Here is a 56749-nt window from a genome sequence, read left to right as displayed (position 1 = left end):
GAAGTGCACTACGCATGACCCCGCGGGCCCGCATGCTTCTGTGGTCTGCGATCCGGCACGTCGTGCTGCTGGCGGGAGCGCTGGTGATGCTGACGCCTTTCATCTGGATGGTGTCGACCGCGTCAAAGCCTCAAACCGAGATTTTTTCATCCGATCTGCACCTGATCCCCTACCACTTCGCGCTGTGGGACAATCTCCAGATAGCCTTCGCCAAAGCCGATCTATGGCGCTATCTGCTCAACGGCTTGATCGTCACGATCTCGATCTTCGGCCTTCAGGTGCTGGTTGCCCTGCCTGCCGCCTACGCCCTCGCGAAGTTGCGCTTTCTCGGACGTGGCGTGCTGTTCGCGCTCGTCGTGTTCTGCATCCTGATTCCGCCGCAGGCGACCGCGATCCCGGTATTCCTGCTGCTGCACAAACTGGGTGTTCTCGATAGTTATGCGGCGCTGGTGCTGCCGTTCACGATCTCGGTGTTCGGCATTTTCCTGATGCGTCAGTTCTTCAAGACCGTGCCCGACGACCTGATCGACGCCGCGCGAATGGACGGAATTTCCGAGTTCGGCATCGTCTGGCGCGTGATGCTTCCGACTGCGATTCCGGCGGTGACCGCGTTCGGCATCTTCTCGGTGGTTGCCCACTGGAACGACTATTTCTGGCCGCTGATCGTGCTGAACAGCGAGCATTTGCAGACGCCGCCGCTTGCGGTCGCGCACTTCCGCAACAATGAGGCCGGAACCAATTACGGGCCGCTGATGGCGGCCGCGATCGTCATCATCGCCCCGCTCGTCATCGCCTTCCTGTTTGCCCAGCGACGCTTCATCGAAGGCATCACGCTCACCGGCATCAAGTAACCGAGTTTTTTCAAACCTCAGGGAGACGACAATGTTCAGAACATGGATTGCCGCAGCCGCCCTTTCGTTCGCCGCCGCCGGTCTCGCGCATGCGCAGACCGAAGTCGTCGTTCAATATCCTTATGCCGAATTGTTCGAAGGCACCCACAAGCGCATCATCGAGGAGTTCGCCAAGGTGCGGCCGGACATCAAGGTCACGCTGCGCGCGCCCTATGATTCCTACGAGGAAGGCACCCAGAAAGTACTGCGCGAGGCGGTAACCAACCAGATGCCCGATGTATCGTTCCAGGGTCTCAACCGCATCCGCGTGCTGGTCGACAAGAACATTCCGGCCGAACTCGACGGCTATATCGCAGCCGAGAAGGATTTCGACAGGCAGGGCTTCCATCAGGCGATGTTCGATATCGGCACCGCGAGCGGCAAGGTTTATGCGCTGCCGTTCGCGATTTCGCTGCCGATCGTCTACGTCAATCTCGATCTGGCGAAGAAGGCCGGCGCCGACCCGGCTAACCTGCCGCAGACGTGGGACGGGCTGATTGATCTCGCCAAGAAGATCAAGGCGCTCGGTCCCGACATCAACGGCATCACCTACGCCTGGGACATCACCGGCAACTGGCTGTGGCAGGCGCCGGTGTTTTCGCGCGGCGGCACCATGCTGAACGCCGAGGAAAACAAGGTGGCGTTCAACGGGCCGGAAGGCCAGTTCGCGATCAGGACGCTGGCGCGCCTTGTCAGTGAAGCCGGCATGCCCAATCTCGACCAGCCGGCGATGCGCGCGACCTTTGCCGCCGGCAAGACCGGCATTCACGTCACTTCGACCTCCGACCTCAACAAGACCACGCAGATGATCGGCGGCAAGTTCGAGTTGAAGACCCACACGTTTCCGGACGTGGTGTCGCCGAACGGCCGGTTGCCGGCCGGCGGGAATGTCGTGATGATTCTGGCCAGGGACAAGGCCAAGCGTGACGCGGCCTGGGAGGTCGTAAAATTCTGGACCGGCCCGAAGGGCGCTGCGATCATGGCGGAGACCACCGGCTACATGCCGCCGAACAAGGTCGCCAATGACGTCCACCTGAAGGATTTCTACGTCAAGAATCCGAACAACTACACCGCGGTCAGCCAGCTCGCGCTGCTGACCAAATGGTACGCCTTCCCCGGCGACAACGGCCTCAAGATCACCGACGTGATCAAGGATCATCTCAACTCCATCGTGACGGGCGCGCGCACCAAGGAGCCGGAAGCCGTGCTCGCCGACATGACCAGCGACGTGCAGAAGCTGCTGCCGAAGACGGTGGGTTCGGTGCGTTGACGGCAACTGCCTTACCAGGAACCGCTGCGGCTACCACGCCGCGGCGGTCGTTAACAGGGAGACCATGGTTCGATGAAATTCGTCATCCTCACCGACACTCATTTCGTCGCCCGTGGCCGTAAGCTCTACGGGCTGGATCCCACCGAGCGGCTCGGCTCGGCGGTCGAGCGGATCAACCGCGATCATCCGGACATTTCCTTCGTGATCGTGACCGGTGACCTTGCCCATTGGGGCGAGGAGGCGGCCTACGAAAATCTTGCTTCGGTCCTGGCGCGGCTGAAGGCTCCGACCATCCTCTTGATGGGCAACCACGACAAGCGCGGTCCGTTTAGCCATTTCTTCCCCGGCGTGCCGCGCGACGAATCCGGCTTCGTGCAATCCATTCACTTGTTCGATGCCGCCACGATCGTCACGCTGGATACGCTGAACGAGGCCGCCCCTGATCATGCCGGATGGCTGTGCGCGGCGCGGCTCGCTTTCCTCGAACACGCGCTTGCTTCGGCTCCAGTCGATCGCCCGCTTCTGCTGTTTCAGCATCATCCGCCGTTCGATACCGGACTGCGCTACATGGACGGCATCAAGCTCGCCAATCCCGAGGCCGAATGGGACGTGATCGCACGCACGCGAAAGCCGGACTATCTATTCATGGGCCATCTGCACCGGCCGATCTCGGGCATCTGGCGCGGCATTCCCTTCCATATCCAGCGCGCGCTATCGCATCAGGTGGCGTTCGATCTCGATACGGCGAATCACATTCCCGGGTCGCACGAACTGCCGGACTATTCGCACGTAACCGTCAGCGCCGGGCAGGTGGTGATTCACCAATGCTCGTTCCTTTACGATGGACCGCTGTTTTCGTTGCAGGACCACGCCGCAATCGAATGGACCGACCGGTAAGGCCGGGCGACGCCAGGCACGCCGCGGTCGGCCGTCAGCCCGGCCGGGACTGCGCTTCCAGCTGCCGGCTGTAGCGCGACATCGCAAAGCAGAACACGAAATAGATCAGCCCGACGAACACGTAGACTTCGACGCTGAACTGCTGCCAGGCGGGATCGATGATGGAGGTCTTCGCCGTCGTCAGGAGGTCGAAGATACCGATGATCAGCACCAGGCTGGTGTCCTTGAAGAAGGCGATGAACGTATTCACCAGCGGCGGGATCACGTGGCGAATCGCCTGCGGCAGGATGATCAGGCCGTTCTTCTTCCAGTAGGTGAGCCCGAGCGCGTCGGCGGCGTCGTGCTGTCCTCTCGGAATGGCCTGGAGGCCGCCCCGGATGACTTCGGCAAGATAAGCGCCGGCGTACAGCACGAACGCGATCTGCGCCCGGAGCAATTTGTCGATGTTGACGCCGTCGGGCAGGAACAGCGGAAACATCACGCTCGCCATGAACAACAGGCTGATCAGAGGAACGCCGCGGATCAACTCGACATAGAGTACGCAGAGCGACCGGATCGCGGGCAACTTTGAACGGCGGCCCAGCGCCACCACGATCCCGAGCGGGAAGCCGAACGCCAGCCCGAACGTCGCCAGGATCAGCGTCACCGGCAGCCCGCCCCAGCGATCCTGTGAAACGTAGGACAGCCCGAACACGCCGCCCCACATCAAGACGCCGATCAGGACCAACGCCGCCGCCCACACCAGCACCAATTCCTTGCGCCACCAATTGCGCCGGCTCGACACCCAGAACAGCGCAATGAAGATGAGGCACACCAGCGCCGCCCGCCACTGCTCATTGAAGGGGTAAGTGCCGAACAGGATGAAGCGATATTTTTCGGGAATGACGGCCCAGCAGGCGCCGAGCCCACGGATCGACCGGCAGGGGCCGGTCTGGTTGCCGGAAACGATCCAGATCGCATTCCAGTAGCCCCACTGCACGAGGCTGATGAATGCCTTGGCGAGCAGCGCGATCAGGAGCACGGAGATGATGCTTGATGTGACCGAGGCGAACAGATTCGCGCGTAGCCACCGGATGGCGCGGCCGGCCGGAGCCCGGCGGGATCGCGCGTCGAAGCGAAGCGGATTTTGCGGAGCGTCCGTGATCACCGTCATGGCATCACCGCTCCACCAGCGCGATGCGCGCATTGTACCAGTTCATGAACAGGCTGATGCCGAGGCTGATGGTGAGGAACACGGCCATGATGAGCGCGATGGCTTCGATCGCCTGCCCGGTCTGGTTCAGCGTGGTGTTCGCGATCGACACCACGTCCTGATATCCGACCGCAACCGCAAGCGAGGAATTCTTGGTCAGGTTCAGATATTGGCTGGTCATCGGCGGAATGATGACACGGAGCGCCTGCGGCAGCACGATGCGCTGAAGCACAAAAATACGCCGCAGTCCGAGCGCGTTCGCGGCATCCCATTGACCTCGGGGAACGGCCTGAATGCCGCTCCGCACGATTTCGGCGATGAAGGCTGAGGTGTAAGTGACGAGCGCGATCAGCAATGCAAAGTATTCCGGCGCGAGCGCAGTCCGCCGACAAAATTGAAGCCGCGCAGTTCGGGCAACGTGATGGTCCACGACGCGCCGAGACCGAACGACACCAGCGCCGGCAGGCCTACGAGCAGGGCTAGCGCATAGGGCCAGAGCGGACGCGCCTTGCCGTCCGCCATTTGCCGCGCCACTAACTGCCGCCGCAACAGATACAGGGCGCCCAGGCCGGCAGCGGCCGCGGCGATGACCCACAGATTTGCTCCCTCGAGCGGAATCGCCGGCAACACCAGGCCTCTGTTCGACAGAAAGACGCCTTCGATCGGCTTCCAGGCCGCGCGTGCCGCCGGAAGTCCCTGCATCAGCACGTACCAAAACAACAACTGCAGCAGCAGCGGGACGTCGCGGAGCACTTCGACGTAGACCGCAGCCAGCCGCGACAACAGCCAGTTCGACGACAGCCGCGCGATGCCGATCAGCGTGCCAAGCACCGTCGCGAGCACGATGCCGATGACCGCGACGCGGAGCGTATTGACGATGCCGACGATGAAGGCGCGGACGTAAGGATCCCTGGGGCTGTAGGCAAGCCAGGTATCCGCGATCGGCATCCCGGCCTCGCGGCCGAGGAAGGCAAAGCCGGTCGAAATCCGGCGTACCGACAGATTGTGCAGGGCGTTGGACCAGAGCCAGCCAACGATCGCCACCGCGATGGCGACCACCACGATCTGCCAGACCAGCCCGTTGACCTGCTGGCGGTTGAGGCGGAGGCGCATCCGCCGGCGGCGAGGCAATTTGGGCGTGGATGTCGTCACAGCACAAGGATCCTCGACTTAAGCGCGATGACTTTGAGCAACGATGTCTTGCAGCAGCGATCTTCGGCCGGCAGCGATCTCCGGCGATGCGCCCGCAAGGGCGCATTTCAAATGTTGCACTAAAACGGATAATGTGCAACATATGTTTCATGGCGCAGTCCCGGCCGAAATCCTCGCCGCTGAACGATTTGTGCAGTGCGCTGCCATCGTTGCCGATGCGGCTGCAGCAAGTCGGCCGGTTCGTTGCCGCCAATGACTATGACGCCACCACGCGCTCGATGCGTGATCTTGCCGCCGAGGCCGGTGCCGATCCCGCCGCTTTCACCCGGCTCGCAAAAGCGCTCGGCTATTCCGGATGGGACGAATTGCGCGCCGCGCTGACCGAGGCTCGCCGGCCTGCGCAATCTTCGCCGTTTTCAGGTCGCGCCAAAGGCGGCCGGAAAGGGCCCAACGCCGAGATAGCGCTGGTGTCCGACAAGCTGGAAGCCGAGGCGGCAGGCCTTGCGCGCATTTCGGCCGGCTCGGTGGCCAACGCGGCCAAGGCCCTGCACGCCGCCCGGTGCATCTGGATCGCCGGGTTTCGGAGCTGCCGCAGCGTTGCGGAATTGCTCAATTATCAGCTTCGCTTGTTCCGGCCGGATGCGGTGCATCTGGTCGGCGGCTCGGGGCCTGAGGATCTCGATCTCGGCGCGTTCCACAGCGGCGATGCCGTCGTTGTTATCGGGTTTGCGCCCTATTCGAGGGCAAGCGTTTTGTCGGCGCGGGCGGCCCATGATTCCGGCGCCACGCTGGTTGCGATTGCCGATACGATTACGGCGCCGATGGCGGAGGGGGCCGATCATCTGTTGCTCTATGAGGCCGCCGCGTCGCCCGGATTCTTTCCGAGCCTCACCGGCGCCATTGCCATCGCGCAGTCGCTGGCCGCCGTGACCTTCGTGCTGGGCGGCGCCGGTGCCAAGCGGCGCCTCGAAGAGACTGAAGGCCGGTTGGCCGCGCTGTCGCAATATGTTGCGGAGAAAGGTTGATCGTCATGGGAGCCAGCAAAAGCCGGTTGCTGCACCGAAGCCTGCGTGAGACGCCTCCAAAAGCCATCGGCGGCGATGGCGTCTGGCTGATCGCCGAGGATGGCAGGCTGATTCTGGACGCTTCCGGCGGCGCGGCCGTCTCCTGTCTCGGCCACCAGCATCCTCGCGTGCTCGAGGCCATAACGCGGCAGGCGTCGAAGCTCGCCTTTGCCCATACCGGCTTCTTCTCGTCGGAGCCTGCCGAAGCGCTGGCCGAGGCGCTCGTCGGCGACGAGCCCGGCGGTCTGGCCTACGCCTATCTCGTCAGCGGCGGCTCGGAAGCAATCGAAGCCACCATCAAGCTGGCGCGGCAGTATTTTGTCGAAAGCGGCCAGCCGCAACGCCAGCGCTTCATCGCGCGCCGCCAGAGCTATCACGGCAATACCCTGGGTGCGCTTGCCGCAGGTGGCAATGCCTGGCGGCGCGAGCCCTACGCGCCGCTATTGTCGGCGGCTTTCAGCCACGTGACGCCGGCCTTCGCCTATCACGAAAAACGCGACGGTGAATCCGAGACGGATTTCGTGGCGCGACTGGCGGCCGAGCTCGAAGCCGAATTCCAGCGCCTTGGTCCGGATACGGTGGCGGCATTCATCGCGGAGCCGGTGGTGGGCGCCACCGCCGGATGCGTGCCGGCGCCGGAGGGATACTTCCGCGCCGTCCGTGAGATCTGCAACCGGCATGGCGCGCTCTTGATCCTGGACGAAGTGATGTGCGGCATGGGCCGCACCGGCACGCGCCACGCCTGGGAGCAGGAGGGCATCGCGCCAGATATCCAGGCGATCGCCAAGGGCCTCGGCGGCGGCTATCAGCCGATCGGTGCGATGCTCGCCAGTGGGCGCATCGTCGATACGATCCGGGAGGGTTCAGGCGCATTCCAGCATGGTCACACCTATCTGGCGCATCCGCTCGCCTGTGCTGCGGCGCTCGAGGTGCAGCGAGTGATCGATGACGAGCACCTGCTTGAGAGGGTCAAGGATCTTGGCCGCCAGCTCGAACGGCGCCTGACCGAGCGTTTCGGCAATCACCGCCATGTCGGCGATATCAGGGGGCGAGGCCTGTTCCAGGCCATTGAGCTCGTCGCCGATCGCGCCACCCGCGCGCCGTTCGATCCCGCGCTCAAGCTCAACCAGCGGATCAAGGCCGCCGCGTTCGAAGGCGGCCTTGCCTGCTATCCTTCGGGTGGAACGGTGGATGGCCGCCGCGGCGATCACGTCCTGCTGGCGCCGCCCTATATCGCAACATCCGACGATATCGACATGATCGTTGACCGGCTGGGTCACGCCGTCGACTTGGCATTGAAGAGTGTTGGTCATTAGGAGGAGCAGAATGAAGAGAATCATCATCGCTATAGGCTTGCTCGCCGCGTCGGGCTTGATGGCGCAAGCCGCAACGCTCGATACGGTCAAGCAGCGCGGCACGCTGGTGTGCGGCGTCAGCATCGGCTTCGCCGGGTTCTCCACGCCGGACTCGCAGGGTAACTACAAAGGGCTCGACGTCGACTATTGCCGCGCCTTGGCGGCCGGAGTGCTCGGCGACGCCAGCAAGGTGCGCTATGTCGCGCTCACCGCGCAGAACCGCTTCACGGCTTTGCAGTCGGGCGAGATCGATGTGCTCTACCGCAATTCGACGCAGACCTATCTGCGCGGCGCGACGCTGGGGCTGCGGCAGGGCCCGGTCAATTTCTACGATGGCCAGGGTTTTGTCGTAAGGGCCGACGCCGGCGTAAAGGACCTCAAGAGCCTCAACGGCGCCACCGTCTGCGTCGCGCAGGGCACGACCCATGAAGTGACGCTCGGCGATTACGGCCGTGCCAACGGCATCGAATGGAAACCGCTGGTGTTCGACCGCACCGATACCATGTACCAGACGTTCTTTGGCGGGCGCTGCGATGCCATGACCCAGGACGCTTCCGCGCTCGCCGGCGCGATCACCACCGCGGCTTCCAATCCGGCCGATTACACCGTGCTGCCGCAGACCATCAGCAAGGAGCCGCTCGGACCGTTCACCCGCAACGGCGACGATGTGTGGACCGATATCATCGCCTGGCTGCACTATGGCCTGATCGAGGCGGAAGAGCTTGGTGTCACCGCAGCCAACGCCGAACAAATGGCAAAATCCAATGTGCCGGCCATCCAGCGGCTGCTCGGCACTTCGGGCGAGCTCGGCTCGCGATTGGGCCTCGACAACAAATGGATGCTGCAGGCGATCAAGGCGGGCGGCAATTACGGCGAGATCTTTGAGCGCAATGTCGGCAAGGCGAGTCCGCTAAAACTCGATCGCGGCCTCAACGCGACTTGGGCCAAGGGCGGCCTGATGTACGCTCTGCCGTTCAAGTAGTGAGACGTTGCGGCGCGGCGGGTTGACACAAGTCGCGCCGCCGCAGCCGGACTGACCCGCATGCGCATTACCCTGATCCACGCCCTGAAACATTCGATCGTGCCGATCGAAGCCTCCTTCGCCAGGATTTGGCCGGAGGCTCGCCTGATGAATCTGCTCGACGACAGCCTGTCGGCCGACCTGGCGCGTGACGGCGGGCTCACCGATGCGATGACCGAGCGTTTCCTCGGGCTCGGACGCTACGCCGTCGGCACCGGATCGGATGCGATCCTGTTCACCTGCTCGGCGTTCGGTCCCTGCATCGAAGCCGTTGCGCGCGCCCACGCCCCGATGCCGGTGCTCAAGCCCAACGAGGCGATGATCGAGCAGGCGGTCGCGCGTGGCCGGAAGATCGGGCTGTTGTCGACGTTTCCGCCGACGCTCGCCTCGATGCCGCCGGAGTTTCCGTCGCGGGTCGAGCTGGTGCCGAAACTGGCGGAAGGCGCGTTAGCCGCGCTCGACCGCGGCGATCGCGCGACCCATGACCGCCTGGTCGTGGAAGCAGCGAGGAGCTTGCGCGACTGCGACCTGATCGCGCTCGCCCAGTACAGCCTGGCGCCAACGGCAGACGCGGTCGCCGAGGCGACGGGACGGCCGGTGCTGACCACCCCCGACAGCGCGGTGCAGAAGCTAATGAAGATGCTCGGCGTGGACCGAGCTTAGGTCAAGTTCGACGCGAAGGAGGCAACCTCCCTCTCTCGGTCGCGGGGGAGGACCGGGGTGGGGGTGTCGCCACGTGACATTGTCTGTGTAGACAGAACTTCCGCCGCATCGCCCGTTGGCGCGACAGCCGCAGCTTTAGGCCTCTTTCTTCTTGGCCGGCTTTTTCACCGCCTTCTTCGCCGCCGCTTCCTCGGCCGCGTTCCTGATCGCCCGCGCGTAACTATCGGCGGTGTTTTGCGCAGAGTTTTGCAGCCGCTTGGCCGCGGCCGTACCGAGCTCAATCGTGCTCTTGGCGATCAGCCGGAATTGGTCCCGCGTCTCCTTATCCTTTGCCTTGGCCGCGCGGGCCATGATCTGGTCGCGCCGCTTCTTCACGGCTGCCATCAGGCTCTTGTTCTGCGCTTTTGCGATTTGCCGGATGACGAGGTCGAGATCGGCTTCAGCCATTATGAGTCACTCTTGCCGCACCATGCCATCCGCAGGGTGCGGGAATCAATGGCGCCGTATTTGAAGGATAGGCGCCATTGTGTCGCCGCGGCGCCATCATTTCAAGCGCGATTCTCGCAATCGGACGCTGCAGTTCGACCGCGCAACCCGATAACAGTCGATTAACGTTGTGTTGATAGGAATTCTCAACCACCAGGAAGAGAAACGAAATGCGTAACCTCACCGTCCATCAGCGTTTTGCGATCATCATTGCGACGCTGACGATCGTTCTGTTTGGTGTCTCCGCCCTGCAGATCCTGGTGTTGCGCGACGCGGTGCTGGAGGAGCGGCGGACCACGGTCCGCAATCTGGTCGAGGCCGCGATAAAGATTCTCGCTCACCATGAAGGCGAGGCCAAGGCCGGCCGGATCGCTCCGGATCAGGCGCGCCAGATGGCCTTTGCTTCGATCAGCGCCATGCGCTGGGGCGAGTATTCCGACTATATCGGCGTCTACGGCACGGGAAGTGCCGATGCCGGCGTCACCTATGTGCATGCCAATCCGAAATACATCAACGTCAACCGCTGGGAGTTCAAGGACAAGAGCGGCAAGCTGTTGATCCAGGACATCGTGCGGACCGCGCGCGCCGGCGGTGGCTTTGTCGAATATCTCTCGCCCCGCTCCGCCGGTGGCGCCGAACTCCGCAAGGTCTCCTATGTCGGGTCCTTTGGTGCAGGCGACAAGCTTCTGGCGCTTCAGGCCGGCGCCTATGTCGACGATATCGACGCGGTGGTCTTTCGCCGGATGATTTGGGCCGGGATCGCCGGGCTGGCCGGCTTGGCGCTCGCGGGTTTCGTGGCATTCTGGCTCGGCCGCGGCCTGGTCGTTCCGCTAAACAGGACCTGCGCGGCCATGGACCAACTGGCCAAGGGCAATTTTGCGGCCGAGATTCCCTTCGTCGACCGGACCAACGAGATCGGCCGGATTGCGCGAAGCCTCCAGGTATTCAAGGATCATTTGGTCGAAACCACGCGGCTGCGCACCGAGCAGGAAGCGATGAAGGTCCGTTCCGCCGAGGAGCGGCAAGCGGTTCTTTCCCGCATTGCCGACGAATTCGAGCGCAGCATTGGCGGGGTGATTCGGGGCACCGCAACGGCCGCCGACGAGCTGCAGAACTCCGCCTCGTCGATGTCCACGATTGCGGTGGGAACGACGGACCAGAGCGCGAGGGTCGCGGCCGCCGCCGAGCAGACGGCGTCGAACGTGCAGACCGTTGCGGCCTCGGCGGAGGAGCTGTCATCCTCGATCCAGGAGATCGCGCGGCAGGTCACCCAATCTTCGTCAATTGCCCAGAATGCCGTCGGGCAGGCCAACCGCACCGAGGCCATGGTCGGCCGCCTGGTCGAGGCCACGCAAAAGATCGGCGAGGTCATGGCGTTGATCCAGACCATCGCGGGACAGACGAATTTGCTGGCGTTGAACGCGACCATCGAAGCTGCCCGGGCCGGCGAAGCCGGCAGAGGCTTCGCTGTCGTCGCCAACGAGGTCAAGGCGTTGTCGTCGCAGACTGCCAAGGCTACCGACGAAATCACCAGCCAGATCCAGGAAATCCGGGATGCGACCGGCTCGACAGTCAACGCGATCCGCGAAATCGGTACCACGATCGGGCAGATGAACGAAATCACGGGCTCCATTGCGGCCGCCGTCGAAGAGCAGGGCGCCGCCACCAACGAGATTGCCCGCAGCGTGCAGCAAGCGGCGCAAGGCGCCCAAGAAGTTATGCAAAACATCACGGGCGTGCGCGAAGCTTCGAGCAAGGTCGACGCTGCCGCGGGCCTCGTGCTTAATGCCGCCGGTCAACTGACGTCGCAATCCGAGCTGCTCAAAGCCGAAACCGGCAAATTCCTCGGCAATGTTCGGGCCGCGTGACGTCGGGCGTAAGCTTGCTCGTCATGCCCACTCTGTACCCCGCCCTCGCTGAAGCTTGGCGGACTGTTCAATTCAGCCGCGCCCCGATCCCCGTAAGCACGCGGTAATCAGGCTTGGACTGAATGCCGTTGTGCTGGTTGATGACAGGCACGCCGACCGAGACAAAGCCAGAGAAGCGATCGAAGCCCACTCGCACGCCGGGCGACAGATAGACCGTGGTGCCGCCGGAATTGGGATCGGGAATGCCAGCGATGCGCTGCTTGTCGTGCCACTCGCCATTGAGCTCGAGAACGAGGTCGAGCGTGTAGGGCGTCTTCTTCATGTCGCTGTGGTCGTGGTTGGCGTGATAGAGACAATGCTCCTGCAACTGATTGCGCGGCTGCATGCAGTATTCGTGCAGCTCCACTTCCTTCGCCGAGCCGGTCGGACCGACCAGGCGATACGACACGGCGGTGCCGAACAGGAAACGGTCGCCGAGATTGGTGTCCTGCGTGCCCGTGCTGATCAGGTAATAGAGGCCGCTCACGTCGAACGACCAGCGGCCGGAGCGCTTGGTGAAGGCGGCGCCGAACAGGCCGTCCCACGAACCCGAGCCCGGCTGAAACTGGGCCTGAAAAAGCTGGCCGGCGGCGTCGCGCTGGTTGGTGCTGCCGGTCGGCGCCTTGAAGCCGAAAAGCACGGCGGCCGACGTCCCGCTCTGCGCGTTGTTGTGGAAACGATACTGCCCGAGCATGGTGACGTCGCCGAACCCCGCCGAGTTGCCGCGTCGGTTGATGCTGTCGGGACTCATCAGGCTGCCCATGTCGCTCGCACTCATCATGCCCGTATGGCCGCCGCTCAGCATATGCTCCCCGGGCTCGCGGATATCCGAGCGACGGACGCCGGACGCGCGAACGGCAACGGTCAGATCGTTGGTGATGCCGTAAGCGGCCGAAAGCGAGACGCTGTCGATCGAGCGAATCGAATGCGCGTGCGTGCCGCGGCTTGCGGCGGCGAGCAGATCGGCCTCGCTGAGCTGGCCCAGCCTGATGAACTCATAGCGGACCGATGCGGCGATCAGTCCTTCGGAAAGCGTGTCAGCCGAGATGGTGTTGATGGGCCCGCCGCTGCCGGTATTGCCCCCGCCGCCGGGATGATGCGCTTCCGCAGGAGCAGCGAGTAAAAGTATCATGGATAAAAAGATGCCGGCCGCGGGCCGTTTAAGATACGCACACACATACGCCCCCTGTACTCACTGCCTGGCGATTAGCCATCCCAATCGGGCGCGAGATTGACTGGATCTTGCGAGAAGCGCGGCCCGCTCGCGACGGAAGCGAAGCGGAAAAGCGAACGCGCGATCGTGGGCGCGGCGTCTGTGTGGCTGTCGCGTGTTGGGCGAATGGCGAAGCGGGGGTAGTCACTTGCCGGTTGTGCTTCGAGTGCTTTTCGCGTCGCGACTCGGCAGTCGCAATCACGTCCAGCGCTGGCCTCAATCAGGGCGAGCACCAGCCGTATTCACGTCCGATTGCTTCACTACACGCCTTACGGTCCAGCGCGCGTATCGGAGTAGGACAATTATGACAACCGTCGTCAGAGATATCTTTGTGTTTATCACCGCGGCCATTTTTGTCGCAGCGAGTTTGCTCGTTGCGACCATCGCCGGCGCACACGAGTTCAAGGTCGGCACGCTCGACATCGGTCATCCCTGGTCGCGCCCGACCCCGAAGGACGCCAATATCGCCGGCGGCTATCTCACCATCACCAACAAGGGAAAGACTGCGGATCGTCTGATCGGCGGCACGTCGCCCGCGGCAAGCCAGATCGAGGTGCACGAGGTGGTCGATGTGGACGGTATGGCGAAGACGCGCCCGCTCGCAAACGGTCTCGAGATCAAGCCCGGCAAGACCGTGGAGCTCAAGCCCGGCGCCTATCGCATCCTGCTGATGGGCCTCAAGGAGCCGTTCCTGATCGGCCAGAAGGTGAAGGGCACGCTGATGTTCGAGAAGGCGGGGCCCGTCGACATCATCTACAACGTCGAGGAAAACGTCGGAGCCGCCGTCAGTGGCATCAATAGTGTCGCGCATAAGCATCATTAGGACCGGGCTTGACCTCTCGGTTGGATGAGTCGTCACCCGCGGCATCCCGCCCTTAATTGCCGAACAGCGCAGATCGCGCGGCTTCGTCGCCCGTCCAGCATCTCCCGCGCGACTGGCGGCGAGGTTGAACCGTCGTCACTATCGGCGACGGCTCCGGTCCAACTCATCATTCTCAGGCCGAGCGAATGTCAGTCATTGCCGCCAGTATCTCGCAACCATCGCTGCAGGGAAGGCGGGCAAAGTCGCTGTTCGTGATTGCGATCTTGTCTGCATCATTTCTCGGCCTCGGGCTGGCTTACTTTGCCTGCACGCGACTGATCTCATTGGTCGGGCGTGAGGGGATCGAGGTGTCGTTGTTTTCGGCTGACAATCGCTCGCAGGATGTCATCTGTTCGAACAGCAATGCTTCGGCCTCGCCACCAACGATCCGTACGAACGAGTGAAGCGCTTGGCTCCAGCCTGAATGTTTGTTGGGACGGCCGAGTGCCGCGCCTCTTCCGCCGTTTGAGGGCCCGTCAACAGTTCGGAAACCACACGCGCTCTCTTCCTGTCCCGCTAACTAATCGAAAATCGTTCTGCCGCAAATTCGTGCCCGGGAAAGGGAATGGGGAGATCCAAGCAATGAACGGGCTGGCCATCATGGAAAATGTTCGCCGCTACCGCACCATCGCGTCGCTGTGCCGCCAGACGGCGGCCTTCCGGCCGCTTCATAGCGGTTCCTTGCTGGCGCAAGCCAGGGAATGGGAACATCGCGCCGTAGCGGAGCTGGAAGCCTATTTTGAAGCTTTCTGTCAGGCGGCTTCCGGCAATACGCCAAGCCACTCCGCAAGCCGCGCCGTGAACTGACGGGGACGCGTTCAAATGGAACGGGCATTCGCTACTGAGTAGACGACCTGTGACGCTCTGGGGTCGACAAATTCAGGAACCCTAACAGTCGACAGGCGTCGATGAGGGATCGCAGGTCTAATCCCAGACGAATTGGCGATCGCGTTCAAATGTCCAAGTCTCCGAACTTGCTTGCGGCAAGTCGTCTCTCGGGTTGGCGAATGGCCGGTCCCGGCGGCTTCCGAAATGTCGCCGAAGGGGTGGTCGAGAGTTTTGGCGGGCCGGGCCTGTTTTGGTATGCCGAGGAGCTCTTCGATGACCTGGTGCTGACCGTCGAGTGGCGCCTGAGTTTGCTGGACGATAACTCCGGATTATTTCTGCGCTGCCCGCCGTTGGCCGACAGTCCCCAACCGGCCATTGAGCACGGGTATGAAATCCAGATCGATGATCGAGGACTCGATCCCGAAAAGCAGTCGCTCGAGAGCCCGCTTCATTTCACCGGAGCCATCTATCAACTCGCTCCGGCGGTCAGGTTTGCATCGCGACCCGTCGGGCAATGGAACAGGTTCGAGGTGCATGCCATCGGATCGACGATAAGCGTTGTTCTCAACGGAGAAGAAGTGTCTCGACTGGAGGGCGCATCGCGACAGCCGGTCGGACATATCGGCCTCCAGAACCATCACGCCGGATCGGCGGTGCAGTTTCGAAACCTGCTGGTGGCACGACCGTAGCGCTGGCACGCGGAACTGCCAGCGGCGCCTTTCGTCAGGCCGCCGGCGCTATCAGTCCGACGCGCATATCCCTGGCGACATAGACGCAGGTGTCGTCGGCAAAGACACGGCCGTTCGCAATTCCAACAGCCAGTCTGCCGCGCCTTACATGGCGCATGCTGACCTCGTATCGCACGCGCTTGGTGTCTGGCTTGATGTCCCCTCGAAACTTCACCTCGCCGACGCCGACCGCGCGGCCTTTGCCCGGTGAGCCCGACCAGCCAAGCCAATAGCCGATAATCTGCCACATGGCGTCCAGACCGAGGCATCCCGGCATCACCGGGTCGCCGCGAAAGTGACAATCAAAAAACCAGTGGTCCGGTGTGATATCCAGCTCACCGATGACATGGCCCTTGCCGAATTCGCCGCCGTCGGCGCTGATCTCGACGATGCGGTCCATCATCAGCATGGGCGGCGCCGGCAACTGAGCATTGCCCGGGCCGAAATAACCGCCTTCGCTCGACTTGAGCAGATCTGCCCTTGAATAGGACGATTGCGGAGCGTGAAAGTCGCGCGGATCGGACATGCCATGTCACCTCTGACGTCATTCGCGTCACACTTATCAACTTCCGCTCCCAGCCCGTCGGGTCGTTGCCGCATCTAAGGCCGCTTGAAGCTCTCGCCGAACCAATGCCGCCACCGCGGCTCACTCGCCGCGGCGTACTGTTCGGCGTCGTCGCCATAATAATAGATGGCCATGCTCGCATTTGTACCACTGTCGGTGCGGTAGGTTCCGATGAGGGCGATGCCGGGGGCCGGAGCATTCAGGCGCAGCATGATGTAGCGCTGCTTGGCGTCCTGCTGCACGCGTTCGACCATGCCGGACAGGCTCTCTGGCTGTTGTGGTGTCGTCCGCTCTTCGCCGACGTTCGCGGCGGCGAGACCGAGTTTTTCGGTTAGCCGTTTCCAGACCCCGGACTGGTGGCCTTCGTCGCTAGCCATGGCGTAGAAGGAGGCCGCCTTCTTGCCCGCGAAGTGCGAGAGGTAGACGCGCAGCACTTCAAAGAAGCCGGGCCAGCCACTTTCGAACCCTTCGAGCTGATCATCCCAATCGTCTGTCGAGGCAAACAGTGAATGGACCATGCGAACGACACACCGGCCGCCCGACCTGCTGGTTATGGTGATCTCGGTCGCGACCGGCGGCGCGCCTTCGCTCCAGTTGCGCTCGACATAACCGAAGCGGAATGGCGGCTCCCAGGCCGTGACTTCGCCCGTGGAGCTTCCATTAGGACCGAAGTCGAAGTGGATGGCGCCACCGATGTGCTCGTCCACCCTGGTCTTGGTGAACCAGGCCGTATTGCCGGGTCCCGTCGCCATCGCCTGCCACACCTGCTCAGGCGTGCCATTCACGATCAACTCCATCTCGACCCAACGCTTTCCGGTTTCATCCTTCTTGAGGGGCATGGGGGATCCTTTCAGGGCCGAGCGTCGCGGGGCGCGGGATAGGACGCCACGACGAGCCGGTGCGGTCGTCCGCCCGGCGCACTCTCGTCGTGATAGCGCGCCGCCAGCGCCGCGACGACATTGGTGAGATCGGAGGTGAAGGCCGCGCGATCTGTGGGCGATCGGAAGCGGATGACGGTGTCGATCGAAAGTGTGGCGAGACGCTTGTCGTTCTGGCGGGCAGTCCGCCAGATGTCGCCGACCTCGCGGACGATGCGGGCCGCCAGGGCGATGAGATAGCTGGCTGATAGACGGTCGTTGTTGCGTGCCGGATCGGCGCCGATCGGACCTAACGCAGCCGGCGAGACGACATAGGACGATGCCGTCGCGATCATGAGGCGCTCCGTGAGACCGCCCCATTGGCGCTCTTCGGCCGGCTTGACCAGCTTGTGATTCTCCAAGGCGCGCAGGTGGTAGTTCACTTTCTGGCGCGTGAGGCCAATCCGTTCGGCGATTGCAGCGGCCGAGGCGGGCTGTGACAGCGCCGCCAATAACCGGGTCTTTATTGGGTCCAGCGCGAGAGCTGCGGCCGCGGGGGCCTCAATGACATCAAGTTCGAGCATGCGTTCTAATCGCATTGACAAATTTTTTTGTCAAGGGGCCAATCATTGCCACCTCGAGAGGTTTCGACGGTATGTTTAATTTAACCTGCGGAAACGTCGCAGTCGGGCAACTGCGAACGCTTCCGGACGGCAATGAGGGGAAGCCGCGTGAAGCGTGTGTTGATCACAGGCATGTCCGGCACCGGAAAATCGGCCGTTGTCGGAGAACTCGCGGCAAGAGGCCATCAGGCCGTGGATCTGGATACGCCGGAATGGTCCGAATGGATCGACGTCGATCCCTCAGACACATTTACGCCGAGAAAAGGGAAGGATTGGGTCTGGCAGGAGAACCGGGTCCGAGCACTTCTCGCTGGGCATAATAAGGGCACGCTGTTCCTTAGTGGATGCGCGGAAAATATGGAGCGGCTATTCCCCCTCATCGACAAGATCATTCTTCTCTCCGCGCCAGTCGCAACGATCATGAAGCGCTCGAAGCACGTTCGTCCGACGGTTATGGCAACAGTGAGGAGGATCGGCAAAAGGTGCGCGAACTCATCGCGCTGATCGAGCCGCTGCTCAGAAAATCCGCCGATCATGAGATCGACACGACAGGGCCGGTTCATGCCACGGTCGACGAAATCCTCCGGATTTCCTAGCTCGCCTTACAACGGAAATGCCGATTGTTTGCCGTCGCGTGTCGCCGAAGGACAACATATTGATGCGAACGTCGAATGCCGCCGAACACCACTCCTCCTGCGGCAACGAATTTTCTCCCACCTCGGCCCGGTGTAGCAGGTCGCAGGAAATCGCAGATATGAGGGGGAATCTGGCGCACCCGACACGATTCGAACGTGTGACCTTTGCCTTCGGAGGGCAACGCTCTATCCAGCTGAGCTACGGGTGCAACAGGGCTTCATTTAGCCGATTGGCCGGGCAGGGGCAACCGGCGCTTCCGGGGTCGTGAGACGAAGCTGGCGGGCGAGAACCGCATTTCCCAATCAAAATTCCAATCCGTTTCGGCCAATTGGTGGTACTCTTGCCGCGTTGATCTTCTAGACCATGGATGGGGACGTCCGATGTATAAGAAGGTTCTTCTCGCCTATGACGGTTCGGTCGAGGGGCGGCGCGCGTTGCGGGAGGGCGCAAAGCTCGCACAACTCTGCCATTCCGAGGTCTTTTTGCTCGCCGTCGTCGAGGTCTCCTCGATCATGACGCCCGAGGCCGGGCTTACGATCCCGATCGAGCTGCAGACCGAGGATTACAAGGCCATCCTGAACGAAGGCACCGAGCGGCTGAAGGCGCTGGGATTTTCGCCGACCGCACGGCTCGAGGTCGGTGATGCCGGGCAGAAAATTGCCGAAGTCGCCGAGGAAATCGGCGCGCATCTCGTCGTTGTCGGCCACCGCCCGCAGGGGGCGCTGGCGCGCTGGTTCGGCTCGATCGGCAGCTATCTGGTCAAGCGCCTGCGCTGCAGCGTGCTGGTGGCCCAGACCGAGATCAGCGATGCCGAGTTCGAGCGGCTGAAACCGGCGGAAACGGCGGCCTCCGGATAATCAAAGGCGGATCCGAGCTAAACTAGTTCGCGGGCACGATGATCTTGCCGATCGGCCACAGCGCGATCCCGGCAAGTTTTAAGTGTGCCCAGGCAAAGGGAATGCCGATGATGGTTACGGCCAGTAGCACGGCCGTGACGACATGCCCGAGCGCCAGCCACCATCCCGCCAGTACCAGCCAGATGATGTTGCCGATCACCCCGAGCGGCCCGGTGCCGATATCTTCTTGGCCCGTATAGGCGTCGCGCGAGACCGCCGTGAAGCCGAACGGGAACAAAGTGTAGGCCGCGATATTGAACGCGGCCCGCGCCCAGGGAATCCCGATGATGGTGATCGCCATGATGACGGACGCGATCAGCCAGCCGAAAGCCATCCATGCGCCGCCGAGAACGATCCAGATGATATTGAGAAGCAGTGAGACGGGAGACATGGATGCTATCCTATGTTGACGCAATGCTGGCGAATTGCGCGCTGCGGGCGAACCCGATTGCCCCAAGGCTGGCAGACGCTAGACTGATTCCCACGACGATCAAGCAACAAGCGCGCCAAAGAATACGTCAAGGGAGAAACGTTCATGCGTCCGCTCGAATTCGGCTGGTATCTGCCCACGCATGGCGACACCACGGCCTATGGCCTGATGGATGCGCAGATTCCCGGCTCGCCCGAACTCTGCGACCGCGTGGTGCAGGCGGCAGAAAAGGCCGGCTTTGAATATCTCCTGATTCCGGTCGGTTCGGTGTGCTGGGAAGCCTGGATCACGGGCGCGTTCATGGCGGCGCGTTCGTCGTCGATCAAGCCGCTGATCGCGGCGCGGCCCGGCTACATCAATCCGGTGCTGCTGGCGAAGATGATCTCGACCTTCGACCAGATGTCGGGCGGGCGCATCTGCATCAATCTGATCGCTGGTCAGAACGAAAGCGAGGTCGAAGGCGAGGGCATTCGTTATCCAAAAGAGCAGCGTTACGAACTGATGGAGGAGGAAGTCTCGATCCTGAAGGCGCTCTGGACGACGCGCGGGCCGGTGAATTTCGAAGGCAAGTTTCACAAACTGTCTGGCGCCCATATCCGCCCGCGTCCGCACCAGCAGCCGTTTCCAAAATTCTATCTTGGCGGCGGCTCGCGCCAGGCTTGGGAATTGTCGGCCAAACATTCCGACGTGCATCTGTTCTGGGGCGATTTGCCGGAAAAGATCGCCTCGAATATCGCCGAAATCAGGGAGATGGCGCGCGGACATGGCCGCGAAAACGACATCGGCTTCGGCATGCGCCTTCAAGTGATCTGCCGCGAGAACGAGGCGGACGCCTGGGAGGCCGCCGATCAACTGGTGCGGCATGCGACCGAGCGGCAGAAGCAGGAAATGAAAACGCTTTACAACAAATCGGAAGCCAACCAGCGCGTACAGCAGCTCGCCCGTGAGCATGGCGATCTTCTGCTGCCGCATCTATGGACAGGCATCACAAAAGTCCGCCCCGGCGCCGGCATTGCCGTGGTCGGCAATCCCGTCCAGTGCGCCGATACGCTGCAGCAATTCATCGACGCCGGCTGCCACTCGTTCTGCCTGTCCGGCTATCTGCATGACGAGGAGGCCGAGCGTTTTGGCCGTCTGATCCGTCCCATTCTCGCGGAGAACAATCGCGGCCGGTGGGCGGCGTAGAGCGGCAGCGGTTTGCAGCGTTCATGCTGCAGTGCATCCGCCATTGGGCCAAATGCTGCGGTGCGCTCGCTGGCCTTTATCACTCGCGGTGCCGTGTGGGCGGCGCTAGAGTCGGGCCGCGAATTCAACCGGGTACCGCCAAATGAATGGGTCGAGTTCGGTACTGGCGTGGAGCTCTGCGTTGGAGGACTTCGCGCTGTTTCGAACGCTCAGTTCCGAACAGCGGCTCAAGGCCCTCAACGCCATGGTCCGCCAGGATCTGGTGCGTGGACAAATGCTGGTCGCGCAAGGCGGGCCGTCGGACTCGCTCTTCCTGGTGCTGCACGGCGCGCTGGCGGTGCGCAAGACCGGCTATCTCGAACCGATCGCTGAGCTTCGCGCCGGCGAACTGGTCGGCGAGATCGGCTTCTTCGGTAACGTCCCGCGCACTGCCGATGTGATCGCCATCCGCGACACCAGCGTGCTGGCGTTGACGCGTCCGGCCTATCAGAAGCTCGTCGAGGAGGCCCCCGCCATCGTCGAGGCGCTGCTCGCGGCGCTGGCACGGCGGTTCGCCAAGGAGACCGCGCGCATTGCGCCGTTTCCCACTTCGCCGAAAGCACGAACGGTGGCGCTGATCGACGGCGGATTGGAGCGGCTGCCGGGCGCCTTCGATCGCCGGATGCGCGAGGGGCTGGCCGCGATCCATGCCGAGATCGTCGACTCCGCCCGCTTGCAGGCGATGTTTCCCGGGCGCGCGCTCGATGCGCATGACGTCACCGAATGGCTCAACAAGCTCGAACACACCGCACCGCTGGTGGTCTATCTCGGCGGCCGCGAGGCGTCGCCGTGGGCGCGCAAGGCGATCCGTCAGGCCGACATGGTCGTGTTCGCCTGTCGCGGGGACGCGCCCGCGGCGGCATTGACGGAAATCGAGGCTGTCGCCTGCGAGGTTCATTCGATCTCGGCGCGGCGCCTCGTCCGCATCCATGACCGGCGAAGCGGCGAGGTCTCCGGCACCGCGGCCTGGCTCGCCCGGCTGCCAGCCTTCATGCATCACCATGTCGCGCTCGAAGACCAGGTCGATATCGACAGCCTGATTCGCTTTCTATGCGGCCGCGCCGTCGGCTTCGTCGCCGCCGGCGGCGGCAGTTTTGGAACCGCACATGTTGGCATCTACAAGGCCTTTCGCGAGCGCGGTGCGATGTTCGATATCTTTGTCGGCACCAGCGTCGGCTCCGCCATGGTGGCTGGCTTCGCCAAAAATCTCGAAGCCGAGCATCTCGAGCGCGGCACGCATGAAATCTTCGTCAGAAGCCGAAGCTTTCGGCGGCCGACCTGGCCGCGCTATGCGCTGTTGGATCACAAGGCGTTCGATCGGGCGCTTGCCAGTCAATACGGTCCTGACTGCCGGATCGAGGATTGCTGGCGGCCGTTCGCGGCCGTAGCGACCAATCTTTCGACCCACAATCTCGAGCTGATCCGCACGGGGCCGCTTTGGCAGGCGGTCCGCGCATCGAGTGCGATCCCCGGGCTGTTGCCGCCGTTCTACACGAAGGAAGGCGCGATGCTGGTCGATGGATGTCTGATCGACAATGTGCCGCTGGCGTCGATGCACCAGCTCAAGAGTGGCCCCAATCTCGTCGTGCATTTTGGCGAGCCGGCGGCGGAGATGTTCGATGTCGACTATGAATCGCTGCCGGGACGGCTGGAATTGATCGCCGCCATGCTGACGCCATTCCGCAAGAAGTTGCTTCCTGAAGCACCGAGCGCGGTGAACGTTTTGTGGCGGAGCCTGGTGGCGCACCAGCGCTACGATACGTTGCCGGTCGGGCCATTTGATACGGTGATGCGTCCGCCGCTTCCGCTCGAGATCGATGTCACGGATTTCGATCGCCACACGGAAATCTTTGAAGCCTCCTACCTCTGGGCCAAGGAGGCCATTGCGGCGCTGGAGGCGGGTGGCAGCTCGGCGATCGCAGCCATTCTCGATACCGGCGCGCTGGAACGGCGTCAGGCGACAGCCGTCGCGGGTTCCAATCGCGCACCCAGCAATCGCCTCGCCTCAGCCGCCGGCTTCGGTGCGCTGAACAGGTAGCCTTGCATCTGGGTGCAGCCGAGCTCGCGCAGCATCTCGCGCTGCTGCTCGGTCTCGACGCCTTCCGCCGTCGTGGTCATGTTGCGAGCGGCTGCAATGTTCACCACCGCCTGCACGATCGCCGCCGAGCCGTCGACCTCGATGTCGCTGACGAAGCAGCGGTCGATCTTGATCTTGTCGAACGGGAATCGCTTCAGATAGCTCAGCGAGGAGAAGCCAGTGCCGAAATCGTCGAGCGCGACGCGCACGCCGATGGCGCGAAGCTGATGCAGGATGGCGAGCGCGGTTTCGTCGTCATGGATCAGCACCGCCTCGGTGATTTCGATCTCGAGCCGGTCGGGCGGCAGGCCGGAAGCGGCCAGCGCGCCGGTGATCCGCAGCGCCAGCGTCGGCGACTTCAACTGGATCGGAGAAACGTTGACGGCGAGCCTGACCCGGGATGGCCAGCCGGCCGCCTCGGTGCAGGCGGTCTGCATGACCCAATCGCCGAGTTCGTTAATGAGGCCGGTATCCTCGGCGATCGGGATGAATTCGGCCGGAGAGACCATGCCGCGTTCGGGATGCCGCCAGCGTAACAGCGCTTCGCAGCCCGTCACCTCGCTGCTCGCGAGATCGAGCAGCGGCTGGTAGTGAATTTCGAAGCCGCCGTCGGCCAATGCCTGTCGCAGATCCTGCTCCATCGCGAGCCGCGCCTGGGCGCGCGCATCCATGGAGGGCTCAAAGAAGCGATGGGTGCGGCGTCCCTCAGCCTTGGCGGCGTACATGGCAAGATCGGCATGCTTGATCAACTGGTCGAGCTCGGTGCCGTCCTCCGGCGCGAGCGCGATGCCGATGCTGGCATCGGTCGAGAGATGATGGCCGAGGCACCGATAGGGCTGCCGTAGCGCCTCGTAAACGCGGGCCACGAATTCCTCGACCTCGGTGCGGCTGCCGATCGCGGTCTGGATAACTGCGAATTCGTCGCCGCCAAGGCGGGCGATCAGATCGCCTGGCTTGATGCAGTCCTTGAGGGAGGCTGCGACCGCCTTCAGAAGTTCGTCGCCGACATGGTGCCCGAGCGAGTCGTTGATGCCCTTGAATTCATCGATGTCGATGTAGAGCAGTGCGAATCGGTCGCCGCCTGCGGCCTTGCGAAGCTCGCGCTCGATCTGCTCGCGGAACAGCACCCGGTTCGGAAGGTCGGTCAGCGCATCGTAATGCGCCAGATGCGCGATCTTCTCGTTGGCAAGCCGGCGCTCGGTAACGTCGTCGACGACGTTGATGATGTAATGCGCCTGGCCCGCCGAGTTACGGATTCCGAGCCGTTTGGAGGTAACGTAGCGCGGGCCCATCCCCTGGGTTTCCCAGACATGCTCGTCCTTGAACAGGCCGTCGGGAGATTGCAGCGTCTTCTCTTCATCGGCCGCGATGATCTCGGCGGCGGCTTGCGGAAAGATGTCGGAGGCCGTCCTGCCGATGATCAGGTCGCGCGAAATGCCGAACTGGGCTTCCGCCACGCGGTTGACCAGGAGATAGCGCCGATCCTGCACGTCCTTCACGGTGATCTGGGAGGGGATGTGATCGATGATTTGGCTCAGGAACGCGTAGTTGCGGTCGCGCTCCTGCTCGAGGTTGCGCCGCTCGGTGATGTCTTCCATGGTGGCGACCCACCCGCCATCCGCCAGCGGCTTTCGGACCGTCAGGAATGTGCGCCCGTCGGCGCACTGGATGACGCTTTGGCCGGCCTGACCGCGCCCGATGTTCTGTATGACCGACTCACAGAACTCATCGACGTCGCCATCGAACGAGTCGCGATCCTTGCGATGCTGCATCAGGTCGCGAAGATGACAGCCGGGCTTGACCACGTCGGCCGACAGGTTGTGCATGTCGATGTAGCGCTGGTTGAAGGTGACGAGGCGAGCCGAGGCGTCGAACGTCGCCAGTCCCTGAATCATGTTGTTCAGCGCGGTATCGAGCCGGCCCCGTTCCGTTTCCAGCCGCTGCTGCGCTTCGCGGCTCTGTCGGGTGATCTGTCGGATGATCAGGAACAGGATCAGGGCGATCACCGCAGCGGACAGCGTTGCCGCGATGAGCAGAAATCTGGTTTGCTCCTGCCAGTCGGCGAGTGCGGCGGCAACCGTGTTGGTCGCGACCACCACGCCCGAGTAATGCGCGAGCGGAGCCGCAGATCCCAGCCTGGCGGTCTGGTCGATCGGACTTTGCACGCGCAGCGTCTGCGCGTTGCCGCTTTCCCGCACGCGCTGCAGCAGCGGCGCGTTCGAAAAATTCTGGCCGATCAGTGCGTCGACACGCGGATAGCGGGCCAGCAAGGTGCCGTCGGCATGAAACATCGAAATGGCGGCGCCGGTTCCGAGCGCGACGGAAGCGAAGAATTTTTCGTAATTGGCAGGGTTGATGCGCCGCGTCATCACGCCGAGGAAGATGCCGTCTTCGCCCTTCAATCGATGGGCAATGACGGAATTCAGGTTGCCCGTGAGATAGCTTCGAATCGACTCGGCCAGAATAGAGGGTGATCGCGAATCGAATTTGAAGCTCTTGAAATAGGCCCGCTCGGAGATGTTGAGCTTAGGCGCGGGCAGCGGCCGCGACCAGTTGATCATATCCCCATTGGAATCGAAGATCGAGATGTCGCCGAGGTATGACAGGACGCCCGCCTTCGATCTCATGATCTCGTGCGCTTCCGCGCTCGCGACGCGTTGCCGGAATTCCTTCTCCGAGCCGATGCCGGAAATCTGCAGTCGGGAGATCACGTCGTCGGCGAGCGTGTCGGAGTCCTCGAACTGCTGGTCGAAATGGCGGGCGAGCAGACGAACGGTGTTCTCCAGCTCGCGCTCGCTGTTGACGAGCGCGCGCTCACGGAATTCGCCGACCATCATGGTGGTGCCGACGAAAATCGCAGCGACCAGCAATCCGCCGCAAAGGGTCAGCCACAACACCGGGCCCCGGATCGTTGCGGTAACGTGCCGTCCGGCGGCCGCGGTCCGGGCCTTCATGCCTCGCAGATGGTGAAACAGCTCGCGCATTCTCCCTTCTCCCGGGAACATGCATACGATGCGCGCATCTCATAAGCCGTTAGGAAATCCGGTTACCTAAGCCTTAATCGAGTGTCCTTCGGGCGCAATCGCGGGTCTAGAGTCTTGTTCTGATTGAATCAGAACCGGGCTCTAGCTTTTTTGTTTTGACGCGTTTTCTTGACGCGAACCGGTGTCCACCCACGGATCAAGTCCGAGGGCATGCTTCGCTGGAAAACGCTCTAGCGGCGATAGCCGCCGGCGCGCGAATAGGTGGGGCGGTTTTCCTGTGCCGGCCGGCTGGCCTGGCTGGCGCGCGCCTCGCTGGCGCGCGGGGTCGTCAGCTTGAGGTCCTCCAGGAAGATCGGCTTTGAGAAGTAATAACCCTGGGCGTAGCGGATCTTGGTCGCTGCCTGCAGATAGGCCAGTTCCTCGAAAGTCTCGAGCCCTTCGGCGATCACGGTCATGCCGAGCGCTTCGCTCAAGGATTCGATTGCCCGCAAGATGCCTTGGCTGCGCGGACGCTTATGGATATCGGTGATGAAGGAGCGGTCGATCTTGATCTCGTCGGCGGTAATGTCGGCCAATGCCGACAGCGACGAATAGCCGATGCCGAAATCGTCGATCGAGATCTTGACGCCGAGCTTGCGGAAGATCGGCAGGATCTCGTCCTGGAAATGCGTCTTGGTCACGAAGGCGTCTTCCGTCACCTCGATCATGAAGCGCTTTGGAAAGCCGGTGGCTTCGATCGCCTGGGCGAACGAGCGCATGAATTCGAGATTGCCGGCCTGTTTGGCCGCGACGTTCATGCTGATCGTGGTGTCGGGGCCGAAGTTCTCGTTGATCAGGTCGATCGATTTGACGATCTCGGCCAGCACCAGGTGAGTCAGTTCGTCGATCAAGCCGAGTTCGGTGGCAAGATTGATGAAGGTGCTGGGGGCTTGAATCACCCCCTCGTCGTCGCGCAGTCGCACCAGCGCCTCGACGCCCATGATCTCCTGGGTCCGGATGTCGACCTTGGGCTGGAAAGCGCAGCAAAAGCGTTTTTCCAGGATCGCCACCCGCAGCGCCTGCTCGACTTTCATCCGCGCCAGGGCTTCGCGTTCCATGCTGGCGTCGAAGAACGCGGCGGCGCCTTTGCTGCCGTTCTTGACGCGGTACATCGCGATATCAGCGTTCTGACGCAACTCCTCGTAGCTGCGCCCGTGCTCGGGGTAGAGGCTGACGCCGATCGAGGTCGAGGCGAAGATTTCAGACTGGTCGATGAAGAACGGCGCCTTAAGCCGCTGCAGGATGAAGCGGATGAATTCGGCGACCTCGCTCTCGCTCTGGACCGGGTTGAGCAGCAACACGAACTCGTCGCCGCTGATCCGCGACAGAATATCGGAGTCGCGCAAATCAAATCCCACCCGCTTGGCGATCTCCGCCAGCAGCGCGTCGCCGACCGAATGTCCGTAGTAGTCGTTGATGTGCTTGAAATTATCGACGTCGAGAAAGGCCAATGCAAAAAGGCCCTGTCCGTTGTCGTACTTCAAGAGACTGTTGACGCGATGTTCAATCACGCGCCGCGTCGGCAGCCCGGTCAGTTCGTCGTAGTAGGCGGAGCGGAACAGATGTTCCTCGAACGCCTTCTGTTCAGAAATGTCCGTCGAGCTCGAGATCAGCAGATTGCGCTCGGCGATCCGAACCGGCCGATGCGAGGTCAGGAATACCTGCTTGGTTTGGCTTCTGGCAATGGATTCTTCCAGCACGGCCGGGCGACCGGAACGCAGCAATTCGAGGCAGGTTTCGCGGCGATCGTTCAGGTGCGAGGCCTCCGGTGCGGCGGTGGCCATCTGCAGCGCGGCCGCCGCGGCGTCGTTCACCAGCACGAACTCGCCGCTCTCGTCCTGAACGGTCACGCCAGTCGGAAGCAGCCTGATGATGTCTCTCAGGATGTTCAGTTCGGATTCGAGTGCGCTTTCGTTGACGGCCTGCGTCGCCGGCGCCGGAAAGTCGTGCTTGTAGGGACCCTGCATGCCGCGGAGCTTGGCAAAGTCCCTTGTAGTATTGGTTAAGCGGACTTCCGAAAAGCCGCAACAACCGTAGGAGTCGGCGATTCCGAACGGCCCCGGGCTCGATCGTCATTAACAGAGTGTCAACGCGAAGCGAGAGGGTCACTCAAAGCGGCAGAGATCTGTTTCGAGAAAAGAGGCTTCAGAACGAGAATAGCGGGCGCCGTCGTGCCTAGCTCGCCGGGATCTTGCATTGCATCGTGCAATGCACGCCGGTCTTCAGGAAGCTGATCTCGGTCTTGCCGTCGAACGCGCGCAGTGCCGCTTGCAACAGCTTGGTGCCGAAGCCCGGCGGGCCGACGCTTTCGATCACGGGACCTTCGGTTTCATCCCAGGTGAGGTTGAGGCGATCGTCCGACACCGACCACGACACTTGCAGCAGCCCGCGGGCCGAAGAAAATGCGCCGTACTTGCCCGCATTGGTGGCCAGCTCGTGGAAGATCAGCGCCAGGCTGACCGCCAGTTTGGCCGGCAGAAACAGCGCATCGCCGTTCAAATTGAACCGGACGTGGCCGTAGGGCCCGAGCTCGGAACGCAGCATGTCCTTGATGTCGCAACCGCTGCCATCCAGCCGCGCGATCAAATCGTCGGTCGCCGATAGTGCGCGGAGGCGGTGGTCGATGCTGCTCCAGATCTGCGGCTGGTCCTGCAGGACCTGGTGCAGCACAGCGTGGATCGTCGACGTCTTGTTCTTGAGCCGGTGCTGCAGCTCCTCAACCAGGAGCTTGCGATATTCCTCTTCCTGGACCAGCCGTTTGGAATCTTCCCGTTGTTGAGCAACGATCCTCCTGTAATGCTCGACGCCCCAGATGGCGAAACCGCAAACAGCCCAGAACATCACTAGCAGCGCAAACCGTGCGGAATCGGCCGTGGCACTGCCGAAATTGACGAGGACACCGAGCGCGCCGCCCGCGATTGCCGTCGCGATCCCGATCCGGGCACCGCCGACGGCGGCGGCCAGGAACACGGCTGGAAAATAAGGCGTGAAGAATACGTCCGGACGAATCTGGGCGACACCCCACCGGGCGATCGTCGACAAGACGAGACAGCCGGTCGCGAACACCGTGCTGGAAAGCAGGGAGGGCTGGGAGATTCCCTGCCAGCCGTGCCTGAGCTCGTCGATCAACTTCTTCATCAGGACTGTCACTTCACGTGATCAGCGCATCCAAAATATGGCCGATCATACCGAAAATCGGGGATTTCGTGGCGACGAAGGCAGCAAGGCCAGCCGGGCGCCGGGTGACCGCGATGGAACAAGCTCGCTTGCCTTGTCCGCGAGGGACGGGAATATTGCCGTCAACGAATTTCGACGGGGGTAACGACATGGGACGCCTGGACGGCAAGGTAGCGGTGATCACCGGCGCCACGAGCGGCATCGGATTGCATACCGCCGAGCTATTCGTGGCCGAGGGCGCAAAAATCGTCATCGCCGGGCGACGGGTGCCGGAGGGTGAGGCGCTGGCCAAGAAGCTCGGCGCCAACTGCATCTTCCGCCAGACCGACGTCACGGTGGAAGAACAGATGAGCGCGCTGATCGGGCTTGCGGTGGAAAAATTCGGCCGCATCGATTGCCTGTTCAACAATGCCGGCGGCCCGGCGCAGACCGGCGGCATCGAAGGCCTCGAAGTCGAGCGGTTTGACGCCGCCATGGCGACGCTGGTGCGCAGCGTGATGCTCGGCATGAAGCATGCGGCGCCGCATATGCGTAAGCAAGGCTCCGGCAGCATCATCAACAACGGCAGCATTGCCGGCCGCCTCGCCGGCTTTTCGTCGTCGATGGTCTATAGCGCGGCGAAGGCCGCCGTCATCCATCTTACCAAATGCGTGGCGATGGAGCTCGGCGAAGCCAACATCCGCGTCAATTCGATTTCGCCCGGCGCGATCGCCACCGGCATTTTCGGCAAAGCGCTCGGCCTGCCGGTGGAGGCCGCCGAAAAGACCTCGGCCGTGATGCGCGAGGTCTACAAGGCCGCGCAGCCGATCCCGCGCGCCGGTCTGCCCGAGGATATCGCGCACGCCGCGGTGTTTCTGGCCAGCGACGAATCCTCCTTCATCAACGGCCACGATCTGGTAGTCGACGGCGCCATGACCGGCGGCCGCAATTGGAGCCAGCAGCAGCAGGGCTATGTCACGCTGAAGAAGGCGTTCGATCAGGGCGCGGGGTAACCGTCATTGCGAGCGAAGCGAAGCAATCCATGGTGCCGCATACCGAGCAATGGATTGCTTCGTCGCTTCGCTCCTCGCAATGACGGTTGGATTGGAGCAAGGAGACGCAAATGTCTACAACATTCCACCTATCACCATCGGCGAACGGCCGCCCGTTCTATCTCGCCATCATCGCCGGGCTCGCCTGTGCCTTCGTCATCGGCAAGATGCTGCCGTCGACCATGGACGCAGTTTCAGCGATTGTCGAGCCGCTCTGCGCCAATAGCGTGACCGGTTCAACGCAGGATGTCGTCGAGCCGATCAGCTCGCACGCCTTGCCGAACGTGCCGGGCAAGCGCGTCACGATCGTGCGCGTGTTCTACGGCCCGGGCGGCTTTACCCCCGCGCACCGGCATGCCGGCTCCGTCACCGCTTACATCACCAAGGGCGAGATCCGCTCGCAGCTTGCCGGCGGTCCCGTCGAGACGTTTGGGGTCGGTCAGTCGTTCTTCGAGCCGCCCGGCTCAACCCATCTCGTCTCGGCCAATGCCAGCCTGACCGAGCCTGCGGAACTGATTGCGGTGTTTGTGGCCGATGAGGGCGCACAACTCACGACGCTCGTGAAGTAGGGCAAGGTGTAGGGTGGGCAAAGCGCAGCGTGCCCACCATCTCTCCCCGATGCGGTTTGGAATGGTGGGCACGGTTCGCTTTGCCCACCCTACATACCTGCGCGTTCGAGCTCACACCGACTTCACCACCACCCGCAGCCCGTCCCGCGGCTTCGGGATCGGCCACATCTGCCAGTCGGCCTTGTAGCCTGGCTCCAGCGACACCTCGAGATTTTGCAGGAAATGCCGCGCAAAGCATTTCGCCTGCATGTAGGCGAAGTGCAAGCCGAGGCACATATGCGCGCCGCCGCCATAAGGCACCCAGGCGAAGCGGTGGCGGGTGCGCTGCGCCTCGTCGGAGAAACGCATCGGATCGAACGTGTCCGGATCGGGCCAGATCTCCGGCATATGGTGCGTGAACAGCGGGTTGACGCCGACCAGCGTACCGGCGGGTATGTCGTACCCCCTAAACGAAAAGTCGCGCACCGCCCGGCGCGGCATCGACGGCACCGGCGGCTTCAGCCGCAGCGCTTCCTTGAACGCCATTTCCGACAGCGGCATTTTGTCGAGATTGTCGATGCTGGAGGGATCGTTGGCCTCGATGCCGAGGCCTTTGACTTCCTCGCGCAACTGCTGCTGCCATTCGGGGTGGGCGGCAAGCTCGCCGACAAAGGAGGTCAGCGACGATGTCAGCGTGTCATGCGCCGCCATCATCAGAAAGCTCATGTGGTCGATGACATCCTGGGTCGACAGCAGCGCGCCATCCTCGTGCGTCGCCTGGCATAGCTGCGAGAACAGGTCATCGCCGCCGCCACGCGCGCGGCGGATCGGAATCTGCTCGGCGACGTAGGCAACGATCCGCTTGCGGCCCGCAACGCCGCGGCCCATCTGCGTGAACGGCAGCGGCCGCCGGATCGGCGCCACGGCTGCGGCCACCATGTCGATGAAGGCGCGGGTTATCTCGTCGACCTCAGGCCCGATATCGGCGCCGAGGAACGACGTCGCCGCCAGATCGAGCGTGAGCTGCTTCATCGCCGGATACACCAGCATCTCGCCGGGCTGCGCCTTCCACTGCTTGACCCGCGCGGCAATGCCGCGGTCGAGATCGACGAGGTAGGACTTCATCGGCCCTGACTTGAAGGCGACCGACAGCGCGCGGCGGTGCAGGCGGTGCTCTTCAAAATCCAGCAGCATCAGCCCGCGCGGAAACAACAGGCCGAGGATCGGTCCCCAGCCATGGGTGGAGGAGAACAGGCGTGCCTGGTCGAACAGCACGAGCTCGTTGGCCTCGGGCCCGAGCATCGTCACGCTGGTCTCGCCGAACAGACGGGTGCGGTAGATCAGACCGTATTTGGCGGCCGACTTCTCAATCTGCCCTTTGGGGTCGGCCAGCACCGCCAGCGTGTTGCCGATGAACGGCCAACCCTCGTGACCGGGAATGTGCCGTAACGCCCTGCGGTTCGGCGGCACCGGGATATTGACGGTGGAAGCCACACTCTGCATCGACATGGCAATTGCTCCGGTTGAGCCTCGGATTGCGAGTATTATCCACCGTGTTGGCGGCCTTGTCGCGACCTTAAATAGCGACGCTTGCGGGCTCGGGCCTAGCCGAGGCAGGTAAATAGCCCTTCGTTTCGATGCGGCAAAGCGCGCCTGCCGGCCACAGGGGCCACCGCTCAGGAACTTTGCGGCACGTGGTGTGCTCCCATCAGCTGGGCAACGCTGCTAAACCCGTCATTGCGAGGAGCCAACGGGTCCGGCCTTCGGCCGGCCCGATGATAAACTCCGCGACGAAGCAATCCATGTCCCCGCTTGTGGCACAATGGATTGCTTCGCGGAGCCTGTCATCGGGCGCGCATTCGCGCGACCCGGTGGCTCGCAATGACGGGGGAGAGATCTCCACGCCCCTCACAAGCCCATCACGCCTTCCGTTTCGCGGCTTCATTCTGCAGATCCGGCGCGTTGATGGTCGGGATCGCCACCCGGCCGGGGCCGGTATGGGCAAGCGCTGCTGCCGCCTTTTCGTTCTCCATGATCTTGGCCATCACGGCCTGGCCCGCACGCTCGAACACCGCGCGGTTCTCGATCAGGAATTTTTGCGACTCGCGCAGTTTTGCGACATAGCCGTTGATCTCCGGGATCACGTAGCGCGCGACCATGTCCCAGCTTCGGCGGGTATTTTCCGGGTTGGCCCAGTCGTGCACGAATCCGATGATGGCGCCGACGCCGCCCGAGACCTGCATCAAATTCTTGATGGTTTTTACGAGATCATCCGGCGTGCCGATGGTGGAGGCGGCATTTTCGCCGCCGGCGGTTTTCTCGATCGCATCCTCGGGCGAGGTGAACGGCTCCAGCCCCGGCCGCTGCAACGTGCGGACGTTATATTCGTTGTGCCAGCGCATCAGGCCGGCGCCGGCCTCGCGCTGTGCCTGTTCGCGGGTCTCGGCGATGTGCCAGCTTAGCAGCACGCGCCAATCCGAACGGCTCACGGTGGTGCCGGCCTTCTTGGCGGCATCCTCGGCAAAGCCCCATTGCGTCGGCAGCGCCATCAGGCCTTGCGTCGACATCGAGCCGAGCGAGATGATGCCGATGCCGTACTTGCCGGCAAGCGTCATGCCCGACGGCGAAATCTGCGACGCCACCACGAACGGCATGTCTTCCTGCAGCGGCAGCAGTTGCAGCGCGGCGTCCTGCATGGTGAACCAGTCACTCTTGGCGGTGACGCGCTCGCCCCTAAACAGGCGGCGGATGATCGCGATCGCCTCGTCCTGGCGGTCACGCTGTGTCATCGGATCGATGCCGAGCGTGTGCGCGTCGGAGGCGAGCGCGCCCGGACCGGAGCCGAAGATGGCGCGGCCGCCGGTCATCCAGTCGAGCTGCACCATGCGCTGCGCGACATTGTAGGGATGGTGATAGGGCAGCGAGATCACGCCGGTGCCGAGCTTGATGCGCTTGGTGCGCTCGCCGGCAGCGGCCAGGAACATTTCCGGCGAGGCGATCATTTCCCAGCCTGACGAATGGTGCTCGCCGCACCAGAATTCGTCGAAGCCAAGCGCATCGATCTGCTCGACAAAGTCGAGGTCGCGGCGGAATTGCAGCAGCGGATGCTCGCCGATCGGATGATGCGGGGCGAGAAAGGCTCCGAACTTCAGGCGTGCCATGGGGTGGTTCTCTCCGGATTTATTGTTCTTTGGAACAGCTTAGGTCCCAAACTACGGCGAGGGAAAGGGCAAGGCAATCCTCGAAGCCGGGCGGCCAGCGCATGGTTGTCGCGCAAAGCCAGGCGACATGCCGCAGCCCGGAATTCGTCGATGATCGTCCTCTTACGGTCGAGTTGCTTCTGCCGCGTGCGACGTCGCCTGCACTGTCAGAATGGAGCGGCCTCGAGACTGACCTTCCACGTTTCCTTCGCCGACGACAGCGTGATCAGCGTTTCAGTTCGCTCCACGCCGTCGACCGTCTTAATCGTTTCGGCGAGAAACCGTTCGAGCTCGCGTGGTGTCGAAGCGCACCTTCAGGAGATATTCCAGGCGCCAGCGACGTGATGGCATTCCAGTACGTCGGGTGACGCTTTCACCCCTTCGGGCTGCTCCAGTTCACCATTCGCCCACTCGGCGCGGCCGGCGCTGCTGCGGCTGTCGCGCCGTTTGCGTTGTCGATCATCGCTTGCGCCGCATTCCTGACATGGATGCGTCAGGTCACGGGATGACAAATTAACGTCAATTGCCAAAATTTGATTGTGGGGAATGACAGTGCACGGTCTTTTTAGTTTGCGGTGCAGCAACTATCTGTTCTGGGTAGCGTTCATAGGAACGACTCGCCCCAGGAGCTGCAATTGTCTCTCGCCAAGAACGTCGAATTCCTGCGCCATTTTCCGAAGCTGAACGGCTTCAATGGCTTGGGAATCTATGGCCGAAGCACGTCGCCCGGGGCCGGCAGTCCGCTCGCCGAAATTAACGGATTCGGCACAAACCCAGGCGCGCTCAAAATGTTCGCGTTCGTGCCGGAGCAATTGTTGCCCGCGCGCGCCCTTGTCGTCGTGCTGCATGGCTGCGGCCAGACCGCGGCCGGTTATGATTTCGGCACCGGCTGGTCGACGCTTGCCAAGCGTTATGGTTTTGCGTTGCTGATGCCCGAACAGCAGGCGTCGAACAACGCCAATACCTGTTTCAACTGGTTCAATCCAGGCGACATCGCGCGCGGCCGCGGCGAGGCCGCTTCGATCCGGCAGATGGTCGCGCGGATGGTCGCCGATCACAAGATCGATTCGCGCCGCATCTTCATCACCGGGCTTTCCGCCGGCGGTGCGATGACCTCGGTGATGTTAGCGGCCTATCCGGAAGTGTTTGCGGGCGGTGCCATCATCGCCGGTCTCCCCTACGGCATCGCCAGCAATGTCCGCGAAGCGCTTGGCGGCATGATGCAGTCGACGTCGCGCCCCGCCGGCAAGCTGGGCGATCTCGTGCGCAAGGCCTCCAAGCACAGGGGACCATGGCCGAAAGTATCGGTATGGCACGGCAGCGCCGACCGCACCGTTAACCCGGGCAACGCCAATGAGATCGTCAAGCAGTGGCTCGACGTCCACGGTCTGCCGGCCGCACCGATGTCGATAGGGGAGATTGACGGCCACCCGCGCGAAGTCTGGTGGAATGAAGACGGCGAAACCGTCGTGGAGTCCTACACCATCACCGATATGGCGCACGGTACGCCGCTGGGGCTCGCCGGCAATGACGAGCGGTACGGCGCCGAAGGTGCGTTCCTGATCGAGGCGGGAATTTCTTCGTCGTATCACATCGCAAATTTTTTCGGCCTGACCGAGCGCATCAGTCCTGTCAGCGAAGCGGCCAGGCCGGCGCAGGCGCCGAAGATCGTTCGGTCGGCTGCCACGGAGTCCCTGCAGTCGTCCGATCTCGCCGCCAGACTCTGGTCGAGGACCCACAGGCCGGTTCGCGAACACAAGCCGGCGCCGCGCGAACCGAAGCGCCGCGGCATCGATGTCGGCAGCGTCATCACCCGCGCGCTGACGGCCGCAGGCCTGATGAAGTAGCCGGACATCACAGCGTCAGCCGGATAATTTCAGCTCACATCTCGTCGGTAAGGAACGGATTGGTCAGCCGCTCCTGACCGAGGCTGGAGCCGGCGCCATGGCCGCAGATGAAGCCGACGTCGTCGCCGAGCGGCAATAGCTTCTGCTTGATCGAATTGATCAGCGTGGCGTGGCTGCCGCCGGGCAAGTCGGTACGCCCGACCGAGCCGTTGAACAGCACGTCGCCGACATGGGCGAAGCGCAACTCCTTGTTGAAGAACACGACGCTGCCCGGTGAGTGGCCGGGGCAGTGCAGGATGTCGAAGGCAAGCTCGCCGATCGAGACCTGATCCCCTTCATCGAGCCAGCGGTCGGGCCCGAAATTGCGCACCCCGGTGATGCCGAAGCGCTCGCCGCTCGAGACGACGTTGTCGAGCAGGAATTTGTCGGCGATATGCGGTCCTTCGATCTTGACCTGCAGCGTGTCGCGCAAGTCGGCGGCGCCGCCGACATGATCGATATGGCCGTGCGTCAGCCAAATCTTCTCGACCGTGACGCCGGTCTGCTTGATCGCCTCCAGAATTTTGGGAACGTCCCCGCCGGGATCGATCACCACGGCCTTCTTGGAAGGCTCGTGCCAGATGATGGTGCAGTTCTGCTCGAACAGCGTCACCGGCACGATCATCGCGCCGGCTTTCGCCTGGGTCTCGGTTTTGTCATCCATGGCAGGCACCATATTCTACCTTGAAAAGGGGTCAACACGGGCGGGAACCGATAGGTGATCGGTTTCAGTCCGTGATACGGTTTGCACGGAAGGACATTTAGTGGCGAAAGACGGAAATCGCATCAGCGCCGATCGTGATTTCGGCCGGGATGCGCAAGTCATCAATCAAGCCTCCAAATCGCCGCTCGGCGGGACCCGAACGACGGCCCGGGCGTTTTTTGTCAGCGATCGCCTCAATACGTCAGGCCTCGAGCGCGGCGACGTGCTGGCAACGACGCCGCTGGCGTTTCGCGTCAATGAAAACGGTGTCGTCGTCCTGTTTCGTTATGGCGTGGTGGTCCTGATCGGGCTGAATGCGCTGGAAGAGGAGGAATTCCTTCGCGGCCTGGATCACCGCATGACGGGCAAGTTCGCGCGGCGCGACGAGGAAATCGCAATCATCGAGCTCTCCCCGGATAAGGAGGATCAGATTCCACCCGGCGGGCCGATCTGCCTGCAAAGCCTGTCGCCTGACCGGCTGATCCTGATCTGCGAGGCCCTGGCGAAGAGCGTCGTCCTGGCCCGGCATGAACGCGAGGTTGCCAGCGTATTTGACACGACCGAACCGTTCGCTCGGGAACTGGCGCTGAGCGGGCGTATGCGTGGCAGCCGTCGCTCGATCCTGAAAAATATCGGCAGCGCGCTTCTGGTACGGCATCGGGTGTCGGGGCCGGTCGAGGTAGAAGAGAAACCCGACGTGCTCTGGGACAAGCCGCATCTGGAGCGGCTGTATGCCCGGCTGGAGGACGAGTACGAACTCAAGGAGCGCGCGGAGTCGCTGAACGGCAAACTCGCCGTGATCGCCGAGAGCGCGCAGGTGCTGACCGATATCATCGACACGCGTCGCTCGCTTCGGCTCGAAGTGATTATCGTGCTCCTGATCCTGTTCGAGGTTCTGGTGACGATTTATCAGCTTGCCATGGGCCGGCACCCCTGAACGGAGGTCGTCGTTCCGGAATGGTCCGCAGGACCAGACCTCAGGTGTGCAGTTGCACACTGGGGAATCTCGAGATTCTCAGATGCGCATAGTTCGATGCTTCGCATCGTCCCGGAATGACGGATAGGTGATACTCACCGCTTGATCTGCGCGGTGCGCTGAAGTCGAAAATAAGGCGGACGGGGGACAAATTTGCGGCCGGCTCGGCGAGCAGGCCGCCTGTCGGACGGCCCGGAATCGGCTAAGGTTCGAGCGCCATGGAATCACCCGCCCGCCAGATCAGCCTCGTGCCCGCGCCGGACCGCCGCCAGTCGGAGACGGCGCTGGCGATCGCGCGCGGCACCGCGCGGCTGTTGCGGTCGCTCGGCTTTTCCTGCATCAGCGAGCTGCCGCTGCCGTCGGGCCGGCGTGCCGATCTGGTGGCCCTCAACGAGAGGGGCGAGATCTGGATCGTCGAGATCAAATCATCGGTGGAGGATCTGCGCGCCGATCAGAAATGGCAGGATTATCGGATGCATTGCGACCGGCTGTTCTTTGCCTTCACGCAAGACCTTCCTTGCGAGATTTTCCCTGAAGATACCGGCCTCATCATCGCCGACGCCTATGGCGCCCATCTGCATTGTGAGGCGCCCGAGCATCGCCTGCCCGCGGCGACGCGCAAATCGATGACGGTGCGCTTTGCGATGGCCGCCGCGCAGCGGATCAACCGGCTGGTCGACCCGCAGGGGCATGGGGAATTTTGAAGATGAAATCGTAGCCCGGACGAAGCGAAGCGAAATCCGGGAACGATCTCGCAATCGGATGAACTGCCCCGGATTGCGCGAAGCCTGTCATCGGGCGCGCATTCGCGCGACCCGTTGGCTCCATCCGGGCTACAAGAAAATCACCGCGGCGCGCGCTTGGCCAGAATACGCTGCAATGTGCGGCGATGCATGTTGAGGCGCCGCGCGGTTTCGGAGACGTTGCGGTTGCACATCTCATAGATGCGCTGGATGTGTTCCCAGCGCACGCGATCCGCCGACATCGGATTGGACGGCAGCTCGGACTTTTCAGTGCCACTGGCGAGCAGCGCCGCGACCACGTCATCGGCATCCGCAGGCTTCGAGAGATAGTCCACCGCGCCCATCTTCACGGCCGTAACAGCGGTGGCGATATTGCCGTAGCCGGTCAGCACGATGGTGCGCGCGTCGGGGCGCTTGCGCTTGAGCGCCGACACGACGTCGAGCCCATTGCCATCGCCGAGCCGCAGGTCCACGACCGCAAAGGCCGGTGCGGACTTGTTGATCTGCGCCAGCCCGTCGGACACGGTGTCGCAGGAGGTCACCGCGAAACCGCGGGTTTCCATTGCGCGCGACAGGCGCTCCAGAAACGGCTTGTCGTCCTCGACGATCAGCAGCGAGCGGTCGGCGAGATCGTTCAGTTCGGCAATGGCGTTCAAGGCAGGGTTTCCCGGTTGCGGCTGCAGAGCACTATAGAGCATATGGCCGGCGATTTTGCACTGCCAAGGGCCCCCAGGTCGAGCAGCCTCGGTTTGCGCAATTCTTAACGCCTTTTAATCCACTGGCCGGGCAGCACTTTCGTCGGCCTCGAAGCGGACGCGCGGCCACGCGATCCGCACCACGGCGCCGTGATCGGGAAAGGTCCTGTTGGAGAACGAAACCTTCGCGCCGGTGCGTTCCAGGAGCGTTCGGGCGATGAACACGCCAAGGCCGAGGCCGGCGCGTTCGCGGTGGGTTTCATCGGCGCTGCGGCGCCTTGATAAATAGGGCTCGCCGATACGTTTCAGCATGTCGGGCGCGATGCCGGGGCCGTCATCGGAGATGACGATTTCGACGGTATCCGCGTTCCACCAGGCGTTAACCTCCACCGTCGTCCGCGCGAAATCGACGGCGTTCTCCAGGATGTTGCCGACACCATACAGAATCGCCGGGTTCCGGGCACCGACGGGCTCCCGGGTGGCTGCGACAGCAAGCCGCACCCTGATCGTGACGCCAAAATCGCGGTGCGGCGCCACCACTTCCTCGATCAGCGTAGACAGCGGCATAACATCGAACGGCGCCCCGGACGAGGAAAGCTGGGTGATCTTGGCGAGGATGTCGCGGCAGCGCTGCGCCTGTTCGCGCAGGGTCTTCAGATCGGAGGCCAGCTGGTCGTTATCCTCGACGGTCTTTTCCAGCTCCCGCGAAATCAGGAAGATCGTCGATAGCGGCGTGCCGAGTTCATGCGCGGCGGCCGCGGCCAGCCCGTCGAGCTGAGTCAGATGCTGCTCGCGCGTCAGCACCAGCTCGGTTGCGGCCAGCGCGTCGGAAAGTTTGCGCGCCTCCTCGGTCGCCTGGAACGCATAGAGACTGGTGACGCCGATCGCGAGCACGATCGAGAGCCAGACGCCGAACAGATAGATCGGCGGCAGCACCAGCGGGTCTTCGCTGTCCCAAGGCAGCGGCAGATGGAAGAATACCAGTGCCGAGGCGCAGGCGACCGCGAGCAGCCCGAGGCCAACCGTCATCCGGACCGGCAGCACCGTCGCCGAGATCAGGACGGGGCCGAGGAACAGAAATGAAAACGGGTTCTGCAAGCCTCCCGTCAGGAACAACAGCGCGGCCAATTCGACGATGTTGAGCGCGAGCAGCGCCGCCGCATAGACCGGTTCCAGCCGCTGCATCGGGTTGAAGGCGACCTGCAGCGCAAGATTGAGCAGCGCCGAGATGCCGACGACGGCGACGCAGGCAATGATGGGAAAGTCGAACTCCAGCCCGTGCGCCACGATGAAGATCGCGGTGAGTTGGCCGAGCGCCGCCAGCCAGCGCAGCCGCAGGATCGTATCGAGACTGACAAAGCGGTGCGGATGGCGGAAATCGGAGGCTGCAACGTCGGACATGACTGGAGTTTAGCCGCGCGTACGTGTGATCACAAATTCGCGCAGTCGTTCGGGTCCAGCACGGGCCTGCCGCCAAGCACCCCGAACCCTTGCGCTATCAGCCATGATGGCCCAAGAACAGGCCGAAATGGTCGATAGCGACGCCACACCAGCGCAATCGCCCGCGGCCGGGCCGGAAAGCCCCGCCGCGATCGATGTCGCGCATCTGATAAAACTCTACAAGACCACCCGCGCCGTCGACGATATCTCATTCCGGATCGCGCGCGGCAGCGTCACCGGGCTGCTCGGCGGCAATGGCGCCGGCAAGACCACGACCATTGCCATGATCATGGGGTTGGTGCTGCCGACCTCGGGCCGCGTCCAGGTGTTGGGGCACGCGATGCCGGAGCAGAGCGCCGAGGTGCTCGGGCGGATGAATTTCGAGAGCCCGTATGTCGACATGCCGATGCGACTCACGGTGCGGCAGAACCTTACCATTTTCGGCCGGCTCTATGCGGTGGAGAATCTCGCCGAGCACATCGAGCAGCTCGCATCCGACCTCGACCTGAAGGATTTTCTCGATCGCGCCAACGGCAAGCTATCGGCCGGACAGAAGACCCGCGTCGCGTTGGCAAAGGCGCTGATCAACCAGCCGGAGCTGTTGTTGCTCGACGAGCCGACGGCCTCGCTCGATCCTGATACCGCCGACTGGGTGCGGCAGCATTTGCAGAACTATCGCAAGACGCATGATGCCACCATTCTGCTGGCCTCGCACAACATGCTGGAAGTGGAACGGCTGTGCGACCGCGTCATCATCATGAAGCGTGGCCGCATCGAGGATGACGACAGCCCCGACCAGATCATGGCGCGCTACAACCGCACCACGCTGGAAGACGTGTTCCTCGACGTAGCGCGCGGCCGGGTGGCGGAGACCGCGCCATGAGCGCTACCGCCACCCATCACGGGATTGCCGCGCACCGCATCCAGGCGATGGTGCTGCGCTACTGGTACCTCCTGATGTCGTCCTGGCCGCGGCTGTTGGAGTTGATCTACTGGCCGGCGCTGCAGATCATCACCTGGGGCTTTCTGCAGAACTACATCGCGCAGAACGACAATTTCTTCGCCCGCGCCGGCGGCACGCTGATCGGCGCTGTCATCCTGTGGGACATCCTGTTCCGCGGGCAGCTTGGCTTTTCGATCTCGTTTCTTGAGGAAATGTGGGCGCGCAACCTCGGCAACCTCATGATGAGCCCGCTGAAGCCGATCGAGTTCCTGATCTCGCTGATGATCATGAGCCTGATCCGGCTCGCGATCGGCGTGATTCCGATGACGCTGCTGGCGCTGTTCTTCTTCGATTTCAATTTCTTCGCGATCGGCCTGCCGCTGATCGCGTTCTTCTGCAACCTGATCTTCACGAGCTGGTCGCTCGGCATCTTTGTTTCCGGCCTGGTGCTGCGCAACGGGCTCGGGGCCGAGAGCATCGTCTGGACGATGATGTTCGGCCTGATGCCGCTCGCCTGCGTCTACTATCCGGTCGCGGTGCTGCCCGCCTGGCTGCAATGGATTGCGTGGATGCTGCCGCCGACCTATGTCTTTGAAGGCATGCGCGCGCTCCTGATCGATCACGTATTCAGGAGCGACCTGATGGTCTGGTCGCTGGCCATTAACGGGGTGCTGCTTGCCGCCTCCTTTGCGATCTTCCTTGCCCTTTTGCGCAGTGCCAAACATCACGGATCTTTGCTCGGGGGTGGCGAATAAGTCACAGATTCCCGTGGTTTCCCGGGGCGTTTACGCACGTTAGCGGTTGGATAGGTCCGATCGGTGCATTGACGCAATATTACGCATTCTGCACTATGCTGCGGCGCAAACAGAAGGTCAGAAATAAAATGCCGATTGGTGAGTTTGGCGGCGCACCGCCGCTGGTGGCCGAAGGCAGTCCGGCGCTAACGACGCCGATGTACTGGATGTACGAAATAGGCCACGCGTCGCTCAATCCGGCGCGCGCGGTGACCGATGCCACCAAGATTCTGTTTCAAAATCCGCTTAATCCCTTTTCGCACACGCAGTTCGGCAAATCGATCGCCGCGGCATGCGAATTGTTCGAGCGCACCACCCGCCGTTACGGCAAGCCCGAATGGGGGCTCGACTTCACCGAGGTGAACGGCGTCCGCACCCCGGTCGAGATCCGCTCGATCTGGGAAAAACCGTTCTGCCGACTGCTGCATTTCGATCGCAAGCTGACCCGGCCGCTGCGCGCACCGCATCCGCGTGTGCTGATCGTGGCGCCGATGTCCGGCCATTACGCGACGCTGCTGCGCGGTACGGTCGAGGCATTCCTGCCGACGCATGAAGTCTACATCACCGACTGGTCGGATGCGCGAATGGTTCCTCTCGCCGAGGGCCGCTTCGATCTCGACGATTACATCGATTACATCATCGAGATGCTGCAGGTACTGGGCGGCAACATGCACGTGATCGCGGTGTGCCAGCCTTCGGTGCCGGTAGTGGCGGCGGTTTCCATGATGGAAGCCGCGCGCGATCCCTTCGTACCGCTGTCGATGACCTTGATGGGCGGCCCGATCGATACCCGCCGCAATCCTACTTCCGTGAACAACCTCGCCGAACAGCGCGGCATCGAATGGTTCCGTAACCACGTCATCACGAAGGTGCCGTTCCCGCATCCCGGGGTGATGCGCGACGTCTATCCGGGCTTTTTGCAGCTCTCGGGCTTCATCACCATGAACCTCGACCGCCACACCGACGCGCACAAGGCGCTGTTCAATAATCTGGTGAAGGGCGACGGCGACATGGTCGACAAGCACCGCGAGTTCTATGACGAGTACCTCGCGGTGATGGATCTAACGGCGGAGTATTACCTGCAAACCGTCGATCTCGTGTTCGTCAAGCACGCGCTGCCCAAGGGCGAGATGACCCACCGTGGCAAGCCGGTCGATCCGTCAAAGATCCGCCGCGTGGCGCTGATGACGGTGGAAGGCGAGAACGACGACATCTCCGGGCTCGGCCAGACCGAAGCGACACACGCTTTGTGCCCCCATATTCCCGATCATCGCCGCGTGCATTACGTGCAAAAGGGCGTCGGACATTACGGCGTGTTCAACGGATCGCGATTCCGTTCCGAAATCGTGCCGCGCATCTCCGATTTCATGATGTCGACGGCCAATACCAACATGTCAGCGGCTACTACCAAGCCAACATTGGTCCGTGCAGCCGAATAGAGCCAAGGCGGCATCGATTTTCGTGCCGCCCATAACTTGCTGACAAGATTCAAACATTCCGGATTCCGCTCGAATCAAGGGGTGAGTTCAGACTCACTCCTTGACGCCATGTTTGACGCCCGGTTCCAGTCGAAATTTGCGGTTCCAGACCCATCCCCTAGGGGCCATTTGGCGCCCGACCCCTGTATATTGGGCAAATGATTTGTTTTTGCGTCGAGCGATTTAGATGCGATTTCCCTGGCGGCGGATATGGCAGAATCCGGGCGAACTCCTGCTCCCCGGACTCCAAGAAATGGCTACTCGCGCCCTCCTTTATCGGCGGCCCGCCGAACCCGCGACTCTTTTGGTCAAACACTGCTCGCAAGTCTTTGCGATCAGGCTGCGCCGGCATCGCCGGGCACGGCGATACACCTTGCGCATTCATCCAACGGATCGTGAAGCGATCCTGACCATGCCGCCGCGCGGTACTCTCGCCGAAGCCAAGGAGTTTGCGCAGCTTCACGGCGGCTGGATCGCCGCCCGTCTCGGCCGTTTGCCGAAGGCCGCGCCCTTTCAATCCGGCACTGTCATACCGCTGCGCGGCGTGCCGCACCGGATCGTGCATCGCGCGGGTGAGCGCGGCACGGTGTGGATCGAAACCCGCGACAGCGGCGAGAAGATTTTGTGCGTGGCCGGCGGCTACGAGCACATGGATCGGCGCGTCCACGACTTTCTCAAGCGCGAAGCGCGCAAGGATCTGCACAAGGCCTCGCTCGCCTATGCCGCGGAACTCGGTGTGCGGGTCAGGCGTGTGTCGATCCGCGATCAGTCGAGCCGCTGGGGATCATGCACCTCGGCCGGCTCATTGTCCTATTCCTGGCGGCTGATCCTCGCGCCTCCTTACGTGCTGGACTATCTCGCCGCACATGAGGTCGCCCATCTCGTCGAGATGAACCATTCGCCCAGGTTCTGGCGCATCGTCGACCGCATCTGCGACCATGTCGAACGCGCCAAGCGCTGGCTCGATACCCACGGCAACGATTTGCATCGGTATGGGGTGGAGGATTAGGTGTTGCCACACCTACTGTCATCGCCCGGCTTGACCGGGCGACCCAGTATTCCAGAGACAGTAGTGATCAGCCGAGAAGCCGCGGCGCACTGGATACCCCGCTTTCGCGGGGTATGACGACCAGGGACGCGGCGCGTATCGCTACCTTCCAAACAGCCGATCCACCAGCCAGCCATCGAGTCCTGCAGCCGCCTCCGGCCGCGCATTCGGATTGGGTGGCGGCGCGGATGGTCGTGCCGGAGCAGGTCGGTACGAACCGCCTGAAGGCAGCGGCGCCGGTGCGGACGGGCCCGCGCTGACCTGCGACGCCGTCTGGAACATGCTCGACAAAAATCCGCCGCGCTGCGCGTTCGGCAGTCCCGCCACCGGCACACCCTGATGGGCCGTGCGCATGAAGCGGGTCCAGACTTCCACCGGCAGGCCGCCGCCGGTCGCCTTCTTGGTCGGCGAATTGTCGTCATTGCCGAGCCAGACGCCGGTGACGAGGTTCGCCGTGTAGCCGATGAACCAGGCGTCGCGGAAATCCTGGCTGGTGCCGGTCTTGCCGGCGGCCATCCAGCCCGGAATCTCCGCCCGCCGCGCAGTACCCGAGAGTAGCGTCTCCTGCATCATCGTGTTCATCATCGCGACATGGCGCGGCTCGATCACCTGGCCGAGCCGATCGGCCGTGCGCCTGTACAGCACCTTGCCTTCATTGGTGCGAATCTTGGTCACGACATGCGGGGAGACGCCGAGCCCGCCATTGGCAAACGGCGCATAGGCCCCGACCAGCTCGATGACGGAGACTTCCGAGGTGCCAAGCGCGATCGAGGGATTGGCCTCGAGTTTTGATGAAATGCCGAGCCGGTGTGCGGTCCGCACCACGTTCTTCGGCCCGACTTCGAGGCCGAGCCGCACCGCGACCGTATTGAGCGACATTGCCAGCGCCTGCGTCAGCGTGACCGAGCCAAAATATTCATGCGTATAGTTCTCCGGACGCCAGCCCTTGAGGTCTAGCGGCGCGTCCTGTCGGATCGTTTCCGGCGTCAGGCCGCCCTCGATCGCCGTCAAATAGATGAACGGCTTGAACGCCGAGCCAGGCTGGCGTTTGGCTGTGACCGCGCGATTGTACTGGCTCTCGGCATAGTTCCGCCCGCCGACCATGGCGCGCACCGCGCCGTCGGGCGTCATCGCCACCAGCGCGCCTTGCGTAACGTTGAATTTGACGCTCTTGGCTGCCAGCTCGTCGATGATCGCGGCTTCCGCCACGCTCTGCAGCTTCGGATCGATCGTGGTCTCGACCACGATGCTCTGGTCGATCTGGCCGACGAGATCGTCGAGCACCTCGCCGATCCAGTCGGCGACGTAGTTGACGGTGCCGGCGCCGGCCGGCTTCACGTGGTAGGAGGGATGGCCGATCGAGGCCTTGGCCTGGGCGTCGCTGATGAACTTGGCTTCCGCCATCGCCGCGAGCACGAGCTGGGCGCGCTGCTCTGCGCCTTCGGGGTTGCGGTTCGGCGCCAGCCGTGACGGCGATTTGACGAGGCCGGCCAGCATCGCCGCTTCCGCGACCGTGACGTTCTTTGCCGACTTACCGAAATAGCGCTGCGCCGCCGCCTCGACGCCATAGGCGCCGGAGCCGAAATAGACGCGGTTGAGGTAAAGCTCGAGAATTTCGTTCTTGGTGTGCTTGCGCTCCAGCCATAGCGCCAGTTCCACTTCCTGCAGCTTGCGCGCGATCGTCCGCTCCTGGGTCAGGAACAGGTTTTTTGCGAGCTGCTGCGTCAGCGTCGAGCCGCCCTGCGAGACGCCGCGATGCAGGATGTTGGCGACCGCGGCGCGCGCGATGCCGACGGGGTCTATGCCGTAATGCGAATAGAAGCGGCGGTCCTCAATGGCGATGAATGCCTTCGGCAGATAGGGCGGCAGATCTTTTAGCGCGACATTGGCGCCCGGCGCTTCGCCGCGCGAGGCCAGCACGCTGCCGTCGATGCCGACAATCTGGATGGTTGGCGGGCGCTTTGGAATTTCCAGCGACTGGATCGCCGGCAGATGCGCGCCGACCCAGACTACGACGCCGATGATGGCGATCGCCGCCCACAGGCCGAGCACCGCGCCCCAATAAACGAGGCGGCCAATCCTGAAGCGGCGTTTCGAGCGCCGCTTCGCGCCGCTTTTGGTCCCGCGCGGCTTGCGCTCGCGCGGCGGCTCGTCCTCGTCGTCCTCTTCGTGCTTGCGCTTCGGCACTGGCTTTTTCGGTTTGTCGTCGTCGGTGGCGGCCGGAATGCGATCCTCCGGCGAGAGACGCAGGTCGGCGAGTGCTGCCGGAAGCCCAAACAGCGGCTCCTTGCGTGCGCCGCTCTTTTTCCGTCCCCACGCCATGCCAAACGCCGCTCACACCCGTCCTGCCGGAGGCTAGCGGTCGCTGTTTAAGGGTCGGTTACGGAAAGGTTAATGCGGGATTAGGAGGTGCGGCGGGGTCGTATTAGGGTTGGCGCAAAGGCAGCGTTTGCAGGAGAAAACGGCATGGGCCACATCGATCCAACCAAGGAGGTGTTCGCGCAATTTCGGGCCAATGACCGGCCGGGTCCGATCCATATGCTCAACCTGGTCCGGCTGCGCGCTGAGGCCGCCTATCCCGACGGCCGCAAGGCGACGGGGGCGGAAGCCTATGCCGCCTATGGGCGCGAAAGCGGGCCGGTGTTCGAACGGCTCGGCGGACGGATCGTGTGGCAGGGCAGGTTCGAGCTGATGCTGATCGGGCCGCAAGACGAGCGCTGGGACCATTGCTTCATCGCCGAATATCCAAGCGTCGCAGCCTTCGCGGAAATGATCCGCGATCCCGTCTACCGCGAGGCGGTGAAACACCGCCAGGCCGCCGTTGAGGATTCCCGCTTGATCCGCCATGCGGTGCTGCCGGTAGCTAAGAGGTTTGGGGAGATTCCGGCGTGAGCGTCGGTTCGGGTCGCGACCGTTAGACCCTCATGGTGAGGAGGCGCCAACGGGTCCGCGCGAAGCGCGGCCCGATGACAGGCTCCGCGCCGTCTCGAACCATGTGGCCCGGCTAGTGCCATTCATCCTTCGAGACGCGGCGCAAGCGCCGCTCCTCAGGATGAGGTCTTGCAGCAAAAAAAATCGGCGGTCCCGAGGGACCGCCGATCGCTTTCACCGCCGATCGTTTCGATTGGCCGCGACTAACCCGCCGGGCCGGCGTCCTCGAGGATCGGGCCGAACATCTCCCAACGCTCCCCGTTGAACTTCATCATCTGCAGCTGCTTGTTGACGCGGTAGTCGGTCGGCGTGGTGTTGACCGAGATGCCCGGCAGCAGCAGGTCGAGCTGAACGTTCTTCAGGTTGGTCGCCTGCTTCAGCACGTTCTCGCGGGTCAGGTTGTCGCCGCACGCCTTGAGCACATGGATCATCAATTGCGAGGTCATGTAGCCATAGGAATTGAAGCTCGAATCCTTGTCGCCCTCCGGATAGTACTTCGCCATGAATTCGAAATACTTCTTCATGCCGGGGTCGTCCTTCCAGGTCGGATCGAGCGGATCCTTGCCGTAGTTGACGCTGATCACGCCCTTGGAGGCTTCAAGGCCCGCCGGCTTCATCACCGCGCCGACCGAGGTGGCGTTGATGTCGAGGATGTGCACCGGCTTCCAGTTGAGCTCGGCGATCTTCTTGATCGCCTGCGCGGCCGGCTTCGGCGTCGTCGCCGAGAAGAACAGGTCCGCGCCGGCGTCCTTGATCTTGAGGATCTGCGAATCGATGGTCGGATCGGAGACTTCGTAGGAGGCTTCCGCCACCACCATCTTCGCGGCCTTGTCGCCGAGGCCGGCCTTGATGCCGTTCAGGTAATCCTTTCCGAGGTCGTCGTTCTGATAGAGGATTCCGACCTTGGCGTTCGGATATTCCTTCAGGATGTACTGGCCGTAGATGCGCCCCTCGACGAAGTAGTTGGGGTTGAAGCCCATCGTCCACGGAAAATTCTTCGGGTCGGTAAACTTCGACGCGCCGGTCGCAGCGAACAGTTGCGGCACCTTCTTGGCGTTGAGATATTTCTGCACGGCTGCGTTCGAGGGCGTGCCGAGGAGTTGGAAGGTCAGCAGCACCTCGTCGCTCTCGACCAGCTTGCGCACCTGCTCGACCGCCTTGGGCGGTGAGTAGGCGTCGTCATACTGGATCAGATTGATCTTGCGGCCGTTCACGCCGCCCTGATCGTTGATCATCTTCATATAGGCCGCCTGGGTCTTGCCGATCGTGGCATAGGAGGAGGCCGGTCCCGAGAATGGATTGGTCTGGCCGATCTTGATCTCGGTGTCGCTCGCGCCGGTATCGTATTTCTTCTGCGCGGACGCCGTCGAGACCGACAGCGCAAGTGCCAGCGCCGTGCCGGTGACCAGATGGAAAATACCCTTCCTCATAATGGTGCATTCCTCATGTGTTTTATGATTGGCGCTGATCGTGCCGCCGGCCGGTCCGGCCGCATGTCATCGCTGCCACGATAGTGGCGGAAGCCATGTTGCAATGCAAGGCATCGAAAACCCGGATAATTTCGGGATCGAGTTCCGCCTGCTCAAAAAGAATCCATTCCGTGTATCAGCCGCAAAATGATGCACGCACGACGCGGGCTCAAAACAAAAGCCGCCGGCATCGTGCGTGACGCCAACGGCTCGTGTCTTGAATTGGGGCAGGCGCTAGCCGCTTGGTCCGGTATCCTCGATGATCGGGCCGAACAGCTCCCAACGCTCGCCGTTGAACTTCATCATCTGCATCTGCTTGTTGATGCGGTAGTCGGTCGGCGAGGTGTTGGTGACCATGCCGGGTAGCGACAGGCTGCCGGTCACGTTCTTCAGATTGGCCGCCTGCTTCATGATGTTTTCTCGGGTGAGATTGTCGCCGCATTGCTGCAGGATCTTCACCAGCAATTCCGCCGTTGCATAACCGTACGTGTTGACGGTGTTGAGCTTGTCGCCCTCGGGGTAATATTTGTCCATGAAGGCGAAATAGGCCTTCATGCCGGGATCGTCCTTCCACTGCGGATCACCGGGGTCCTTGCCGTAGTTGGTCGAGATGATGTCCTTGGAGATGTCGAGGCCCGCCGGCTTCAGCGTGGCCGAGACCGGACTCGCATTGATGTCGAGGATGTGGACCGGCTTCCAGCCGAGGTCGGCGACCTTCTTGATCGCTTGCGCCGCAAATTTCGGCGTCGAGGCGTCGTAGAGCAGGTCGGCGCCGGCGGCCTTCAGCTTGACGACTTGCGAGTCGATGGTCGGATCGGTCAGCTCATAGGAGGCTTCGGCGACGATCATCGACGCGGCCTTGGAGCCGAGCCCTTCTTTTAGGCCCGTGACGTAGTCGCGGCCGAGATCGTCGTTCTGGTAGAGAATGCCGATCTTGGCGTTGGGATGATTCTGCAGAATGTATTTGGCGTAGATGCGCCCCTCGGACTGATAATTGGGATTGTACCCCATGGTCCAGGGGAAGTTCTTGGGATCGGTGAACTTCGAGGCGCCGGTCGCGGCGAGGAGCTGCGGCACCTTCTTGGCGTTGAGATATTTCTGCACGGCGGCGTTCGAGGGCGTGCCGATGATCTGGAAGGTGAACAGCACCTCGTCGCTCTCGACCAGCTTGCGCACCTGCTCGACGGCCTTCGGCGGCGAGTAGGCGTCGTCATACTGGATCAGGTTGATCTTGCGGCCGTTGATGCCGCCTTTTTCGTTGATCATCCTGAAATAGGCGGCCTGCGTCTTGCCGATGCCGGCATAGGCGGAGGCTGGGCCCGAGAACGGAACGGTCTGGCCGATTTTGATTTCGGTATCGCTGGCACCGGTATCGTATTTCTTCTGCGCGTTGGCGGGTGACGCCAGCGCGATCGCGACCGCCGTGCCTGCGATCAGATGAAGAACACCACCTCTCATATGTTGCTCCCTTCCCTTGATCTCGACCGATGATCCTGTTCCAGCCTCCATTAGGAAGGGCCGGACGTCATCGTTGGAGGAGAGTGTGGCGGAAGGGTTTTGCCAATGCAAGGTAGTGCGGGAAGGCCGCTTACGCCGGCCAGAACAGGATCAGGGCGAGCGCTGCGGGCGCCGCCTGCGCGTAGAGGATCCGGTCAACCGGCAGCGGAATTCGGGTGGACACTAACGCCTCGCAGGTGAAAAGTGCGGGGCCGCTCGCAGATAGTTTCAGGGACGACGATGCTGGAGAACTTCAACCTCGACCACCTGCCAACGCCGATCGGCACGGCGCTATTGGTCACCGATACGGACGGCCTGCTCCGCGCGCTGGACTGGGAAGACTATGAGACGCGCATGCAGCGCTTGCTGCGCCTGCACTATGGCGCGGTGAATTTGAACAATGGACGGGCGCCGCGTGATTTGCGCGCCGCCTTGACCGGCTATTTCAAGGGCGACCTCGATCGCCTGGCAGCGATCGAATGGCGCGTCGCCGGCACGCCGTTTCAGCAGAAGGTCTGGAACGCGCTGCCGAAGATCGCGGCGGGGACGACGATGAGCTATGGCGCGCTCGCCGCAAAACTTCGGATGCCGCGCGCCGTCCGTGCGGTCGGCCATGCCAACGGCTCCAATCCGATCAGCGTGGTCCTGCCCTGCCACCGGCTGATCGGTGCTAATGGTTCGCTGGTGAAATACGGCGGCGGGCTGGAGCGCAAGCGCTGGCTGCTCAAGCACGAGGGCGTGGAGATCCCGTGCTCGGGAACAGGAGAGGCGGATCGGCCGGGCGAGTTGCGCTCGGCGCCGTCACCCGTTTCAAGTCAATCGGGGTCACGGGGCGCGTTTCGCATGTCCCGAAGGATATAGATGAATACAATCAGCAGAGGTCCCCACGCCAGTAACGCGCCCACCAGCATCGCATTTGCTGTCGCCATGCTGGCTCCTCCGCGATCATCGGCACGATAGATGGTCTCGGCGCGCCGCAGGTGCCGGTACCTGGTAGAGCCACTTCCAATACGTCCGGTTGCGCTCCAGTTGACGCTTGTAGATCTCGCGGCACTTCGCCGAACAAAACTGCTGGAAGTACCAGCTACGCCGGACCAGCCCGAAGGGGCGCTTACATTCCGGATTTCCGCAACAATTGTTCATGACGCAATCTCCGCATTGGCACGCCGTATCCAACGAATGAAACTCTCGTGGCCCTTGTTGAGACAGAAGCGCCCGCAGTAGCGCTCGCGCGCTGGATTTCGCAGAGAGATGATTTTGGGGTCTTCGCTGTCACACTCGGAGCAACGCGGTTCTGTATGCATGGCGACCTCCTTCCCAGGAATTGCCATTTGCCGATTAAAATGTGTGATGCTTTGCGCCCTTCTGTTCCAAAGGGACGGTGCGAAGTCTGGCGTGGTCGGGGCTTATCTTCAATTCGTCTAGATGTTTGGCGAGATCATCCTTACGTATGCTGGCTCGCCTGAGGGCCGGATCGGCTCATTTACTTGCTGCCTCGCCTTTTGGCGCCAGCGCCGTTTCGAGGCACTTGATCAACGCTTCCCCATCGCACGGCTTGCTCAGAAAGCAGGTCGCTCCCGCCTTCATGGCCCGGGCGCGGTCGCTTTCGACCGAAAAGGCCGTGACGAAGATGAAGGGAAAGCGATGGCCGGTGGCGAGTAAATGAGCTTGCAGCTCGAGCCCGCTCATGGCGGGCATTCTGACGTCCGTTATCACGCACGAAGTGTCATTCAGATGGGGTGATTGCAGGAAATCCTCGGCCGATGCAAACGAATGGACAGCGTAGCCAAGCGACCTGACGAGATTCTGGGTCGCGGCGCGAACCGACCCGTCGTCGTCGATGATTGATATGACCCGATTGGACAAGGCAATCCTTTTCTGGAGACGACCAGAGGATGTCTTTTGCTGTGTCGCCGCGTATCGGGAGAGTGCGCTGCAAATCGGCGAGGGAAAATCATACTTAGGTTTGCGATCGGTCGGATGCAGGCCCGATGCCGAGGAGCTCGGCCATCCGCACCAGATCGGGCAGCGACTTCGCTCCCATTTTCCGCATGATATGCCCGCGATGTATCTTCACGGTGATCTCGGCCAGGCCGACTTCGGCTGCGATCTGCTTGTTCATGAGCCCTGACGTAACCAGCGCCATCACCTGTCGCTCCCGGGGAGTCAAGGTTGCGAAAAGCGCGCTCAGCTCTGAGAGAACATTTGCTTCATTGCGGCTGCTGCGGTCGCGTTCGATCGCCGCGGTTACAGCATCCAGCATGTCCTGATCGCGGAACGGCTTGGTCAGAAAATCGACGGCGCCGGCCTTCATTGCGCGGACGGTCATCGGAATATCGCCATGGCCTGTCATGAAGATGATTGGAATGTGAATGTCGGCCTTGGCCAGTTCGGCCTGAAAGTCGAGGCCGCTCAGCCGGGGCAGCCTGATGTCGAGAATCAAGCAACTGGGGGCATTCGGAAGCTTGTACTGCAGAAACTCGTGAGCCGAACCGAACGCCTCGACGCGCAATCCCACGGACCGGAAAAGATTGCTCAGTGCCTCACGTACCGATGCGTCGTCGTCGATGACGAAGACGACCGGCTCCTCGGCGCTTACGAGGCCGGAAGGCGATGCCGGGCGCGCGGTCACGGCGCATCCTCCTGAGTTGATGGCAAGGTGAACTGGAATGTCGCACCGGGGCCGGCATTTCCGTATGCGGACAGCCGCCCGCCATGAGCGCCGATGATGGAGCGGCAGATCGACAGGCCCATGCCCATGCCGCTGGATTTGGTGGTAAAGAAGGCGTCGAACAGCCGGTCAGCATTCGCGGTGGTGAGCCCGACGCCGCAATCTTTCACGGTCACCACGATTTGTCGGGCTTCATCCTGGCAAGTCCGGATCACCAGCTCCCGCGGTCGGTCCGTGACCGCCTGCATGGCCTCAATGGCATTGATGACCAGGTTGAGAATGACCTGTTGCAACTGGACCCGGTCGGCGATGACCAGCGGCAGGTCGGGGGAGAGCTCCAGCCGCAACGATACCTGGTGGTTGAGCAACGCATGCTGCACCAGGCTGATGACCTCGTTGATGACATCATTGATGTGAAGCGCAGCCTTTTGACCGGTCGTCTTGTTCACAAGCGCACGGACCCGCTGGATCACTTCGCCGGCCCGATTGCCGTCCTTGATGATCGCCTCCACGGTCCCGCGCGCTTCCTTCAAATCGGGAGGCTCACGGTCGAGCCAACGCTTGCATGCGGCGGCATTGGTGACCACCGCGGCGAGCGGCTGGTTCACCTCATGGGCGATCGACGCGGCCAGTTCGCCGAGGGCAGTCACGCGCGTCACATGCGCGAGGGTCGCCTGCGCTTCATGCAATTCCATCTCGGCCCGCTTGCGTGCCGTGATATCGGTTACCGCTCCGACGAATTCGATGCCATCAGCATCCTTCACCGCATGCGCGGTGGCGTGGACATGCTTGACCGAGCCGTCGGGCATCAGCAATCGATATCCATGCTCGAAGTCCTTGCCGTCGCGGGACGCGCGATCGATGGTCCGTTGCACGCGCGCGCGGTCATCCGGATGAATGCGTTGAAAGACGGTGGCATGCGTGACGGAGGGTGCCCTTTCGAATCCGAATATTCTGAAGGTCTCTTCCGACCAGATAATCTCGCCGCTGGCGACGCGCCAGCCGAAGCTGCCGGTGTGGCTCAATCGCTGGGCTTCGGCCAAATACATTTCACTCTCTCGCAGCGCATTTTCAGCCTGCTTGCGCTCCGTGATGTCCTCGCATGCGATCAGGACGATCAATCGGCCGTCCAGCCGCCGCACGGCCTTGGCGTTCTCGCGAACCCAGAGCGTGGAGCCGTCCTTGCGAACCTTGCATATCTCCCAACTGTGGGTCTGGCCGATATTCTCCAGGCATACGGCGACGTTGCCTTGGGCGATGGGTTGCTCCTCGGCAGGAAAGACTTTGAGCACGGATTTCCCGAGCAATTCGCTGACGGAATAGCCAAGTTGCGCGGCGCCGAATGTGTTGACGGACAGCACCGTCCCCGTCGCATCGACCATGAAGTACATCACCGGGTTATGCTCGAAAACCTCCTTCCATTGGGCCTCGCTGTGGCGCAGCTTCTCGATCGCGCGCGCTTCGGCGCTCACCCGGCCCTCAAGCACGGCTTCCATTTGCCGGCGCGTGCGCCCCACCAGGCCGATCATGATCAATGAGGCGGCAAGCGAAGCGATCAGCAGTGCGACCGCAATGAAATGAGGGGTGGCCGTCGGGGCCGGGCCGAGCAGCAGCCAGATACCGGCCACCGCTCCCAACGCCAGCGCCATGCTGCCGAGCAGCCATTGCTCGGCCGAGCGCCAGGATTTTATCGTCGGCTTACGCATCATCGGCACGGACTCGGCATCCCGAGCGGCGCTGCGTCGCCAAGAGTTCGCGACCATCAGCGGCGACAACGTCGCCCTCCTAACAGGCTGGATATTAGCAGCTTTTCGTCGGCCCGGAGGGCAAAATCGGCTGGTCCCCCGCGGCCTCTTGACCTGCGGGGGCGCGATCTTCCTATCGAGTGAGGCCCGGCTGCGATCCTAAACCTCGGTATGGTCCGCTCAACCGAATGGAATGCCTGCATCAACCTCCGTTCAATGGTCCGCTCCTTCTCGATGACTACGCTGACTGGCTAACCGGATGGCGGCAGCGCGCAGGTTTTGCCATGCGGGAAGAGTATTGCGAAGACCCATCGGACGTCTTGCCGGTCGCAACCGTCGCTGTGGTCAAACCCGCTTCGTTAGGGGATCGCCGACCGAACTCAGGGGATTGATATGCCGAAACCGCATCTGCATCTGATCCGTTGCTCCGACGGTGTCGAATCCGAAACGAACCGCCGCTATCGCAGGTTCCAGCCCACGGTTATCGATGGTGGCAAGCGAACAGGCATCGCCCCGCTAGAGAACCCATGGGGAAGTCTACTTGACCTGTTCGGTCTCGGCGTCCTGATTGGGCAGGCAAGCTATCTTACCTTCATCGCCACGAGCTTGGTTGCGCTCGAGTGTCAAGGTTGGGCTTCGGGCGAACGGACCAACTCGGGAACGCCGGCTGGTCGCGCAGGACTCCGCAGAGTGTAGCCTGTAGGATAAGTAGAGCGCAGCGAAACCCATCACTGCCTCTCAACACGATTAATGGGTATCGCGAAGCGATACCCATCCTACAAAACTATGAATACCCGGAAGCGAATCCGCTGACCAAAGCAGAGCAGGCCGAGTTCGATGCGATCAGGGATCGGCTGTGGCATTCATGGTTGCCGCCGGTCGAGGCTATCAGCGAATTGACGCGCGCGGCTGTCGCGCTGCCGGACGAGAACGACGCCGCTTGGAAAGTGCTGGAGGCTTGCGGCATCTCGCGCGGCGTGTCCGGGCTGTGATCCTGATCGCCTCAACAGTTCGAGGTGATCCTGCAGACATTGCGTCCGCCCGCGTCATAGATCGTCGTCGTGGCGCCGTTCGTCGTCTCGCGGCTGATGACGTTGCCTCGCGCGTTGTAGTTCGGTTGTGTCTCAGTTTGAATTTTTTGGGGGGCTGCTTTGCCGGAAGTGCTCCACGGCACCATCAATTTGAACCCAATCATGTTTCGACTGTTCGAAAACCGATATGACGGGGGCTGGGTATTTTGGTTCTGCCATCGCGCCGACTGCAACGGCGATCAGCGCGGGCAGGTTGCTGAGTTTCCAGTATACTGTTGAGCCGCACTGTGGACAAAAATAGTTATGGATTTTCCCGCCGCTTGCGGCGGCGTGCGTGAACTCTTTCGAGGTTCCTGAGATGGTGACAACATCAGCGGGGTAATAAGCGCCTACACCGAACGGCGCGCCGGTTCGGCGTTGGCAGTCGATGCAGTGACAAGCAACGACTAGCTTGGATGGTTCTTTTGGAAGCGAGAGCGTGACTGCACCGCAGCTGCATCGAGCGTCAGCCATTCGAAATATCCTCCAATTGCTTCCGAGCAAGCAAAGCTTACCGCGAAGGGATGACGGGCCATCCGACCGATGACGGTCAAAATCGATCTGATCGAACTTTATGGGGCTTTATTGCTCCGTCAAAGCTCGCAGTGACACCACGGGGGACACATCAGGCACATCGCATTGATATGTCGATGGCTTTTGTGCCGTTACTCCCTTGCGCAGGGAGGCCGGGATGCTCCTGCTGTACCTGTATGCACACGAGACCGCGGGTGCGGCGCGCACCCGGTCTTCCCTGCGCCCTTGTGTCCAGAAAATTTGGCAGAATGTGCGAACGGGCGGTTGCGCACCAACCGCCCGTTGCTGGAACTGAGCCCGCTGCGCCCAAA

At 62.4% G+C, this 56749-nt stretch carries 50 protein-coding genes, 1 tRNA gene and 3 pseudogenes (1 of these 54 cut by a window edge); 30 read left to right on the top strand and 24 right to left on the bottom strand.

Annotated features, from left to right (window positions below; genetic code table 11):
- From IVA95_RS38030 to IVA95_RS38015, 4 genes are all read left to right on the top strand, one after another.
- On the top strand, positions 1 to 18 hold the 3' portion of the coding sequence (locus IVA95_RS38030) for a sugar ABC transporter permease (protein ID WP_247515198.1). 933 nt of this gene lie to the left of the window's left edge; only the last 18 of its 951 coding nucleotides appear in the window; the start codon falls outside the window, past its left edge; its stop codon occupies positions 16 to 18.
- Positions 15 to 851 carry a carbohydrate ABC transporter permease gene (locus tag IVA95_RS38025; protein WP_247515197.1) on the top strand — a complete coding sequence of 279 codons (837 nt, stop codon included), beginning with the start codon at positions 15 to 17 and terminating at the stop codon, positions 849 to 851. The genes IVA95_RS38030 and IVA95_RS38025 overlap by 4 nt, the downstream gene beginning before the upstream one ends.
- 31 nt (positions 852 to 882) lie before the next feature.
- Positions 883 to 2160 carry an ABC transporter substrate-binding protein gene (locus IVA95_RS38020; RefSeq protein WP_247515196.1) on the top strand — a complete coding sequence of 426 codons (1278 nt, stop codon included), beginning with the start codon at positions 883 to 885 and terminating at the stop codon, positions 2158 to 2160.
- A 72-nt stretch (positions 2161 to 2232) separates the two neighbouring features.
- Entirely contained in the window at positions 2233 to 3057 is an 825-nt protein-coding gene (locus IVA95_RS38015; protein ID WP_247515195.1) for a phosphodiesterase, read from the top strand.
- A gap of 34 nt (positions 3058 to 3091) precedes the next feature.
- On the opposite strand, the gene IVA95_RS38010 is transcribed toward IVA95_RS38015, so the two are convergent.
- Both IVA95_RS38010 and IVA95_RS39240 read right to left on the bottom strand, forming a co-directional pair.
- Positions 3092 to 4210: an amino acid ABC transporter permease gene (locus IVA95_RS38010; protein WP_247515194.1), complete on the bottom strand. Its 1119-nt coding sequence runs from the start codon at positions 4208 to 4210 to the stop codon at positions 3092 to 3094.
- Between the two features lie 4 nt (positions 4211 to 4214).
- Positions 4215 to 5401, bottom strand: a pseudogene (locus IVA95_RS39240) (ABC transporter permease subunit).
- Between the two features lie 149 nt (positions 5402 to 5550).
- Between IVA95_RS39240 and IVA95_RS37995 the strand changes: the two are divergent.
- The 4 genes from IVA95_RS37995 to IVA95_RS37980 are packed head-to-tail and all read left to right on the top strand — an operon-like array spanning position 5551 to position 9504.
- Complete coding sequence (locus IVA95_RS37995; RefSeq protein WP_247515191.1) at positions 5551 to 6426, top strand: MurR/RpiR family transcriptional regulator; 876 nt, start codon at positions 5551 to 5553, stop codon at positions 6424 to 6426.
- 5 nt (positions 6427 to 6431) lie between these two features.
- Positions 6432 to 7781: an aspartate aminotransferase family protein gene (locus IVA95_RS37990; protein ID WP_247515190.1), complete on the top strand. Its 1350-nt coding sequence runs from the start codon at positions 6432 to 6434 to the stop codon at positions 7779 to 7781.
- 10 nt (positions 7782 to 7791) lie between these two features.
- The gene (locus IVA95_RS37985) at positions 7792 to 8802 is read left to right on the top strand and encodes an amino acid ABC transporter substrate-binding protein (protein WP_247515189.1); all 1011 of its coding nucleotides are present in this window, start codon (positions 7792 to 7794) and stop codon (positions 8800 to 8802) included.
- Between the two features lie 60 nt (positions 8803 to 8862).
- The gene (locus IVA95_RS37980; RefSeq protein WP_247515188.1) at positions 8863 to 9504 is read left to right on the top strand and encodes an arylsulfatase; all 642 of its coding nucleotides are present in this window, start codon (positions 8863 to 8865) and stop codon (positions 9502 to 9504) included.
- A 135-nt stretch (positions 9505 to 9639) separates the two neighbouring features.
- Here IVA95_RS37980 and IVA95_RS37975 read toward each other — a convergent pair whose 3' ends face one another.
- A complete protein-coding gene (locus tag IVA95_RS37975) occupies positions 9640 to 9951 on the bottom strand; it encodes a hypothetical protein (protein ID WP_247515187.1) in 312 nt (103 codons plus the stop codon).
- A 209-nt stretch (positions 9952 to 10160) separates the two neighbouring features.
- Here IVA95_RS37975 and IVA95_RS37970 point away from each other — a divergent pair, with 209 nt between their 5' ends.
- Positions 10161 to 11858 carry a methyl-accepting chemotaxis protein gene (locus tag IVA95_RS37970; protein ID WP_247515186.1) on the top strand — a complete coding sequence of 566 codons (1698 nt, stop codon included), beginning with the start codon at positions 10161 to 10163 and terminating at the stop codon, positions 11856 to 11858.
- Between the two features lie 67 nt (positions 11859 to 11925).
- On the opposite strand, the gene IVA95_RS37965 is transcribed toward IVA95_RS37970, so the two are convergent.
- A complete protein-coding gene (locus IVA95_RS37965; RefSeq protein ID WP_247515185.1) occupies positions 11926 to 13029 on the bottom strand; it encodes a transporter in 1104 nt (367 codons plus the stop codon).
- Between the two features lie 385 nt (positions 13030 to 13414).
- Here IVA95_RS37965 and IVA95_RS37960 point away from each other — a divergent pair, with 385 nt between their 5' ends.
- From IVA95_RS37960 to IVA95_RS37945, 4 genes are all read left to right on the top strand, one after another.
- Positions 13415 to 13933 carry a copper chaperone PCu(A)C gene (locus IVA95_RS37960; RefSeq protein WP_247515184.1) on the top strand — a complete coding sequence of 173 codons (519 nt, stop codon included), beginning with the start codon at positions 13415 to 13417 and terminating at the stop codon, positions 13931 to 13933.
- Between the two features lie 185 nt (positions 13934 to 14118).
- Entirely contained in the window at positions 14119 to 14376 is a 258-nt protein-coding gene (locus tag IVA95_RS37955; RefSeq protein ID WP_247515183.1) for a hypothetical protein, read from the top strand.
- Positions 14377 to 14554: 178 nt separating this feature from the next.
- On the top strand, positions 14555 to 14779 hold the full coding sequence (locus IVA95_RS37950) for a hypothetical protein (RefSeq protein ID WP_247515182.1): 225 nt from the start codon (positions 14555 to 14557) through the stop codon (positions 14777 to 14779).
- A 101-nt stretch (positions 14780 to 14880) separates the two neighbouring features.
- Positions 14881 to 15489, top strand: a complete 609-nt coding sequence (locus IVA95_RS37945; protein WP_346658102.1) for a DUF1080 domain-containing protein — start codon at positions 14881 to 14883, stop codon at positions 15487 to 15489.
- Positions 15490 to 15523: 34 nt separating this feature from the next.
- Here the strand turns inward: IVA95_RS37945 and fabA are convergent, their stop codons facing one another.
- From fabA to IVA95_RS37930, 3 genes are all read right to left on the bottom strand, one after another.
- Positions 15524 to 16054, bottom strand: coding sequence for a bifunctional 3-hydroxydecanoyl-ACP dehydratase/trans-2-decenoyl-ACP isomerase (gene fabA, locus IVA95_RS37940; protein ID WP_247515180.1), 531 nt, complete (start codon positions 16052 to 16054; stop codon positions 15524 to 15526).
- 74 nt (positions 16055 to 16128) lie between these two features.
- Positions 16129 to 16932 (bottom strand): SRPBCC domain-containing protein, encoded by an 804-nt coding sequence (locus IVA95_RS37935; RefSeq protein ID WP_247515179.1) that lies wholly within the window; start codon positions 16930 to 16932, stop codon positions 16129 to 16131.
- A gap of 11 nt (positions 16933 to 16943) precedes the next feature.
- The gene (locus IVA95_RS37930; protein WP_247515178.1) at positions 16944 to 17534 is read right to left on the bottom strand and encodes a winged helix-turn-helix domain-containing protein; all 591 of its coding nucleotides are present in this window, start codon (positions 17532 to 17534) and stop codon (positions 16944 to 16946) included.
- A gap of 147 nt (positions 17535 to 17681) precedes the next feature.
- On the opposite strand from IVA95_RS37930, the gene IVA95_RS37925 reads away from it, so the two are divergent.
- A complete protein-coding gene (locus IVA95_RS37925; RefSeq protein ID WP_247515177.1) occupies positions 17682 to 18077 on the top strand; it encodes an AAA family ATPase in 396 nt (131 codons plus the stop codon).
- 263 nt (positions 18078 to 18340) lie between these two features.
- On the opposite strand, the gene IVA95_RS37920 is transcribed toward IVA95_RS37925, so the two are convergent.
- Positions 18341 to 18417, bottom strand: a tRNA-Arg gene (locus IVA95_RS37920).
- A gap of 172 nt (positions 18418 to 18589) precedes the next feature.
- Here IVA95_RS37920 and IVA95_RS37915 point away from each other — a divergent pair.
- Positions 18590 to 19066, top strand: coding sequence for a universal stress protein (locus tag IVA95_RS37915; RefSeq protein ID WP_213253637.1), 477 nt, complete (start codon positions 18590 to 18592; stop codon positions 19064 to 19066).
- 22 nt (positions 19067 to 19088) lie between these two features.
- Here the strand turns inward: IVA95_RS37915 and IVA95_RS37910 are convergent, their stop codons facing one another.
- Positions 19089 to 19496 carry a YccF domain-containing protein gene (locus tag IVA95_RS37910; protein ID WP_213253638.1) on the bottom strand — a complete coding sequence of 136 codons (408 nt, stop codon included), beginning with the start codon at positions 19494 to 19496 and terminating at the stop codon, positions 19089 to 19091.
- A gap of 144 nt (positions 19497 to 19640) precedes the next feature.
- On the opposite strand from IVA95_RS37910, the gene IVA95_RS37905 reads away from it, so the two are divergent.
- Positions 19641 to 20720, top strand: coding sequence for an LLM class flavin-dependent oxidoreductase (locus IVA95_RS37905; protein ID WP_247515176.1), 1080 nt, complete (start codon positions 19641 to 19643; stop codon positions 20718 to 20720).
- Between the two features lie 181 nt (positions 20721 to 20901).
- Entirely contained in the window at positions 20902 to 22797 is a 1896-nt protein-coding gene (locus tag IVA95_RS37900; protein ID WP_247515175.1) for a patatin-like phospholipase family protein, read from the top strand.
- Here IVA95_RS37900 and IVA95_RS37895 read toward each other — a convergent pair.
- The 3 genes from IVA95_RS37895 to IVA95_RS37885 form a co-directional block, all read right to left on the bottom strand.
- On the bottom strand, positions 22713 to 25790 hold the full coding sequence (locus tag IVA95_RS37895) for an EAL domain-containing protein (RefSeq protein WP_247515208.1): 3078 nt from the start codon (positions 25788 to 25790) through the stop codon (positions 22713 to 22715). The two genes, IVA95_RS37900 and IVA95_RS37895, sit on opposite strands and share 85 nt — an antisense overlap.
- Before the next feature lie 260 nt (positions 25791 to 26050).
- Entirely contained in the window at positions 26051 to 27826 is a 1776-nt protein-coding gene (locus IVA95_RS37890) for an EAL domain-containing protein (RefSeq protein ID WP_247515174.1), read from the bottom strand.
- 208 nt (positions 27827 to 28034) lie between these two features.
- Positions 28035 to 28997 carry a sensor histidine kinase gene (locus IVA95_RS37885; protein WP_247515173.1) on the bottom strand — a complete coding sequence of 321 codons (963 nt, stop codon included), beginning with the start codon at positions 28995 to 28997 and terminating at the stop codon, positions 28035 to 28037.
- A gap of 188 nt (positions 28998 to 29185) precedes the next feature.
- Here IVA95_RS37885 and IVA95_RS37880 point away from each other — a divergent pair, with 188 nt between their 5' ends.
- Both IVA95_RS37880 and IVA95_RS37875 read left to right on the top strand, forming a co-directional pair.
- Positions 29186 to 30028 (top strand): glucose 1-dehydrogenase, encoded by an 843-nt coding sequence (locus tag IVA95_RS37880; RefSeq protein WP_247515172.1) that lies wholly within the window; start codon positions 29186 to 29188, stop codon positions 30026 to 30028.
- 110 nt (positions 30029 to 30138) lie between these two features.
- Positions 30139 to 30636 (top strand): cupin domain-containing protein, encoded by a 498-nt coding sequence (locus IVA95_RS37875; RefSeq protein ID WP_247515171.1) that lies wholly within the window; start codon positions 30139 to 30141, stop codon positions 30634 to 30636.
- A gap of 111 nt (positions 30637 to 30747) precedes the next feature.
- Here the strand turns inward: IVA95_RS37875 and IVA95_RS37870 are convergent, their stop codons facing one another.
- On the bottom strand, positions 30748 to 32124 hold the full coding sequence (locus IVA95_RS37870) for a cytochrome P450 (RefSeq protein ID WP_247515170.1): 1377 nt from the start codon (positions 32122 to 32124) through the stop codon (positions 30748 to 30750).
- A 410-nt stretch (positions 32125 to 32534) separates the two neighbouring features.
- Entirely contained in the window at positions 32535 to 33776 is a 1242-nt protein-coding gene (locus tag IVA95_RS37865; protein WP_247515169.1) for an LLM class flavin-dependent oxidoreductase, read from the bottom strand.
- A 101-nt stretch (positions 33777 to 33877) separates the two neighbouring features.
- Between IVA95_RS37865 and IVA95_RS37860 the strand changes: the two genes are divergently transcribed.
- Together IVA95_RS37860 and IVA95_RS37855 are read left to right on the top strand one after the other, a co-directional pair.
- Positions 33878 to 34183: a hypothetical protein gene (locus IVA95_RS37860; protein WP_247515168.1), complete on the top strand. Its 306-nt coding sequence runs from the start codon at positions 33878 to 33880 to the stop codon at positions 34181 to 34183.
- 267 nt (positions 34184 to 34450) lie between these two features.
- On the top strand, positions 34451 to 35662 hold the full coding sequence (locus IVA95_RS37855; protein WP_247515166.1) for a PHB depolymerase family esterase: 1212 nt from the start codon (positions 34451 to 34453) through the stop codon (positions 35660 to 35662).
- A gap of 34 nt (positions 35663 to 35696) precedes the next feature.
- Here IVA95_RS37855 and IVA95_RS37850 read toward each other — a convergent pair whose 3' ends face one another.
- Positions 35697 to 36365, bottom strand: a complete 669-nt coding sequence (locus IVA95_RS37850; protein WP_247515165.1) for an MBL fold metallo-hydrolase — start codon at positions 36363 to 36365, stop codon at positions 35697 to 35699.
- A gap of 160 nt (positions 36366 to 36525) precedes the next feature.
- Here IVA95_RS37850 and IVA95_RS37845 point away from each other — a divergent pair, with 160 nt between their 5' ends.
- Both IVA95_RS37845 and IVA95_RS37840 read left to right on the top strand, forming a co-directional pair.
- Positions 36526 to 37341: an RMD1 family protein gene (locus IVA95_RS37845; RefSeq protein ID WP_213253468.1), complete on the top strand. Its 816-nt coding sequence runs from the start codon at positions 36526 to 36528 to the stop codon at positions 37339 to 37341.
- A 257-nt stretch (positions 37342 to 37598) separates the two neighbouring features.
- Positions 37599 to 38084, top strand: coding sequence for an MmcB family DNA repair protein (locus tag IVA95_RS37840; protein WP_247515164.1), 486 nt, complete (start codon positions 37599 to 37601; stop codon positions 38082 to 38084).
- 140 nt (positions 38085 to 38224) lie between these two features.
- On the opposite strand, the gene IVA95_RS37835 is transcribed toward IVA95_RS37840, so the two are convergent.
- Together IVA95_RS37835 and IVA95_RS37830 are read right to left on the bottom strand one after the other, a co-directional pair.
- Positions 38225 to 38779 (bottom strand): ActR/PrrA/RegA family redox response regulator transcription factor, encoded by a 555-nt coding sequence (locus IVA95_RS37835; protein ID WP_213253455.1) that lies wholly within the window; start codon positions 38777 to 38779, stop codon positions 38225 to 38227.
- A gap of 114 nt (positions 38780 to 38893) precedes the next feature.
- A complete protein-coding gene (locus IVA95_RS37830) occupies positions 38894 to 40219 on the bottom strand; it encodes an ActS/PrrB/RegB family redox-sensitive histidine kinase (protein WP_247515163.1) in 1326 nt (441 codons plus the stop codon).
- A 127-nt stretch (positions 40220 to 40346) separates the two neighbouring features.
- Here IVA95_RS37830 and IVA95_RS37825 point away from each other — a divergent pair, with 127 nt between their 5' ends.
- From IVA95_RS37825 to IVA95_RS37810, 4 genes and pseudogenes are all read left to right on the top strand, one after another.
- Positions 40347 to 41141, top strand: coding sequence for an ABC transporter ATP-binding protein (locus tag IVA95_RS37825; RefSeq protein WP_247515207.1), 795 nt, complete (start codon positions 40347 to 40349; stop codon positions 41139 to 41141).
- Positions 41138 to 41956 carry an ABC transporter permease gene (locus tag IVA95_RS37820; RefSeq protein WP_247515162.1) on the top strand — a complete coding sequence of 273 codons (819 nt, stop codon included), beginning with the start codon at positions 41138 to 41140 and terminating at the stop codon, positions 41954 to 41956. Before IVA95_RS37825 ends, IVA95_RS37820 begins: the two co-directional genes overlap by 4 nt.
- A 128-nt stretch (positions 41957 to 42084) precedes the next feature.
- Positions 42085 to 43434: a polyhydroxyalkanoate depolymerase gene (gene phaZ, locus IVA95_RS37815; RefSeq protein ID WP_247515161.1), complete on the top strand. Its 1350-nt coding sequence runs from the start codon at positions 42085 to 42087 to the stop codon at positions 43432 to 43434.
- 197 nt (positions 43435 to 43631) lie between these two features.
- Positions 43632 to 44482, top strand: a pseudogene (locus IVA95_RS37810) (SprT family zinc-dependent metalloprotease).
- A gap of 141 nt (positions 44483 to 44623) precedes the next feature.
- On the opposite strand, the gene IVA95_RS37805 reads toward IVA95_RS37810, so the two are convergent.
- The gene (locus tag IVA95_RS37805; RefSeq protein ID WP_247515160.1) at positions 44624 to 46843 is read right to left on the bottom strand and encodes a penicillin-binding protein 1A; all 2220 of its coding nucleotides are present in this window, start codon (positions 46841 to 46843) and stop codon (positions 44624 to 44626) included.
- 144 nt (positions 46844 to 46987) lie between these two features.
- Between IVA95_RS37805 and IVA95_RS37800 the strand changes: the two genes are divergently transcribed.
- Positions 46988 to 47413 (top strand): DUF1330 domain-containing protein, encoded by a 426-nt coding sequence (locus tag IVA95_RS37800; protein WP_247515159.1) that lies wholly within the window; start codon positions 46988 to 46990, stop codon positions 47411 to 47413.
- Positions 47414 to 47655: 242 nt separating this feature from the next.
- Here the strand turns inward: IVA95_RS37800 and IVA95_RS37795 are convergent, their stop codons facing one another.
- Positions 47656 to 48882 carry an ABC transporter substrate-binding protein gene (locus IVA95_RS37795; protein WP_213253447.1) on the bottom strand — a complete coding sequence of 409 codons (1227 nt, stop codon included), beginning with the start codon at positions 48880 to 48882 and terminating at the stop codon, positions 47656 to 47658.
- 28 nt (positions 48883 to 48910) lie between these two features.
- Between IVA95_RS37795 and IVA95_RS37790 the strand changes: the two genes are divergently transcribed.
- Complete coding sequence (locus IVA95_RS37790; RefSeq protein WP_247515158.1) at positions 48911 to 49072, top strand: hypothetical protein; 162 nt, start codon at positions 48911 to 48913, stop codon at positions 49070 to 49072.
- Positions 49073 to 49155: 83 nt separating this feature from the next.
- On the opposite strand, the gene IVA95_RS37785 is transcribed toward IVA95_RS37790, so the two are convergent.
- Positions 49156 to 50379, bottom strand: a complete 1224-nt coding sequence (locus tag IVA95_RS37785; protein ID WP_247515157.1) for an ABC transporter substrate-binding protein — start codon at positions 50377 to 50379, stop codon at positions 49156 to 49158.
- 279 nt (positions 50380 to 50658) lie between these two features.
- Between IVA95_RS37785 and IVA95_RS37780 the strand changes: the two are divergent.
- Positions 50659 to 51165 (top strand): annotated as a pseudogene (locus IVA95_RS37780) (methylated-DNA--[protein]-cysteine S-methyltransferase); the annotation flags it as partial.
- A 732-nt stretch (positions 51166 to 51897) separates the two neighbouring features.
- On the opposite strand, the gene IVA95_RS37775 reads toward IVA95_RS37780, so the two are convergent.
- From IVA95_RS37775 to IVA95_RS37760, 4 genes are all read right to left on the bottom strand, one after another.
- Entirely contained in the window at positions 51898 to 52284 is a 387-nt protein-coding gene (locus tag IVA95_RS37775) for a response regulator (protein WP_247515156.1), read from the bottom strand.
- 94 nt (positions 52285 to 52378) lie between these two features.
- Positions 52379 to 53050, bottom strand: coding sequence for a response regulator transcription factor (locus IVA95_RS37770; RefSeq protein ID WP_247515155.1), 672 nt, complete (start codon positions 53048 to 53050; stop codon positions 52379 to 52381).
- Positions 53047 to 54864, bottom strand: coding sequence for a PAS domain S-box protein (locus tag IVA95_RS37765; RefSeq protein ID WP_247515154.1), 1818 nt, complete (start codon positions 54862 to 54864; stop codon positions 53047 to 53049). The genes IVA95_RS37770 and IVA95_RS37765 overlap by 4 nt, the downstream gene beginning before the upstream one ends.
- A 1094-nt stretch (positions 54865 to 55958) precedes the next feature.
- Entirely contained in the window at positions 55959 to 56378 is a 420-nt protein-coding gene (locus tag IVA95_RS37760; RefSeq protein ID WP_213253443.1) for a GFA family protein, read from the bottom strand.
- Positions 56379 to 56749 lie beyond the last annotated feature (371 nt).

The sequence above is a fragment of the Bradyrhizobium sp. 157 genome (genome assembly GCF_023073815.1).
Lineage (GTDB): Bacteria > Pseudomonadota > Alphaproteobacteria > Rhizobiales > Xanthobacteraceae > Bradyrhizobium.
The sequence above is the reverse complement of the archived record's forward strand: the minus strand, read 5'-3'. Positions and strand labels throughout refer to the sequence as shown.

What these genes read in the sequence shown, in the direction of transcription:
- IVA95_RS38025 (WP_247515197.1), top strand. Translation starts at nt 15, where the DNA reads ATGACCCCGCGGGCCCGCATGCTTCTGTGGTCTGCGATCCGGCACGTC.
- IVA95_RS38020 (WP_247515196.1), top strand. Translation starts at nt 883, where the DNA reads ATGTTCAGAACATGGATTGCCGCAGCCGCCCTTTCGTTCGCCGCCGCC.
- IVA95_RS38015 (WP_247515195.1), top strand. Translation starts at nt 2,233, where the DNA reads ATGAAATTCGTCATCCTCACCGACACTCATTTCGTCGCCCGTGGCCGT.
- IVA95_RS38010 (WP_247515194.1), bottom strand. Translation starts at nt 4,210, where the DNA reads ATGACGGTGATCACGGACGCTCCGCAAAATCCGCTTCGCTTCGACGCG.
- IVA95_RS37995 (WP_247515191.1), top strand. Translation starts at nt 5,551, where the DNA reads ATGGCGCAGTCCCGGCCGAAATCCTCGCCGCTGAACGATTTGTGCAGT.
- IVA95_RS37990 (WP_247515190.1), top strand. Translation starts at nt 6,432, where the DNA reads ATGGGAGCCAGCAAAAGCCGGTTGCTGCACCGAAGCCTGCGTGAGACG.
- IVA95_RS37985 (WP_247515189.1), top strand. Translation starts at nt 7,792, where the DNA reads ATGAAGAGAATCATCATCGCTATAGGCTTGCTCGCCGCGTCGGGCTTG.
- IVA95_RS37980 (WP_247515188.1), top strand. Translation starts at nt 8,863, where the DNA reads ATGCGCATTACCCTGATCCACGCCCTGAAACATTCGATCGTGCCGATC.
- IVA95_RS37975 (WP_247515187.1), bottom strand. Translation starts at nt 9,951, where the DNA reads ATGGCTGAAGCCGATCTCGACCTCGTCATCCGGCAAATCGCAAAAGCG.
- IVA95_RS37970 (WP_247515186.1), top strand. Translation starts at nt 10,161, where the DNA reads ATGCGTAACCTCACCGTCCATCAGCGTTTTGCGATCATCATTGCGACG.
- IVA95_RS37965 (WP_247515185.1), bottom strand. Translation starts at nt 13,029, where the DNA reads ATGATACTTTTACTCGCTGCTCCTGCGGAAGCGCATCATCCCGGCGGC.
- IVA95_RS37960 (WP_247515184.1), top strand. Translation starts at nt 13,415, where the DNA reads ATGACAACCGTCGTCAGAGATATCTTTGTGTTTATCACCGCGGCCATT.
- IVA95_RS37955 (WP_247515183.1), top strand. Translation starts at nt 14,119, where the DNA reads ATGTCAGTCATTGCCGCCAGTATCTCGCAACCATCGCTGCAGGGAAGG.
- IVA95_RS37950 (WP_247515182.1), top strand. Translation starts at nt 14,555, where the DNA reads ATGAACGGGCTGGCCATCATGGAAAATGTTCGCCGCTACCGCACCATC.
- IVA95_RS37945 (WP_346658102.1), top strand. Translation starts at nt 14,881, where the DNA reads ATGAGGGATCGCAGGTCTAATCCCAGACGAATTGGCGATCGCGTTCAA.
- fabA (WP_247515180.1), bottom strand. Translation starts at nt 16,054, where the DNA reads ATGTCCGATCCGCGCGACTTTCACGCTCCGCAATCGTCCTATTCAAGG.
- IVA95_RS37935 (WP_247515179.1), bottom strand. Translation starts at nt 16,932, where the DNA reads ATGCCCCTCAAGAAGGATGAAACCGGAAAGCGTTGGGTCGAGATGGAG.
- IVA95_RS37930 (WP_247515178.1), bottom strand. Translation starts at nt 17,534, where the DNA reads ATGCTCGAACTTGATGTCATTGAGGCCCCCGCGGCCGCAGCTCTCGCG.
- IVA95_RS37915 (WP_213253637.1), top strand. Translation starts at nt 18,590, where the DNA reads ATGTATAAGAAGGTTCTTCTCGCCTATGACGGTTCGGTCGAGGGGCGG.
- IVA95_RS37910 (WP_213253638.1), bottom strand. Translation starts at nt 19,496, where the DNA reads ATGTCTCCCGTCTCACTGCTTCTCAATATCATCTGGATCGTTCTCGGC.
- IVA95_RS37905 (WP_247515176.1), top strand. Translation starts at nt 19,641, where the DNA reads ATGCGTCCGCTCGAATTCGGCTGGTATCTGCCCACGCATGGCGACACC.
- IVA95_RS37895 (WP_247515208.1), bottom strand. Translation starts at nt 25,790, where the DNA reads ATGAAGGCCCGGACCGCGGCCGCCGGACGGCACGTTACCGCAACGATC.
- IVA95_RS37890 (WP_247515174.1), bottom strand. Translation starts at nt 27,826, where the DNA reads ATGCAGGGTCCCTACAAGCACGACTTTCCGGCGCCGGCGACGCAGGCC.
- IVA95_RS37885 (WP_247515173.1), bottom strand. Translation starts at nt 28,997, where the DNA reads ATGAAGAAGTTGATCGACGAGCTCAGGCACGGCTGGCAGGGAATCTCC.
- IVA95_RS37880 (WP_247515172.1), top strand. Translation starts at nt 29,186, where the DNA reads ATGGGACGCCTGGACGGCAAGGTAGCGGTGATCACCGGCGCCACGAGC.
- IVA95_RS37875 (WP_247515171.1), top strand. Translation starts at nt 30,139, where the DNA reads ATGTCTACAACATTCCACCTATCACCATCGGCGAACGGCCGCCCGTTC.
- IVA95_RS37870 (WP_247515170.1), bottom strand. Translation starts at nt 32,124, where the DNA reads ATGTCGATGCAGAGTGTGGCTTCCACCGTCAATATCCCGGTGCCGCCG.
- IVA95_RS37865 (WP_247515169.1), bottom strand. Translation starts at nt 33,776, where the DNA reads ATGGCACGCCTGAAGTTCGGAGCCTTTCTCGCCCCGCATCATCCGATC.
- IVA95_RS37860 (WP_247515168.1), top strand. Translation starts at nt 33,878, where the DNA reads ATGGTTGTCGCGCAAAGCCAGGCGACATGCCGCAGCCCGGAATTCGTC.
- IVA95_RS37850 (WP_247515165.1), bottom strand. Translation starts at nt 36,365, where the DNA reads ATGGATGACAAAACCGAGACCCAGGCGAAAGCCGGCGCGATGATCGTG.
- IVA95_RS37840 (WP_247515164.1), top strand. Translation starts at nt 37,599, where the DNA reads ATGGAATCACCCGCCCGCCAGATCAGCCTCGTGCCCGCGCCGGACCGC.
- IVA95_RS37830 (WP_247515163.1), bottom strand. Translation starts at nt 40,219, where the DNA reads ATGTCCGACGTTGCAGCCTCCGATTTCCGCCATCCGCACCGCTTTGTC.
- IVA95_RS37825 (WP_247515207.1), top strand. Translation starts at nt 40,347, where the DNA reads ATGGTCGATAGCGACGCCACACCAGCGCAATCGCCCGCGGCCGGGCCG.
- IVA95_RS37820 (WP_247515162.1), top strand. Translation starts at nt 41,138, where the DNA reads ATGAGCGCTACCGCCACCCATCACGGGATTGCCGCGCACCGCATCCAG.
- phaZ (WP_247515161.1), top strand. Translation starts at nt 42,085, where the DNA reads ATGCCGATTGGTGAGTTTGGCGGCGCACCGCCGCTGGTGGCCGAAGGC.
- IVA95_RS37805 (WP_247515160.1), bottom strand. Translation starts at nt 46,843, where the DNA reads ATGGCGTGGGGACGGAAAAAGAGCGGCGCACGCAAGGAGCCGCTGTTT.
- IVA95_RS37800 (WP_247515159.1), top strand. Translation starts at nt 46,988, where the DNA reads ATGGGCCACATCGATCCAACCAAGGAGGTGTTCGCGCAATTTCGGGCC.
- IVA95_RS37795 (WP_213253447.1), bottom strand. Translation starts at nt 48,882, where the DNA reads ATGAGGAAGGGTATTTTCCATCTGGTCACCGGCACGGCGCTGGCACTT.
- IVA95_RS37785 (WP_247515157.1), bottom strand. Translation starts at nt 50,379, where the DNA reads ATGAGAGGTGGTGTTCTTCATCTGATCGCAGGCACGGCGGTCGCGATC.
- IVA95_RS37760 (WP_213253443.1), bottom strand. Translation starts at nt 56,378, where the DNA reads ATGGCTGACGCTCGATGCAGCTGCGGTGCAGTCACGCTCTCGCTTCCA.